At 72.7% G+C, this 56,036-nt stretch carries 47 protein-coding genes and 2 pseudogenes (1 of these 49 running past the window's edge); 30 read left to right on the forward strand and 19 right to left on the reverse strand.

Annotation, left to right across the window (positions count from 1 at the left end; translation table 11 throughout):
- The 3 genes and pseudogenes from AB0L89_RS16760 to AB0L89_RS16770 form a co-directional block, all read left to right on the forward strand.
- Positions 1-492, forward strand: a pseudogene (locus AB0L89_RS16760) (ABC transporter); the annotation flags it as partial.
- On the forward strand, positions 489-1,280 hold the full coding sequence (locus AB0L89_RS16765) for an ABC transporter permease (protein WP_365141102.1): 792 nt from the start codon (positions 489-491) through the stop codon (positions 1,278-1,280). The pseudogene AB0L89_RS16760 and the gene AB0L89_RS16765, both read left to right, overlap by 4 nt.
- Before the next feature lie 324 nt (positions 1,281-1,604).
- Positions 1,605-2,339, forward strand: a complete 735-nt coding sequence (locus AB0L89_RS16770) for a DUF4232 domain-containing protein (RefSeq protein WP_365141105.1) — start codon at positions 1,605-1,607, stop codon at positions 2,337-2,339.
- A gap of 88 nt (positions 2,340-2,427) precedes the next feature.
- On the opposite strand, the gene AB0L89_RS16775 is transcribed toward AB0L89_RS16770, so the two are convergent.
- The 3 genes from AB0L89_RS16775 to AB0L89_RS16785 form a co-directional block, all read right to left on the reverse strand.
- On the reverse strand, positions 2,428-9,600 hold the full coding sequence (locus AB0L89_RS16775; protein ID WP_365141108.1) for a GEVED domain-containing protein: 7,173 nt from the start codon (positions 9,598-9,600) through the stop codon (positions 2,428-2,430).
- Positions 9,601-9,893: 293 nt separating this feature from the next.
- Positions 9,894-10,268, reverse strand: coding sequence for a roadblock/LC7 domain-containing protein (locus AB0L89_RS16780; protein WP_365141111.1), 375 nt, complete (start codon positions 10,266-10,268; stop codon positions 9,894-9,896).
- Complete coding sequence (locus AB0L89_RS16785) at positions 10,258-11,277, reverse strand: MarR family transcriptional regulator (protein WP_365141114.1); 1,020 nt, start codon at positions 11,275-11,277, stop codon at positions 10,258-10,260. Before AB0L89_RS16785 ends, AB0L89_RS16780 begins: the two co-directional genes overlap by 11 nt.
- A 434-nt stretch (positions 11,278-11,711) precedes the next feature.
- Here AB0L89_RS16785 and AB0L89_RS16790 point away from each other — a divergent pair.
- The 4 genes and pseudogenes from AB0L89_RS16790 to AB0L89_RS16805 form a co-directional block, all read left to right on the forward strand.
- Positions 11,712-11,897, forward strand: a pseudogene (locus AB0L89_RS16790) (hypothetical protein); the annotation flags it as partial.
- Between the two features lie 650 nt (positions 11,898-12,547).
- Positions 12,548-13,405 (forward strand): transcriptional regulator, encoded by an 858-nt coding sequence (locus AB0L89_RS16795; RefSeq protein ID WP_365141117.1) that lies wholly within the window; start codon positions 12,548-12,550, stop codon positions 13,403-13,405.
- Positions 13,406-13,487: 82 nt separating this feature from the next.
- Positions 13,488-13,880: a roadblock/LC7 domain-containing protein gene (locus tag AB0L89_RS16800; protein ID WP_365141120.1), complete on the forward strand. Its 393-nt coding sequence runs from the start codon at positions 13,488-13,490 to the stop codon at positions 13,878-13,880.
- Positions 13,881-13,933: 53 nt separating this feature from the next.
- Complete coding sequence (locus tag AB0L89_RS16805) at positions 13,934-14,308, forward strand: hypothetical protein (protein ID WP_365141122.1); 375 nt, start codon at positions 13,934-13,936, stop codon at positions 14,306-14,308.
- Positions 14,309-14,369: 61 nt separating this feature from the next.
- On the opposite strand, the gene AB0L89_RS16810 is transcribed toward AB0L89_RS16805, so the two are convergent.
- The 4 genes from AB0L89_RS16810 to AB0L89_RS16825 all read right to left on the reverse strand — a co-directional run bounded on the left by AB0L89_RS16810 (position 14,370) and on the right by AB0L89_RS16825 (position 17,013).
- On the reverse strand, positions 14,370-15,041 hold the full coding sequence (locus AB0L89_RS16810) for a hypothetical protein (protein WP_365141125.1): 672 nt from the start codon (positions 15,039-15,041) through the stop codon (positions 14,370-14,372).
- Positions 15,038-15,235: a hypothetical protein gene (locus tag AB0L89_RS16815; RefSeq protein ID WP_365141128.1), complete on the reverse strand. Its 198-nt coding sequence runs from the start codon at positions 15,233-15,235 to the stop codon at positions 15,038-15,040. The genes AB0L89_RS16810 and AB0L89_RS16815 overlap by 4 nt, the downstream gene beginning before the upstream one ends.
- A gap of 93 nt (positions 15,236-15,328) precedes the next feature.
- A complete protein-coding gene (locus AB0L89_RS16820) occupies positions 15,329-16,537 on the reverse strand; it encodes an MFS transporter (RefSeq protein WP_365141131.1) in 1,209 nt (402 codons plus the stop codon).
- Between the two features lie 5 nt (positions 16,538-16,542).
- Positions 16,543-17,013: an SDR family NAD(P)-dependent oxidoreductase gene (locus AB0L89_RS16825; protein ID WP_365141134.1), complete on the reverse strand. Its 471-nt coding sequence runs from the start codon at positions 17,011-17,013 to the stop codon at positions 16,543-16,545.
- Between the two features lie 146 nt (positions 17,014-17,159).
- On the opposite strand from AB0L89_RS16825, the gene AB0L89_RS16830 reads away from it, so the two are divergent.
- The 4 genes from AB0L89_RS16830 to AB0L89_RS16845 all read left to right on the forward strand — a co-directional run bounded on the left by AB0L89_RS16830 (position 17,160) and on the right by AB0L89_RS16845 (position 23,261).
- Complete coding sequence (locus AB0L89_RS16830) at positions 17,160-20,492, forward strand: BTAD domain-containing putative transcriptional regulator (RefSeq protein ID WP_365141137.1); 3,333 nt, start codon at positions 17,160-17,162, stop codon at positions 20,490-20,492.
- 97 nt (positions 20,493-20,589) lie between these two features.
- Entirely contained in the window at positions 20,590-20,955 is a 366-nt protein-coding gene (locus AB0L89_RS16835; RefSeq protein ID WP_365141140.1) for a PH domain-containing protein, read from the forward strand.
- Between the two features lie 114 nt (positions 20,956-21,069).
- The gene (locus tag AB0L89_RS16840) at positions 21,070-22,224 is read left to right on the forward strand and encodes an abortive phage infection protein (RefSeq protein ID WP_365141143.1); all 1,155 of its coding nucleotides are present in this window, start codon (positions 21,070-21,072) and stop codon (positions 22,222-22,224) included.
- A 104-nt stretch (positions 22,225-22,328) separates the two neighbouring features.
- A complete protein-coding gene (locus AB0L89_RS16845) occupies positions 22,329-23,261 on the forward strand; it encodes an SGNH/GDSL hydrolase family protein (protein ID WP_365141146.1) in 933 nt (310 codons plus the stop codon).
- Here the strand turns inward: AB0L89_RS16845 and AB0L89_RS16850 are convergent.
- The gene (locus AB0L89_RS16850) at positions 23,230-24,096 is read right to left on the reverse strand and encodes a helix-turn-helix transcriptional regulator (RefSeq protein ID WP_365141149.1); all 867 of its coding nucleotides are present in this window, start codon (positions 24,094-24,096) and stop codon (positions 23,230-23,232) included. The genes AB0L89_RS16845 and AB0L89_RS16850 overlap by 32 nt on opposite strands.
- Positions 24,097-24,260: 164 nt before the next feature.
- On the opposite strand from AB0L89_RS16850, the gene AB0L89_RS16855 reads away from it, so the two are divergent.
- Complete coding sequence (locus tag AB0L89_RS16855) at positions 24,261-25,040, forward strand: NAD(P)H-dependent oxidoreductase (protein WP_365141152.1); 780 nt, start codon at positions 24,261-24,263, stop codon at positions 25,038-25,040.
- Between the two features lie 152 nt (positions 25,041-25,192).
- Positions 25,193-25,705 carry a GtrA family protein gene (locus AB0L89_RS16860; protein WP_365141155.1) on the forward strand — a complete coding sequence of 171 codons (513 nt, stop codon included), beginning with the start codon at positions 25,193-25,195 and terminating at the stop codon, positions 25,703-25,705.
- 20 nt (positions 25,706-25,725) lie between these two features.
- On the opposite strand, the gene AB0L89_RS16865 is transcribed toward AB0L89_RS16860, so the two are convergent.
- From AB0L89_RS16865 to AB0L89_RS16875, 3 genes are read right to left on the reverse strand one after another with little or no spacing between them, the layout of a single operon-like run.
- A complete protein-coding gene (locus AB0L89_RS16865) occupies positions 25,726-26,415 on the reverse strand; it encodes a M15 family metallopeptidase (protein ID WP_365141158.1) in 690 nt (229 codons plus the stop codon).
- Positions 26,416-26,459: 44 nt separating this feature from the next.
- Complete coding sequence (locus AB0L89_RS16870) at positions 26,460-26,729, reverse strand: DUF397 domain-containing protein (protein ID WP_365141161.1); 270 nt, start codon at positions 26,727-26,729, stop codon at positions 26,460-26,462.
- Positions 26,689-27,537, reverse strand: a complete 849-nt coding sequence (locus tag AB0L89_RS16875; RefSeq protein ID WP_365141164.1) for a helix-turn-helix transcriptional regulator — start codon at positions 27,535-27,537, stop codon at positions 26,689-26,691. The genes AB0L89_RS16870 and AB0L89_RS16875 overlap by 41 nt, the downstream gene beginning before the upstream one ends.
- Before the next feature lie 86 nt (positions 27,538-27,623).
- Between AB0L89_RS16875 and AB0L89_RS16880 the strand changes: the two genes are divergently transcribed.
- The 3 genes from AB0L89_RS16880 (at position 27,624) to AB0L89_RS16890 (ending at position 29,863) form a co-directional block, all read left to right on the forward strand.
- Positions 27,624-28,103 (forward strand): ATP-binding protein, encoded by a 480-nt coding sequence (locus tag AB0L89_RS16880; RefSeq protein ID WP_365141167.1) that lies wholly within the window; start codon positions 27,624-27,626, stop codon positions 28,101-28,103.
- A 123-nt stretch (positions 28,104-28,226) separates the two neighbouring features.
- On the forward strand, positions 28,227-28,583 hold the full coding sequence (locus AB0L89_RS16885) for a hypothetical protein (protein WP_365142001.1): 357 nt from the start codon (positions 28,227-28,229) through the stop codon (positions 28,581-28,583).
- On the forward strand, positions 28,580-29,863 hold the full coding sequence (locus AB0L89_RS16890; protein WP_365142003.1) for an ion channel protein: 1,284 nt from the start codon (positions 28,580-28,582) through the stop codon (positions 29,861-29,863). The genes AB0L89_RS16885 and AB0L89_RS16890 overlap by 4 nt, the downstream gene beginning before the upstream one ends.
- Here AB0L89_RS16890 and AB0L89_RS16895 read toward each other — a convergent pair.
- Complete coding sequence (locus AB0L89_RS16895) at positions 29,843-31,153, reverse strand: MFS transporter (RefSeq protein ID WP_365141170.1); 1,311 nt, start codon at positions 31,151-31,153, stop codon at positions 29,843-29,845. The genes AB0L89_RS16890 and AB0L89_RS16895 overlap by 21 nt on opposite strands.
- Before the next feature lie 100 nt (positions 31,154-31,253).
- Here AB0L89_RS16895 and AB0L89_RS16900 point away from each other — a divergent pair, with 100 nt between their 5' ends.
- The gene (locus AB0L89_RS16900) at positions 31,254-32,342 is read left to right on the forward strand and encodes a DUF5937 family protein (RefSeq protein WP_365141173.1); all 1,089 of its coding nucleotides are present in this window, start codon (positions 31,254-31,256) and stop codon (positions 32,340-32,342) included.
- 28 nt (positions 32,343-32,370) lie between these two features.
- Here the strand turns inward: AB0L89_RS16900 and AB0L89_RS16905 are convergent, their stop codons facing one another.
- Positions 32,371-33,279, reverse strand: a complete 909-nt coding sequence (locus tag AB0L89_RS16905) for a LysR family transcriptional regulator (protein WP_365141176.1) — start codon at positions 33,277-33,279, stop codon at positions 32,371-32,373.
- Positions 33,280-33,433: 154 nt separating this feature from the next.
- On the opposite strand from AB0L89_RS16905, the gene AB0L89_RS16910 reads away from it, so the two are divergent.
- Both AB0L89_RS16910 and AB0L89_RS16915 read left to right on the forward strand, forming a co-directional pair.
- Positions 33,434-34,726 (forward strand): SGNH/GDSL hydrolase family protein, encoded by a 1,293-nt coding sequence (locus AB0L89_RS16910; protein ID WP_365141179.1) that lies wholly within the window; start codon positions 33,434-33,436, stop codon positions 34,724-34,726.
- A complete protein-coding gene (locus AB0L89_RS16915) occupies positions 34,726-36,183 on the forward strand; it encodes an MFS transporter (RefSeq protein ID WP_365141182.1) in 1,458 nt (485 codons plus the stop codon). Before AB0L89_RS16910 ends, AB0L89_RS16915 begins: the two co-directional genes overlap by 1 nt.
- Here the strand turns inward: AB0L89_RS16915 and AB0L89_RS16920 are convergent.
- Both AB0L89_RS16920 and AB0L89_RS16925 read right to left on the reverse strand, forming a co-directional pair.
- Positions 36,168-36,545, reverse strand: a complete 378-nt coding sequence (locus tag AB0L89_RS16920) for a hypothetical protein (RefSeq protein ID WP_365141185.1) — start codon at positions 36,543-36,545, stop codon at positions 36,168-36,170. The genes AB0L89_RS16915 and AB0L89_RS16920 overlap by 16 nt on opposite strands.
- Before the next feature lie 20 nt (positions 36,546-36,565).
- Positions 36,566-36,973, reverse strand: a complete 408-nt coding sequence (locus AB0L89_RS16925) for an SH3 domain-containing protein (protein WP_365141188.1) — start codon at positions 36,971-36,973, stop codon at positions 36,566-36,568.
- A 156-nt stretch (positions 36,974-37,129) separates the two neighbouring features.
- On the opposite strand from AB0L89_RS16925, the gene AB0L89_RS16930 reads away from it, so the two are divergent.
- The 5 genes from AB0L89_RS16930 to AB0L89_RS16950 all read left to right on the forward strand — a co-directional run bounded on the left by AB0L89_RS16930 (position 37,130) and on the right by AB0L89_RS16950 (position 43,110).
- Complete coding sequence (locus AB0L89_RS16930; RefSeq protein ID WP_365141191.1) at positions 37,130-38,149, forward strand: ATP-binding cassette domain-containing protein; 1,020 nt, start codon at positions 37,130-37,132, stop codon at positions 38,147-38,149.
- On the forward strand, positions 38,146-38,994 hold the full coding sequence (locus AB0L89_RS16935; protein WP_365141194.1) for an ABC transporter permease: 849 nt from the start codon (positions 38,146-38,148) through the stop codon (positions 38,992-38,994). Before AB0L89_RS16930 ends, AB0L89_RS16935 begins: the two co-directional genes overlap by 4 nt.
- Before the next feature lie 81 nt (positions 38,995-39,075).
- A complete protein-coding gene (locus tag AB0L89_RS16940; protein ID WP_365141197.1) occupies positions 39,076-39,930 on the forward strand; it encodes a hypothetical protein in 855 nt (284 codons plus the stop codon).
- A 148-nt stretch (positions 39,931-40,078) separates the two neighbouring features.
- Positions 40,079-41,086 carry an endonuclease/exonuclease/phosphatase family protein gene (locus tag AB0L89_RS16945; RefSeq protein ID WP_365142005.1) on the forward strand — a complete coding sequence of 336 codons (1,008 nt, stop codon included), beginning with the start codon at positions 40,079-40,081 and terminating at the stop codon, positions 41,084-41,086.
- A gap of 44 nt (positions 41,087-41,130) precedes the next feature.
- A complete protein-coding gene (locus AB0L89_RS16950) occupies positions 41,131-43,110 on the forward strand; it encodes an FUSC family protein (protein WP_365141200.1) in 1,980 nt (659 codons plus the stop codon).
- A 93-nt stretch (positions 43,111-43,203) separates the two neighbouring features.
- On the opposite strand, the gene snpA is transcribed toward AB0L89_RS16950, so the two are convergent.
- Positions 43,204-43,872: a snapalysin gene (gene snpA, locus AB0L89_RS16955; protein ID WP_365141203.1), complete on the reverse strand. Its 669-nt coding sequence runs from the start codon at positions 43,870-43,872 to the stop codon at positions 43,204-43,206.
- Positions 43,873-44,094: 222 nt separating this feature from the next.
- Between snpA and AB0L89_RS16960 the strand changes: the two genes are divergently transcribed.
- Positions 44,095-45,069 (forward strand): LysR family transcriptional regulator, encoded by a 975-nt coding sequence (locus AB0L89_RS16960; RefSeq protein WP_365141206.1) that lies wholly within the window; start codon positions 44,095-44,097, stop codon positions 45,067-45,069.
- Positions 45,070-45,264: 195 nt separating this feature from the next.
- Positions 45,265-46,479 carry a hypothetical protein gene (locus tag AB0L89_RS16965; RefSeq protein ID WP_365141209.1) on the forward strand — a complete coding sequence of 405 codons (1,215 nt, stop codon included), beginning with the start codon at positions 45,265-45,267 and terminating at the stop codon, positions 46,477-46,479.
- A gap of 70 nt (positions 46,480-46,549) precedes the next feature.
- Here AB0L89_RS16965 and AB0L89_RS16970 read toward each other — a convergent pair whose 3' ends face one another.
- Positions 46,550-48,646, reverse strand: a complete 2,097-nt coding sequence (locus AB0L89_RS16970; protein ID WP_365141212.1) for a PhoX family protein — start codon at positions 48,644-48,646, stop codon at positions 46,550-46,552.
- 796 nt (positions 48,647-49,442) lie between these two features.
- Between AB0L89_RS16970 and AB0L89_RS16975 the strand changes: the two genes are divergently transcribed.
- Both AB0L89_RS16975 and metG read left to right on the forward strand, forming a co-directional pair.
- Positions 49,443-50,498 (forward strand): VWA domain-containing protein, encoded by a 1,056-nt coding sequence (locus AB0L89_RS16975; protein ID WP_365141215.1) that lies wholly within the window; start codon positions 49,443-49,445, stop codon positions 50,496-50,498.
- Between the two features lie 95 nt (positions 50,499-50,593).
- Positions 50,594-52,213, forward strand: coding sequence for a methionine--tRNA ligase (gene metG, locus AB0L89_RS16980; RefSeq protein WP_365141218.1), 1,620 nt, complete (start codon positions 50,594-50,596; stop codon positions 52,211-52,213).
- 211 nt (positions 52,214-52,424) lie between these two features.
- Here the strand turns inward: metG and AB0L89_RS16985 are convergent, their stop codons facing one another.
- Positions 52,425-53,009 (reverse strand): TetR/AcrR family transcriptional regulator, encoded by a 585-nt coding sequence (locus AB0L89_RS16985; RefSeq protein ID WP_365141221.1) that lies wholly within the window; start codon positions 53,007-53,009, stop codon positions 52,425-52,427.
- 107 nt (positions 53,010-53,116) lie between these two features.
- Here AB0L89_RS16985 and AB0L89_RS16990 point away from each other — a divergent pair, with 107 nt between their 5' ends.
- Both AB0L89_RS16990 and AB0L89_RS16995 read left to right on the forward strand, forming a co-directional pair.
- On the forward strand, positions 53,117-53,992 hold the full coding sequence (locus tag AB0L89_RS16990; RefSeq protein WP_365141224.1) for an NAD(P)-binding domain-containing protein: 876 nt from the start codon (positions 53,117-53,119) through the stop codon (positions 53,990-53,992).
- 95 nt (positions 53,993-54,087) lie between these two features.
- Positions 54,088-54,882 carry a metalloregulator ArsR/SmtB family transcription factor gene (locus AB0L89_RS16995; protein ID WP_365142007.1) on the forward strand — a complete coding sequence of 265 codons (795 nt, stop codon included), beginning with the start codon at positions 54,088-54,090 and terminating at the stop codon, positions 54,880-54,882.
- A gap of 34 nt (positions 54,883-54,916) precedes the next feature.
- On the opposite strand, the gene AB0L89_RS17000 is transcribed toward AB0L89_RS16995, so the two are convergent.
- Positions 54,917-56,036: the 3' portion of a serine hydrolase domain-containing protein gene (locus tag AB0L89_RS17000; protein WP_365141227.1), read on the reverse strand. 284 nt of this gene lie beyond the right edge of the window; 1,120 of the gene's 1,404 nt are visible here — the last part of the coding sequence; the start codon falls outside the window, past its right edge; it ends in the stop codon at positions 54,917-54,919.

The raw sequence follows: 56,036 nt of genomic DNA on the forward strand, positions 1-56,036 counted from the left end.
CGCCACAACATGTGGCAGATCATCCGCGGCCTCGTATCCGACGGCGTGACCGTCTTCCTCACCACCCAGTACCTGGAGGAGGCCGACGAACTCGCGGACCGCATCGCGGTGTTGAACGACGGGAAGATCGCCGCAGAGGGCACCGCCGAGGAACTCAAGCGCCTCGTCCCCGGCGGACACGTCCGGCTCCGCTTCACCGACCCGGCCGCCTACCGGGCCGCCGCCACCGCCCTGAACGACAGCGCCCGCGACGACGACGCCCTCGTCCTCCAGGTCCCCGGCGACGGCAGCCAGCGCCACCTGCGCGCCCTGCTCGACCAGCTGGACGCCGCCGGCGCCGAGGCCGACGAGGTCACCGTCCACACCCCCGACCTCGACGACGTCTTCTTCGCCCTCACCGGCGGCGCCGGTGCCCCCGACCGGACCAACGCCCAGACCATCGCCCCGAGCACCGACCAGAGCGCCGCCCCGACCAAGGAGACCGTCCGATGAGCTCGTTCACCCTCGCCGTCCGTGACTCGTCCACGATGCTGCGCCGCAACCTCCTGCACGCCCGGCGCTACCCCTCGCTCACGCTGAACCTGCTGCTCACGCCGATCATGCTGCTGCTGCTCTTCGTCTACATCTTCGGCGACACCATGAGCGCGGGCATCGGGGGCGGCGGCGCGGACCGCTCCGACTACATCGCCTACATCGTCCCCGGCCTGCTCCTGATGACCATCGGCAGCACCACGATCGGGACCGCGGTCTCCGTCTCGAACGACATGACCGAGGGCATCATCGCCCGCTTCCGCACCATGGCCATCCACCGCGGCTCGGTGATCATCGGGCACGTCATCGGCAGCGTCCTCCAGTCGATCGTCAGCGTGGTCCTCGTCGGCGCCGTCGGCGTGGCCATCGGCTTCCGCGCCACCGACGCCTCCGTCCTGGAGTGGCTCGCGGCCTTCGGACTGCTCGTCCTCTTCGCCACGGCGCTCACCTGGATCGCGGTCGGCATGGGTCTGGTCAGCCCGAACGCCGAGGCCGCGAGCAACAACGCCATGCCCCTGATCCTGCTGCCGCTCCTGTCCAGCGCGTTCGTCCCGCTCCACGCGATGCCGGGCTGGTTCCGGCCGGTCGCCGAGTACCAGCCCTTCACCCCCGCCATCGAGACCCTGCGCGGACTGCTCCTCGGCTCCGGGATCGGCCACAACGGCTGGCTCGCCGTCGGCTGGTGCGTCGGCCTCGCGGTCCTCGGCTACTTCTGGTCGGCCAAGAGGTTCAACGACGACCCGAAGTGACCCCTGTGCACCACCCGACGCAGCGACCGGTGCGCCACCCGAGGCACCGACCGACACACCATCCGGCGGGCCCGGCCCGCACCTCGTCCCACCCCTGGGCGGCGTACCCCGACTCCACGTCGGAATACGCCGCCCCGTTTCTTTTCCGGACGCCTCCGGATGCCTCCGGGCGTCTCCGGGCGCCCCGAAAGCACGGCAGCCGGACGTCAGCGGCACGGCAGCGGAACGTGAGCGACCGGCGGCAGACTCATGCATGTCAGCAGGTCAGGCGCTGGTTGTCACAGACCGGACAACTTCCGCGCCCTTCATTCCGGGGGAAATCCCATGCGTACGTTCCGCAGCCGCACCACCGTTCTCGCCGCCGCAGGCGCCGCCGTTCTCGCGCTCTCCCTCACCGCCTGCGGAGGGGACGACTCCGACGCCAAGTCCGCCGGGACGGGCAGCGGCACGCAGAGCTCCGCCACGGTCGACACCGCCAAGTCGGGCGCCAAGTCGGGCAGCAAGTCCGACGCCGCGTCGGAGGGCACTTCCGGCACGGACACCGCGTCGGCCGGAACCTCGGCCGCGAAGTCCTCCGGTTCCTCCGGTGCCAAGGCCACCACCGCCGCCGCCGGCCACGGCAAGCAGGCCGCCGCGGCCACCCCGACCTGCACCACCAAGGACCTCGCCATCAGCGCCGCGCGCCAGGCCGGTCCCCCCTACACCCACATCGTGCTGACCGCGAAGAACACCTCGGGCAAGACCTGCCGGATGAACGGCTTCCCGGAGATCCAGTTCCTGGAGAGCCACAAGCAGAACGTCCCGGCCGTCGCCAAGAGCAAGCCCGCCTCCCCCGTGGTCCTCAAGGCCGGTGCCCCCGCGTACGCGCTGGTCAAGGTGTCGGACGGCGGTGTCCACGAGAACAACGAGCCCGTGTCCGCGTTCTCCGTGACCCTCCAGGGCGGCGGCGGCATGGCCGCGGTCCGCGCCCCGGGCAGCGGCGGCATCGCCGTCGACCCGGCGAAGGCGCTGACCGGCTACTGGACGTACGAGCTGCGCAACGGCGCGGACGACTTCTAGTCCGCCCCTGGTCCGCGCGCCGCCCCCCGACGGCGCGCAGGACGACCCCGGCCGGAGCCAGTCCGGCCGGGGTCGTGCCGTCATTCGGTCACCCGTTCCTCCTGCGCCTCACCGCCGCCACGATCCACGCGCCGACGCCCACGAGGACGATGGCCGCGCCACCCGCGAGCAGCGTCCGGGTGCGGTTGCGGTCACCCGTCTCCGGGAGCACCGGCGGCGGCTTGATCGGGTCGACGACCTCCGGCGGCACGGGACCGCCGGTGCAGTCCGGGTCGGTCGAGCCCTCCGGGCAGTTGCCGCCCGTCACGCCCGGCGTGACGACCCGGTTCACGAGACTGCCGTCGCCGGAGCCCTTGGGCTTGACGGTCACGGAGTACGTGACCGTCGCCCGCGCGCCCGGCGCCAGGTCACCGGTCCAGGAGAGGACCGGCGCCGCGTACTCCGCGGAGCCCGCCGTGGCCCGCGCGTCGCCGTTGTACGACGCGTCGTCGAGCACATCGCTCAGGTCGTCGCTGAACGCGGCGCCCTCGTACGCGGCCGAGCCGGTGTTGGTGACGGTCACCGTGTACGTGACCTTGTCGCCCGGCCTGACCTTGTCCTTCGCGTCGTGCTCCTTGCGCACGGTGAGCTGCTTGACGGTGCTGGGCCCCGTCGAGCAGTCCGGGTCGACCGGACCGCGCGCCGCCCGGTCGGGCATCGGCAGCGGGCAGTTGGTGCCCGGCGTCGTCGACGTGACCGCGTTGGACAGCTTCTTGTCGCCCTTGACCGGGTTGTCGACGGTGATCGAGTACGTCACCGTGACCGTCCCGCCCGCCGGCACGTCGCCGGTCCAGGTCAGCGTGGGCCGCGCGTAGCCGACCTCGCCCGAGGTGGCCTCGGCGTCGTCGTTGTAGACGGCGTCGTCGAGCAGCCCGCTCAGGTCGTCGGAGAACGTGGCGCCGCGGTATGCGCTCGTGCCCTCGTTGGAGACCTTCACCGTGTACGTGACGCGCCCGCCCGCGGTGGCGGGGCCGCTCGGGTCGGCGGTCTTGAGGAAGCGGATGACGGCGATGCCGCCCTCCTCCTCGCCACCGGTGGTGCAGTCGGGGTCCTTCGAGCCGGGCGGGCAGTTCGAGCCCGGCACGTCCGACGTCACCGTGTTCTTCAGGACCTTGTCGCCCTTGGGCGGCGCGCCCACGGTCACCGAGTACGTCACGGTCACCGTCTGGCCCTTCCTCAGATCACCGGTCCAGGTCAGCTCCGGCTTCGCGTACGCGACCGTGCCGTGCTCCTTGCCCTCCGAGACCGCCTTCGCGTCGTCGTTGTAGGTCGCGTCGTCCACCACGTCGGTGAGGTCGTCGGTGAACTTCACGTCGGGGTAGGTGGCCTCGCCGTCGTTCTCGACGGTCACCGTGTAGGTGACCTTCTGGCCGGGCGCCGGGTTCTTGGGCTCCATCACCTTCTTGTACGTCAGACTCGGCAGCCCGCCCTCGGCCTCTCCCGTGAAACAGGCCGGGTCCTGCGACCCCGCCGGGCAGTTGGTGCCCGGCACGTCACCGGTGACGGCGTTCTTCAGGATCTTGTTGCCCTTCGGCGGGGAACCGACGGTCACCGAGTACGTCACCGTCACCGTCTGGCCCTTGGCCAGATCACCGGTCCACTTCAGCTTCGGCTCGGTGTACTTCACCGTGCCGTGGTCGCTGCCGCCCGAGACCGCCTTCTCGTCGTCGTTGTACGTGGCGTCGTCGATGACGTCGGTGAGGTCGTCGGTGAACTTCACGTCCGGGTAGGCGGCCTTGCCGTCGTTCTCGACGGTCACCGTGTAGGTGACCTTCTGGCCCGGCAGCGGCTTCTTCGGCGACATCACCTTCTTGAACACGAGGTTCGGCAGACCCCCGCCGTCCTCGCCACCGGTGGTGCAGTCGGGGTCCTTCGACCCGGCCGGGCAGTTCGAGCCCGGGACATCCGAGGTGACGGTGTTCTTGAGGGCCTTGTTGCCCTTGGGCGGCGAGCCGACGGTCACCGAGTACGTCACGGTCACCTTCTGTCCCTTGGCCAGGTCACCGGTCCAGGTCAGCTCTGGCTTCGCGTACTTCACCGTCCCATGGGCACTCCCGCCCGAGACCGCCTTCTCGTCGTCGTTGTACGTCGCGTCGTCCACCACGTCCGTCAGGTCGTCCGTGAAGGCGACATCCGGATAGGCGCCCTTGCCGTCGTTCTCGACGGTCACCGTGTAGGTGACCTTCTGCCCCGGCAGCGGGTTCTTCGGGGACATCGTCTTCTTGTACGTCAGGTTCGGCAGACCGCCGCCCTGGCCGCCGCCCGTGGTGCACTTCGGCTCCTTGGAACCGGGCGGGCAGTTCGAGCCGGGCACGTCCGAACTGACCGTGTTCTTCAGGACCTTGTTGCCCTTGGGCGGCGAGTCGACGGTCACGGAGTACGTCACCGTCACCGTCTGGCCCTTGGCCAGATCACCGGTCCACTTCAGCTCCGGCTTCGCGTACGACACCGTCCCATGGGCACTCCCGCCCGAGACCGCCTTCTCGTCGTCGTTGTACGTCGCGTCGTCCACCACGTCCGTCAGGTCGTCCGTGAAGGCGACATCCGGATAGGCGCCCTTGCCGTCGTTCTCGACGGTCACCGTGTAGGTGACCTTCTGGCCCGGCAGGGGATTCTTCGGGGACATCGTCTTCTCGAACACGAGGTTCGGCAGACCCCCGCCGTCCTCGCCGCCACCGCCCGTGGCGCAGTCCGGGTCCTTGGAACCGTCCGGGCAGTTCGAGCCGGGCACGTCCGAAGTGACGGTGTTCTTGAGGGACTTGTTTCCCTTGGGCGGCGAGCCGACGGTCACCGAGTACGTCACCGTCACCTTCTGCCCCTTGGCCAGATCACCGGTCCACTTCAGCTCCGGCTTCGCGTACGACACCGTCCCATGGGCACTCCCGCCCGAGACCGCCTTCTCGTCGTCGTTGTACGTCGCGTCGTCCACCACGTCCGTCAGGTCGTCCGTGAAGGCGACATCCGGATAGGCGGCCTCGCCGTCGTTCTCGACCGTCACCGTGTACGCGACCTTCTGCCCCGGCAGCGGATTCTTCGGCGACATCGTCTTCTTGATCTTCAGGCTCGGGATGCCGCCCTCGCCGCCACCGCCCGTGGTGCACTTCGGGTCCTTCGAACCGGGCGGGCAGTTGGTGCCCGGCACGTCCGAGGAGACGGCGTTCTTCAGGACCTTGTCGCCCTTCGGCGGGGAGCCGACCTTCACCTTGTACGTGACGGTCGCGGTCCGGCCCGCCGGGACGGTGCCGGTCCAGCTCAGCGTGGGCGCCGCGTAGTCGGCCGTACCGATGTCCGCGCGCTCGCTGCCCGTGACGAAGGCCGCGTCGTCGACGACACCCGTGAGGTCGTCCTCGAACGCGGCGCCCGCGTACGCCGCCGAGCCGGTGTTCTCCACCTTCACCGTGTAGGTGACCTCCTGGCCCGGCAGGGGCCTGGTGGTGGAGACGGACTTGGTGATCCGCAGGCTCTTGGTGTCGAGCTCGTTCTCGCCCTCGTGGGTGCAGGGACCCTTCTTGTCGGGGCAGGTGCTGTCGTCGGAGCCGGCCGGCCCCGTGACCTCGGCCGTGTTCTTGACCGGGTCCTTGCCCGGGTCGGCCTTGAGGGTGCCCGTGATGGTGAGGACCGCCGACTTGCCCGCCGGGATCCGGGCGACCGTGGTGCTGATCGTGTTGCCGGTGCCCGAACCGCAGGCCGTGGTGGAGTCGACCGTGCACTGCCAGGTCACGCCGGTGTAGTGGGCGGGGACGGTGTCCTCGATCTTGACGCCGAGCGCGTCCGAGGGGCCCTTGTTGGTGGTGGTGACGGTGTAGGTGACCTGCTGACCGACGGTGAGCGGGTCGGGGCGGGCCTCCTTCTTGACCTCCAGGGCGATCCTGCGGCCGCCGACGGTCAGCTGGTTGGTGTCCTTGTTGTTGGCCTTCCACTCGTCGGGCTCGTTCGACGTGGTGCTGGTGGTCGCCGTGCCCGTGGCCTTCGTCCCCGGGGCCGTGTCGGCGGGCACCTTGAGCCTGAAGGTGTGCTTCTTGTTCTTGCCGACGGCCAGGTCGCCGACGGTGCAGGTCACGGGCCCGGTCGCGCCGCCCGTGCAGCCCGCGGGCAGGGAGGCGGTGTCGACCGTCGTGCCCGGCGGGATCTCGTAGACGGTCTTGACGCCCTTGGCGTCGTTCGGCCCGTCGTTGGTCGTCGTCAGGGTGACGTCGCCACTCGTGCCCGGCGCGATGGTCAGGTCGCTGACGTCGACCTTGATGTCGACCGTCTCACCGATGTTGGTCGTCGTGGTGTTGGTCTGCCGCTCGGTGGTGTCCGTGCCGTCCGGGGTCTCCTTCCAGCCCGCGGTGGCCTGGTTGACGACCTTGCTGCCGCCCGTCGCACGGGCGATCTTGACCTTGTACGTCATCTTCCAGGTCTCGCCCGGGGCCACCTTGCGCGGACTCGTGCCCGCCCCGACCGGCGCCGTGACGCGCTTGTTCGCGCTGTCGTAGCCGTCGGCGTCGGACACCGCCGTCGTGGCGCCGCCGGGCCCGGTGACCTTGATGGAGCCGGGGACGTAGTCGGAGTTGGCAGGGACGGGGTCGCGCAGGAACGCGTCGAACGCGTCGTCGCCGCCCTCGTTCGTCGCCTCCACCGTGTACGTCAGGACGTCGGTGGGCTGCGACGGGTCCCGGTCGGGGCTCCGCGTCACCGACTTCTTCGTCGTCAGACAGCCGGGCGTGCCGAAGCGGATGCCGTCGAGGAAGTTGCCGATGCTGGCGCCGCCGGTGCCCCGGATCGACGCGAAGGCGAAGCGGGTGATCCGCTGGCCCGCGGGCACGGTGTACGTGCCGCGGTACTCCTGCCAGCCGCCGGTGCCGGTGGTGATGTCGGGGGACGAGGCGCCGGTCGGGGTCTGCGCGACCAGCGTGCCGTCGGACGCGCCGATCCTCACCTGCATGGTGTCGTTGCCCTGGCGACCCCGGTGGAAGATCCGCCAGTTCATCTTGAGGCCGGGGGTGGTGCTCAGGTCCTGGTAGAGCGTGGAGACCTGGTTGGCGTTGAGCTCGGCCCACTGCTGGCCGTCGGCCGCGGTGATCGTGCCCTGCGGGGTGTTCGGGCCCCGCCAGACCTCGATCTTGTGGTCGGTGGCGGTGGTGCGCCAGCCCGGCACGTTCGGCGCGGGCTGGCCCGCGTCGCCGTAGAACTGCACGGACGAGGTGTTCACCGGCGTCTCGAAGCTGCCGTTGGTCAGCTCGGCGATCTTGGGGCACTCGCTGGCGGGGCCGACGGTCAGGGTGACCGAGGCGCCCTTGACCGCGTCCGTCAGCTGGTCCGACGTGGCCGACGACGCCGTGTTGGTGACCTTCCCCTGCCGGGTGGTCTTGGCGACGATGTTGAAGGTCTTGGTCTCGCCCTTCTTCAGGTCGCCCGCGCTCCACACGCCGGTGGACGCGCTGTACTTGCCGCCCGAGTCGTCCGACACGTACGTCAGCCCGTCCGGGAGCCTGTCGTTCACCTTCACGCCCGTGGTGTCGTCGGGGCCCGTGTTCTTCACCGAGAGGGTGAACAGGACCTCGTCGCCGAGGCGGGGCGTCGTGGTGTCGACGGTCTTGCTGATCTCCAGCGCGGCGACCTTGGTCACCGTCATCGTGTAGTCCTCGACCTCACCGGAGTCGGCCCAGCCGTCCGCCGTGCGCGTCGCCCCGGCGTCGTACCCGAGCCGGACGCGGGCCGGGTGCGTACCGGACTTCACGTCGCCCGGGATCGTCCAGGTCAGCCGCGCGGTGGTGGCACCGGCGGCCGGGGAGGCGACCGCGCGCTCGCCGTCCTCCAGGGTGCCGTTGCCGTTCCAGTCGACCCAGCCCGCCAGCGTCGAGGCGGCGGGCGAGGTGAGCGCGACGTCGACCGCGTACGACGATCCGGCCTTGTCGGCCCGTGCGGCGGGCCAGGAGGCGACGCCGTCCGCGTCGTCGCCCGCCTTGATGCCGGGGCTGGTGACCATCGCGTCCGGGCTGTCGCCGGTGGACGCGGCGCCGAGCCTCAGGTCGGAGAGCGTGTGCGAAGCCGCGGGCAGGTCGGCGGAGTTGGAGTAGTCCTCGTCGGCGGTGGCCATGAACCGGACGCCGTCGCCGGTCGTGCTGCCCGCGTTGTTCCGGGTGTCCACGGCGAGCGTCAGGCTGCTGACCGTGCCGCTGACGCCGACCGTGCCACAGCCGGACGCGACGGTCGTACCGCTGGTGGCCGCGGTGCAGCTGGGGTTGGCGGTGCTGTACGTGTTGGAGATCTGGTCGTCGGACACCGTCCAGTCGGTGAACCCGGCCAGCTTGCTCAGCGTGGGAGAGGCCGACGCGGGCGCGCTGTCGGTGAGCCGCAGCCGGATGTTCGCGCCGGGGGCGGCTCCCATGCCCGCGATGTGGAGGCGGGGGTTGCGGACCGGACGGCTGAAGGTGAAGGTCACCGTGCCGCGCTCGGTGTAGGCGGTGCTCCCGCCGGTCGGCCACAGGACGCCGACGGACGCGGACCCGGCGAGACCGGACGGCGCGGTGGCGGTGCCGCCGTCGAGGGCGTTGGCGGTGGCGTTCTGCATGGCGCCGGTCGTGGTGATGGCGACGGTGGTGCCGCTGGGCAGGGTGCCGGTGCCGCCGGTGCCGGAGACGGTGTAGCTGCCGGCCTTCTGGGCGCGGGTGGCGGACAGGGGGGTGCCGTCGTCCAGGGGGAGCGGCTCGTCACCCTCGGAGTCCTTCTCGGACTTGGACTTGTCCTTGTCCTTGGCCCTGTCCTCGTCCTTGCCGTCCTTGGCCTTGGCGTGCTTGGCCTCGGTGTTCGTCTTGGCCTCGCCCTTGTCCTTGCTCTTGTCCTTGCCCTCGCTCTTCTCGTTCGAGGCAGGCTTGTCCTTGGGCTTGTCCTTGGGCTTGGACTTGTCCTTGGACTTCTGCCCGCCCGCGTCCTCGGACTTGCCCGCGTCCTCGGACTTGCCCGCGTCTTCGGACTCGCGCTCCTCCACGGACGTGGACGTAGACGTGGACTTGGACTTGGACTTGGACTTGGACTTGGACTTGGAAGCGTCCTCGGCCTCGGCCCTGTCCCTCGCCCTCCCGCCCCCGGCGGGCGGCTCCGCGGACCCGGCCGGGTCGGCGGACCGCGACGCACTCGCCGAGGGGCCGGACGACGGTCCCGCCTCCTCCACCGACCACGCCGCGTCGAGACCGACCAGCTGGCCCGCCACGATCGCCACGACCAGGCCCGTGCGCATGACGCGCCGTACGCGTTGCCTGACCCGCCCGCCCGGTGGCGACGTCGTCCGGACCCACGTCCGTGGAGCTTCCATTGCCTTACCTCACGCCATGTCTGGATGCCGTTTCGTTAAGGCACATTTGATGAAAAGTACGAGGAAATGCTTTATGGCGCTCTGACGCAGTCACACGGGCGGCCGTATCTGACCACCCATCAGATGGCTTGCATGCAGGGAGAGTTAGGCCACACGGCCGCAGGGCGGGGCCGAATGGCCCCGCCCTGCGGTGGCGGTCCTGAGCGTCGCGGCGGCGCTCAGGTCCTGTCCGTCAGGATGGCGTCGACGCGCTTCAGGAGCGGCTGGGCCTCCTGGTGCAGGCGGTCGACGTCCAGGCCCTCGTCACCCAGGACGACCAGCAGCGCCGTGTCCCCGACCGCGTACACGGCGGCGCAGCCCCGGCTGCCGTACGACACCGTCCTGCGCAGTTCGCCGCGTCCGGTGGTCCCGGCCGTGCGCTGCGCCAGGCCGAGGCCCGCGGCGGCGAGTGCCGCCAGGCAGTCGGCGTCGATGTCCTCGCCCGTGTCGGCCTCGATGAGCAGCCCGTCGGCGGCCGCGACCGCCGTGTCCGTGATGCCCGCCAACTGTTCGCGCAGGCCCCGCATCTCGGCGTTCAGTGCTTCATGGTCCATTCCATGGACCCCCTCCCTCTCTCGTCCTCGTGCGCGGAGCTCTTCCCCCGCGCCGGAAGAGTCCCCTCCGGCCCGCCGCGGGATCCTCCCCGGCGGGAGTCCTGGTCCTGCCGCTGGCCCCGGGGATACGGCGCGGGAGTCCCGTGTCCCGGTCCGCCGCCGCGGGGGCGTCGTCCGCGCGGGGCCGTCTGCGGGTCAGGGGCGGCCCGTCGGGCGTGCCGGGCGCGCGGTCCGCGGCGGCCGGCGGCCCGGACCGCGCCAGCAGGCCCTCGCCGAGCATCCGGGCCGTCTCGGCGGTCACCGCGTGGACCGGGCTCCCGAGCAGGAACGCCATGTCGCGCGGGGTGCGGCGGCCGTCGGCGAGGAGGAGGATGCCGCGCCGCAGGGAGGGGCCCCGGTCCGCCCCCGCCACCGCCGCCTCCACCGCCCCTGGTGTCTCCGACATCCCCGGCGCCTCCACCGCCCCCGGCGCCCGCACCACCCTGTCGCGGTCCGGCCGCACCGCGTGCGGCCGTCCCGCGAGCGCCTCCAGCGCCGCCAGCTTCCGGACCGCCTCGCGCAGCAGCGGGGCCGGTGCCTCGCCCCGGCCGACGGGGACGGGCGGGCCGCCCCCGGCCTCCGGCACGCATGCCCGTACGTCCCCCGCGAGCAGGGCGAACACGGCGTCGCGCGTCGTCATCGCGCGCAGGACCCGCAGTTCGGCGGCGTCGACGAGGCCCCGCGCGACCAGCTCGGCGGCGGGCAGCCGCGTCGCGTCGCCGCTCGCCGCGAGCGCCTCGGACCAGTCCCGTTCACTCAGCCGGCCCGAGCGCAGGAGCAGCACCTCGGGGCCGGGGGCGCCCGGACTCTCGGCCTCGACCACGCGGCCCTGCCGGAGCCGGAACAGGCCACCGGGCCTGCCGACGACCCGCAGCCCGCCGGTGACCGCGTCGGCCGCGCAGCCGTCGAGGGCGCGGGACAGCAGGCCGTGCCCGGCCGGGTCGGGGAGGCCTCGCGGCGGATCCGGCATCGACTCCCCTGACGTTCGGCACGTTCGGCACCCTCGGCACGCCCGGCACCTGCTTCTGACTGTCCCTCACATCACCTCAGGACAAGCCTGGTTGACGCGGGTGGGCATGTTTAGCAAGGGCCGGAGGCGTTACTCCGGGGAACTCCCGAAGTGACGGAACTTGGCGGTGTCTGCCGTCCGCGCGGCGCTTTCGGTCGGCGGCCCGACCGCTCGTACCGAGGCTTCGACCGATCTCGCCGACCGGTCGCGCAAACGCCGATCGTGTGGCCGAATTGCGTCATCGAATGGGCATCCGGGGACAGGGATCTGTCGACCCCAGGCATGTTCCGCTGGAATGTGCCGGTGCCTTCCGCACGCGTCTTCCGGCGTCATAGCCTCCGCGTCACCGCAGCGCACCAGAAGGTGCGCGAGCGGTGTGGGGAGGGGAGCTCCGAGTGCCCGGTATAGATGTTTGCCTGCGGGAAGTCATGTCCGTACCGGGCGCTCGGGGCGCGGCCCTCGTGGACTGGACGTGTGGTCTCTCGCTCGGCTCGGCCGGCGAACCGCCGCACGGCGAGGCGGAGTCGGCGGCGGCGGAGGCCGCGGAGCTGGCGCGCATGTCCATGGAGTGCCGCACGTTCCGCCCCTCCGTCCGCAGGGCGCTGCCCGCGCAGGTCCCCCGGCAGGCGCCGGTGGAGGGACTCACGGGCCAGGGACTCATGGATCAGGGACTCGTGGATCAGCGAGCCGGACACGGCGGGCTGGAGCACGTTCCCGCGCAGCGCGGTCCGGGGCAGGCCCCGGGGCCCGCGACGGGCCCCGCCGCGAGCCGCCTCCCGGGTACGGGTACCGGTACGGGCCCCGCCCCGAGCCGTCTGCCGGAGCTGCCCGCCGGATCCCCGCACCGCATACCGGAGTTACCGGGCCGGGCCCCCAAGGAGCTGCCCGCAGGTGGCGTCGAACCCCCCGGCCGCCCCACCGGCCGCCCCACCGCCGCCCCCGCCCCCGTCACGCCCCCCATCGCGGCCTCCGCCCTCTCCGGCCACCTGACCCCATCCCCCCACGGGCCCCTCACCCCCCACACCCCCCACGCCCACCTCCCCGTCCCCGTCGGCCGTCTGGACGTGGAGGACCTGATCGTCACCACCCGGACCGAGTACCACGTACTCCGGTTCGTGGAGACCGAGTTCGACGCCAGCGTCTTCCTGCACATGTGGCTCGACCGCGACGAGGGGAACCTCGCCGTCGCGCGGCTGCGACTACAGGACGTCGCCCGACGGCTGGTCCTGGAATGACGACGGCCGCGCCCGCGCCGGGCCCCGTACTGCCCACCCGGTGTTCGATGCTGGTCCGCCTCGCCATGGAGGGGGCCACCGGGGCGCTGGTGCGCGACGCCGGGACGGTCTATCTCGCCGACGGCCGCGTGATCCACGCCGAGAGCACCGCGTCACCCGGCGTCGACGTCCTCCTGACGGCGGGCGGCCGGCTGCCGCGCGCCGTGTGGGACGCGGCGGTCAAACGGGCCGGGCCCGGCCGCACCGTCTCCCGGATCCTCCTCGACGGCGGCCATCTGCGGCCGGGCGAGCTGGAGATCTGCCTGACGGCCGCGCTGTTCGACGCCGCGCTGTTCGCGCTGGCGCCGGGCGGCAGTCCGGCCCGCTTCCGGCACGGCGTCGCCCACCGGATGGGCATGCCGCGCCCCGTGCCCGCCGCCGCCGTCGAGCGGGAGACGCGCCGCCGCCGCGAGCTGCTCGACCGCCTCTGGCCGGGGCCGGTGATCGACACGGCGCCGGTGGTGCCGCGCCCGGCCGCCGCCGGACGCTGGGTGCCGCCGCGCCAGCGCACGCTGCTCGACCTGGCCGACGGCAGCCACACCCCGGCGGACCTCTCCCGGCTCCTGGGCCGGCCCGCCTTCCACGTCCTCCTGGAGGTCCGGCGCCTCGCCGTCGCGGGACTGGTCGACGTACCGCGCGAGACGCCCCGCGAGAGACCGCGCGCGGCGCACGCCCGCCCGCGCACGCCCGATCCGGGCGGCGCCGCCCTGCCGGGCCCCCGTGCCTCCCCGCCCCGCCCCTGGGAGGCGGACGGGTTCGGTGCCACGGACATCGCCCTGCTGCGCCGGGTCCGTGAAGCGCTGGAGGCCCTGTGAGGCCCCGGGTCCACCACAGCCCGGCCGTGGGCGCCCCGTCATGAGGCGGGTCGCCTGGCGTCGCGCCTGGAGGAGGCAACTGATGGCGGCAGAACCCGATCTGCTCTGCGAACTCAGACGGCTGCGCGCATGTGTGCCGCAGCTCACCGGTGCCCTCGCGGCCGGCATCGACGGCAAGGTGCTGGCCACGGACACCGAGACCGGTGAGGCCGAGCAGATCGCGGTCCTCACCGCGGGTGCCCTCGACGTCGCCCTGAGGCTGGCGGACGTGGCCGGCCGCGGCCGGGCGTCGGAGCTCCTGATCCGAGGCGAGGGGGGCTATGTCGCGGCCTACGCGGCCGGTCCCTCCGCCGTCCTCACCCTCCTCGCGGAGCCGCGCGTCAACGTGGGCCGGCTCCATCTGGAGGCGCGCCGGTCAAGCGCCCGAATCCACGACCTGCTCGACGGTGCGCTCGAACGACTGGAGACCACCTGACCATGACTCCCCCCGCACCCCGCTCCAACAGACGAAAAGGAAGTACGAGTCAGATGTACAACACCGAGACCGCACTCAAGGAAACGATGACGTCGATCACCGGCACGCTCGGTGCCGCGCTCGTCGACTACAGCAGCGGCATGGCGCTCGGCACGCTGGGCGGCAGCAAGGAGCTGGACCTGACCGTGGCCGCGGCGGGCAACACCGACGTGGTCCGCGCCAAGGTCCGCACGATGGAGATGCTGGGCATCAAGGGCGAGATCGAGGACATCCTGATCACGCTCAGCGACCAGTACCACCTGATCCGGCTCCTGAAGTCCCGCAACAACAGCGGGCTTTTCCTCTATCTGGCGCTGGACAAGGAGAAAGCGAACCTGGCGATGGCGCGGCACCAGCTGCGCAGGATCGAGGCCGAGCTGGACGTCTGACCGGCACCGTCCCGCCGCACCCTTCCGAGGGTCCGCCCGCCCCTTCACGCGACCGTCGTCGTCAGCGTCCGTGGAGGTGCCACATCGACAGCTCCTCGTCGTGTGCGCGCAGGCAGGAGACGGCCTCCGGGAGGGTGCGGCGCTCGGTCAGCTCGTAGAAGAGGAACAGCGGCGCGAAGACGCTCGCGTATCCGAACGGCGCGCCGCGCGGGGCGACATACGCGCCCGCGCCCGCGTCGAGGAAGGCCTCGGCGAGCACGGGGTCCCCGGTGTCGCAGCCGGTCACGACGACCGTGCTGCCCGGGAGGCGGACGTGCGCGCGGACCTCGGCCGGCCCCATGCCGCCGTCGAACGGCTGGAACCGGGCGATCTCCGGGGCGAGTTCGGGGAGCAGGACGGTTCCCTCGTCGCCGTGACAGGCGAGGATCACGTACGGGGCGACGTGCCGGGCGCGGCCGTCCAGGGCGGCCACGAGGTGGCGGGCCTGGCCCACGCGTACGTGGTTGACCTGGACGCCGAAGGCTTCGAGCCCGTCCCGCAGGGCGCGCCCGCCGCCGCCCTCGACGTCGACCAGATCGACCTCGGTCCACGCGAGACGCCCGGCCTGCACCTCACGGATGCGGGACGGGCGTTGCGTGGCGAGCCACCGGGCTTCGGCGTCGGCATCGGTCCCGGCGGGCTCCTCCGGGGCGGGGCCCTCCGGGAGGGGGTCGCCCGCGCCTTCGGGGGTCACCCGTCTCCGCTGCCCGAGTTGCTGTTGTTGCTCCTGCCGCTCCTCTTCATGGCCGCCGTGACCACTTCCGCCGAGACGGTCGTCGCCTTCGCCACGCCCTGGACCCAGCGCGGGCCGCCCCGCGCCGCCCAGACGACCGCTGCCAGGCCCGCCGCCGCGATCAACGCTCCGATGTAGAGCATCACGATCATCATCGGTCTCTCCCCTGCCCCTTCTTCGTCCGGGGAACTCCCCTCTTCGTACGGGGAGAGATTTTCGCAGACCGGGCGGGCCGGGTGCGGGCCCCGTCACGAACGGCGGGCCGGGAAGCCGTGGTTGCGGGCGGCGGCGACCACCAGCAGGACCGGCGCGAGGAGCAGCAGGATCGTCCAGGGGAAGGAGGAGGGTCCGGCCAGGTCGAGGAGGACGCCGCCGAAGACGCCGCCGCCCGCCATGGCCACGTTCCACAGGGTGACGAGCATCGCCTGCGCCGCGTCCGCCTCGTCCCCGCCGGCGTCACCGGCGGCGGTCTGGAGGAGCGTCGGTACGCCGCCCCAGCCGAGGCCCCACAGCGTGACCGCCGCGTACACGAGCACGGGCGTGCCGGAGAAGAGGGCGAGGAGGGCCGCCGCCGTGCCGACCACGAGCACGCTCGCCAGGGTCAGCGCGCGCAGCCTGCGGTGGATCAGGGCGCCCACGGTCCAGATGCCGGCCAGGGACGCGGCGCCGAAGACGAGGAGGACGAGGTCGGTGGAGCGGCCCATGCCGAGGCCGTCGAGGAACGTGGCGATGTACGTGTAGAGGACCGTGTGCGCGAGGACGAAGACCAGGGTGACGAAGAGGACCGGGGCCACGCCGGGCACGCGCAGGGTGCGCAGCATCGGGGGCTTCGCCCCGCCGCGCGGCTGGCCCGGGTGGTCGGGGACGAGGGCGGCGATCCAGGCGAGGAGTCCGACGGTGAGGCCGGTCATGACGAGGAACGCGACCTGCCAGCTGAGCACCTTGCCGAGGAACGTGCCCGCCGGGACGCCGAGCGAGAGCGCGACCGGGATGCCCGCCATGGCGATGGCGATGGCCTTGCCCTGGAGGTGGGCGGGCGCCATGCGGCGGGCGTATCCGGCGAGCAGCGCCCAGGCGAGGCCCGCGGCGACGCCGGCGACGAAGCGGGCGGCCATCGTCAGCGGGTAGTTGGCCGAGACGGCGGTGACCGTGTTGGCCGCGGCGAACCCGGCCATGGCGGCGAGCAGCAGCCGCTTGCGGCGCCAGCCCGCCGTGGCGGCGGTCAGCGGTATCGCGGTGAGGGCGGTGCCGAGGGCGTAGATGGTGACGGTCTGCCCCGCGGCGGACTCGCCGACGCCCAGGTCCGCGCTCATCGCGGGCAGCAGGCCCGCGGGGAGCGTCTCGGTGAGGCTGGTGATGAAGACGGCGGTGGCGAGGGCGAGCAGGGCGAGGAGGGGGAGCCGCTGGGGCGGGGTGTCGGTACCGGCGGGGGCGGCGGTACGCGTCTGGGTGCTCATCGGGGTCAGATCCTTTCCGTACGTGTACGAGAGGCGTCCGCGGCCAGACCGAGCGCGGCACGAGCGGTCGCATCGGCGGAGCCGTGACAACGGACCAGCGGGGCGACGGAGTTGACGGCGGGGTCGGCGGTGGCGGCGGTGAGCACGACCGAGCCGTCCTCGCGCAGGAGCCGCAGCAGGGCGGGGCCGGGCGGGTCGGGCAGGCCGTCGTCCGCGTGGACGAAGAGGAGGTCGATCGAGCCGAGCCGGGCGCGGACGGCGGGCGCCAGCGCGGTGACGGCCGCCGGGTCGGCCGGGTCGCAGCCGATGACGTGGGCGCCGGGGCCGACCTCCGCGGCGGCCTCCGCGAGGTCGGCGCCGGGGCCGCCGGTCACCAGGACCTCGGCGCCGCCCTCGACGAGCCGCTTGGCGATGGCCAGGCCGAGCCCGGTGGCGCCGCCGACGACGACGGCCGTCCTTCCCGCGTACTTGGGCATGCGCTCCGCCTCTCCGTCTCCCCGTGCCGTGCTGACGGGACGACTGTGCGGGCGGGTGCTTCGGGACGGCTGATGGTCCGCTGACGGGTCCGCTGACGGGTCCGTCGGCGGAGGTGCCGGTGCGTGCGCTGTGTACGGTGATCGGCATGCGTTTCGGGGTGCTCGGTCCACTGGCGGTGTGGAACGGCGAGGGGGAGCCGGTCAAGGTTCCCGAGGCGAAGGTGCGGGCGCTGCTCGCCGACCTTCTGGTGCACGAGGGACGGCCGGTCTCCGCCGACCGGCTCATCGACGACCTCTGGGGCGAGGCGCCGCCGGGCCGTCCGGCGAACGCCCTCCAGTCCAAGGTCTCCCAGCTGAGGCGGGCCCTGGGCCGGGACCGGGTGGTCCACCAGGCGCCGGGCTACCGGCTGCGGGTGGACGCGGCGGCGGGCGACGAGGTGGACGCGGACGTCTTCCGCGCGCTGGTCGACGCGGCGCGCCGCGAGGCGGACCCGGCGGGGCGGGCGGAGCTCCTGACGCGGGCGCTGGACCTGTGGCGGGGTCCCGCGTACGCGGACCTGGCCGACGAGGAGTTCGTGCGGGCGGCGGCGGACCGCCTGGCCGAGCAGCGTCTCGCGGTCCTTGAGGAGCAGGCGGAGGCGCGGCTCGCGGCGGGCGACCACACGTTGCTGACGGGAGAGTTGGCGGACCTGGTGGCGCGGTACCCGCTGCGGGAGCGGCTGCGGGCGGTGCAGCTGCGCGCGCTGTACCTGGCGGGGCGCCAGACGGAGGCGCTCGCGTCGTACGCGGCGCTGCGGGATCAACTGGCCGAGGAGTTGGGCCTGGACCCGAGCCCGGAACTCACCTCGCTCCACGAGGCGATCCTCCGCCAGGACCCGTCCCTGTCGGCCCCGGCGTACGCGTACGCGACCGCCCCGGCGGCCCGGACCCACGTGACGAGCCGCCCCGACGGATCGGTCCCGTCGGCCCCGGCGGTCCGGTCGGCCCTCACGCCCCGGACGAGCCCGCCCACGGCCCCGACCGCACCACACCACCCGGCCACCCCGACAGACCCGACGACCTCCACGACCACCCCCACCACCCCCCGCACCAACCTCCCCGCCCACCTCACCCCCCTCCTGGGCCGTGAGCAGGCGCTCGCCGACGTGGGGCAACTCCTCGCCACCGCACGACTCGTGACGCTCACCGGCCCCGGCGGGGTCGGCAAGACGCGCCTGGCGCTGGCCGCCGCCGGGGAGTCCCTGAGCAGCGGCGCGTCACGCGGCGCAGCCCCAGACGGCGGCGTATGGGTGGTCGAGCTCGCCGCTCGGCGAGGCGGTGGGGTCGACGCGCTTGCCCTCGCCGTCTCCGCCGCCCTCGGCCTCCGTGACGACACCCCCTCCGCGCTGCCCGGACCCGCCCCCACCGGCGCCGCCCCCGTCGAGCGTCTCGCCGCCGCCCTGCGCGACCGCCGGACCCTCCTCGTCCTCGACAACTGCGAGCAGGTCGTCGAGGCCGCCGCCGAGCTGACCGGCGCCCTGCTCCGCGCCGCCCCCGGCCTCCGCGTCCTCGCGACCAGCCAGGAGCCGCTGGGCCTCACCGGCGAGGCGGTGTTCCTCGTGGAGCCGCTGGGGCCCGACGACGCCGTGAGCCTGTTCACCGCCCGCGCGAGCGCCGCCGCTCCCGGCTTCTCGCCCGCCGACGGCGGCCCGGACGCCGAGGCGGCCGTCGCCGAGATCTGCCGCCGCCTCGACGGCATCCCCCTCGCCCTCGAACTCGCCGCCACCCGCGTCCGCGCCCTCGGCGTGCGCGAGTTGGCCGACCGCCTCGGCGACCGCTTCCGGCTCCTGACGTCCGGGCAGCGCGGCGCCCCCGAACGCCAGCAGACCCTGCGCGCGGTCATCGACTGGAGCTGGGAGCTGCTCAGCGCCCCCGAACGCATCGTGCTGCGCCGCCTCGCCGTGCACCGCGACGGCTGCACCCTGGAGGCCGCGGAGGCCGTCTGCGCGGGCGACGGCGTGGCCCGTGACGAGGTCATGGACCTGGTCACCCGCCTCGTCGACCGTTCGCTCGTCGTCATGGCCCCGGGCCCCGCGGGGACCGCGCCCCGCTACCGCCTCCTGGAGTCCGTCGCCGCCTACGCCCTGGAACGGCTGGCGGAGATGGAGGACCTCCTCGTCGTCCGCGAACGCTACCTCCACCACTACCTCGGCCTCGCCGAGCGGGCCGAACCGTGCCTGCGCGGCGGCGACCAGCGCGTCTGGCTCGCCCTCCTGGACGCCGAGGCGGCGAACCTGCGCGGCGCGCTGGACGAGGGGCTCCGGCGCGGCGCCGCCGAGGAGGCAGCTCGGCTCGGCTCCGCCCTGGCCTGGTGGTGGCTGCTGCGCGGGCGGCTCGCCGAGGCGGGCGCGGCGCTCTCCGCCGTGCTCGCCCTGGACCCCTCCCGCGCCGAACTCCGCCTGCCGCGCGACTCGTTCGCGCTGCTGACCGGGTCCGCCGGGGCCGCCCGCGCTCCCGAGGAGGCCCCCCACCGCCCCCGGACCCTCTGGCTGTACGCCTACGCCCTCTTCAGCTCCGGCGACCCCGCCGCCAGCGAGGAGGCCAACGCCCGCGTCCTCGATGCCGCCGACCGCACCGGCGACCGCTGGGCCACCGCCGCCGCGCTCGCCCTGCGGTCCATGCACGCGCTGATCCGCGGCGACCTCGCCACCATCGGCGACGACGGGCGCCGCGCCGCCGCGCTGTTCGCGGAACTGGGCGACCGGTGGGGCGAGTTGCAGACGGTGACGCCGCTCGCCGTGCTCGCCGAGATCAAGGGGGAGTACGACGAGGCCGCCCGCCGCCAGACCGAGGGGCTGCGGATCGCCAGGGAGCTGGGCCTGGAGGCCGAGGTGTCCGCGCGCCTGTCGGGGCTCGGCCGGATCGCGCTGCTCACCCACGACTGGGCCCGCGCCCGCGAACTGCACGAAAAGGCCCGGACGCTGGCCGTCGAACACGGCTACCGCTACGGCGAGATCCACTCCGACATGGGCCTCGCCCTCGGCGCCCGCCGCTCCGGCGACCTCGCGGCGGCAGAGACCCTGCTGCACCGCATCCGCGACCGCCACGCCGACGTGTCCTCCCCCACCGGCGACCACCTGCTCCACGCCGAACTCGGCTTCCTCGCCGAGCTGCGCGGCGACGCCACCGGCGCCGGCGCCCACCACCGCGTCGCCCTGGACATCGCCCGCACCCTCGCCGAACCCCGCGCCCTGGCCCTCTCCCTGGAGGGCCTCGCGGGCGCCGCCGCCCTGTCCGGCGCCCCCGGGGACGCGGCGCTCCTGCTCGGCGCGGCGGACGCGGCCCGCGCGAGCGTGGGCGCCCCGCTCCCGCCCGCCGAGCGCGCCGACGTGGACCGGATCACGGCGGCGGCCCGCACCGCCCTGGGCGCCCCCGCCTTCACGGAGGCCTTCGAGCGCGGCGCGGAACTGCCGATCGAGGAACTGCCCGTGCCCCGGTGAGCGTCGTCACGAAAGATCGACCTCCTGTTTGAGGCAAACCCGCGGTTAGGGTTCGGTTCGTACAGGAATTCGGAATTCGTCTCAGGGGGGCCCGCACATGGCACTGTTCGGAAACGCGCACACCGTCGACCCGGTCAAGGCACAGGGTGAGTACGCGCGGCTGCTCGGCCACGGCGAGCAGGTGCACGCCGCGTACACGCTGATACGCGACACCATGCTGTTCACCGACCGCCGGCTGATCATGATCGACAAGCAGGGGATCACGGGCAAGAAGGTCGAGTACCACTCGATCCCCTACCGCAGCATCACGCACTTCGCGGTGGAGACCGCCGGGCACTTCGACCTCGACGCCGAGCTGAAGATCTGGATCTCCAGCAACCCGACGCCGCTCCAGAAGACCTTCACCAAGGGCGTGAACATCTACGAGGTGCAGGCGATCCTCACCCAGTTCGTGGCCCGCTAGACCTCCGTCGCGTCCCCGTAGACCAAAGACGGACGAGTCCGGGCCCCGCCGCCGCCGATCCTGGAGCCCGTGCGGCGGCGCCCTGCCGTCGCCGGTCGACGGGAGGCAGCGGCAATGGGAGAGAGCACCGGCATCACCAGAGGGCGTTTCCTCACCGGGGCGGGGGCCGTGGGGATGGCCGCCGTCGCCGGGAACCTCGCGGCGCCCGGCGCCGCCCGCGCGGCCACCGCTCCGGCCCCCGCCGGGACGGGGGTCCGGCGGGGGCTGACGTACCGGGGGGTCTGTTACGAGGTGGGGGACGGCGAGTCCCCCGCCATGGCCTGGAACGCGGCCCGCATGCGCCACGACATGCGGGCCCTGCGCCAGGACCTGCACGCGAGCTCCGTCTCCGTCTTCGGCGACGGGGTCGAGCGGCTCGCCGCCACCGCGTCCGAGGCCGCCGAACGCGGCCTGCACGTCTGGCTCCAGCCGCGCCTGGGCGACGTGCCCGAGCGGGACATCCTCGACCACCTCGCGGAGACCGGCCGGCGGGCCGAGCGGCTGCGGCGGCAGGGCGCGCGCGTGTACCTGAGCATCGGCTGCGAGTTCGTGCTGTTCGTGCCCGGCATCGTGCCCGGCGCCAACGCCGTCGAGCGGGTCGAGAACATGCTGAAGGGCAACTTCGACCCCGAGAAGATGATGCGGCGGCTGCGCGAGGTCGTCGCGCGCGCCGCCCGCGTCGGCCGTTCCGTCTTCCACGGCCGCCTCACCTACGGCGCCGCCCACGACGAGGAGGTCGACTGGTCCCTCTTCGACGTCGTCAGCGTCAACTACTACGGCTACCACCGCGACCGGGCCGGTTACGTGAAGGACCTCTCCCCGCACCTGCGCTGGGGCAAGCCCGTCGCCGTCACCGAGTCCGGGTGCTGCACGTACGAGGGCGCGCCCGAGCAGGGCGGCATGGGCTGGCACGACGTCGTCGACTACACCAAGGACCCCTACGAGGTCGTCGGCGGGCTCAAGCGCAGCGAGCGCACCCAGGCCGCCTATCTCCTGGACGTCTTCGGCGCCTTCGAGTCCATGGGCCTGCACGCCGCCCTGGTCTACAACTTCGTCACCCCGGAGTCGCAGCACCTGCCGGACCCCCGCTTCGACATCGACATGACGAGCTACTCCCTGACCAGGACGATCCGTGAGCGGCCGGACGACATCGACTCGCCCTGGCACTGGGAGCCGAAGGAGTCCTTCCGGGCGCTTGCCGGGCACTTCCGGCGGGCCGCAGGACACTGATTCCCGTCAGGCACGGCCCTGTTGGCACGCGCATGCCTTCCGCCGTCCGCGCGTCTGTGCTTGCCTGGGTGGCCCTTTCGGCTGTCTGAGGCGGGAGTTGCCGCATGCGCAGGCTGTGGAGCGCGGCCGTACTGATGACCGGCGTGCTGCTGCTCGGCGCGTGCGGGGACCCCGGTTCCGGGGGCGAGAGCGCCCCGCCACCGGAGCCGGCGCCGGAGGCCGCCTCCTCGGCGCCCGCCCGGTCCGGCCCGCCCTCGGCCACCCCCGGGCAGCGCTCCGCCGCCCGCCCCGGCGCCCGCGCCCCGAAGGTGCTCTACCTCGGCGACTCCCTCGCCATGGAGAACCAGAAGGTGCTCGGCGCGCACCTGCGCGAGGGCCTGAACGCCCGCTACGAGAGCGCGCCCTACTCCGGCACCACCCTTTGCGACTACCTCACCGGCACCGGCAAGGACTCCCTCGTCCCCGACGGGGACAAGGCCGCCGCCCTGGTGCGCGAGCAGCGGCCCGACTATGTCGTGCTCCAGTTCTGGGGCAACTCCTGGGGCTACACGCCGTGCATGGACGGCATCACGTACGACAAGGAGCCCGGCCGGTACTTCGACCGGTACGCGGCCGACGCGCGGCGGCTGGCCGAGCAGATCCGGGCGGCGGGCGGCGCGGACCGGCCGCGCGTGGTGTGGGTCCTCCAGGGCCCGGACGCGATCACGCCCGACCGCGTGCGGCGCGTGAACGGGATCTACGCGGCGCGCGCGAAGGCGTCCGGCGGTCTGACCGCCGACGCGGGCCGGGCGGTCGCCCCGGCGTCCGCCCGGTACACGTGGGCCGAGAAGCTGCCGTGCACGGCGTACGAGACGCGGCATCCCGAGTACTGCACGGACTCGGGGAGCGGCCGGACCGCGCTGCACCGGGGCGACGACTTCCTGCACTTCTGTCTCGCCCCGACCACGAAGAACTCCCGCCCCTGCCCGGTGCGTTCGCCCGGCATCCGCCGGATGGCGGCGGCGGTCACGCGGACCGTGGCGGCCGACCTGGGGTGAGGGGCGCCGTCGCGGGAGCCGTGGCGTCCGGCGCTTCGCCCAGGCTCCCGAGCAGGCGGAGGCCGTCCTCGGTGGGGCTGTCGGGGGGCGCGGTCAGCACCAGCAGCTCCACGCCGGAGGCGTCCGGCAGCGCGAAGTTCTCCTGGTGCAGTTCGAGCAGTCCGACCATCGGGTGCCGGTACGCCTTGCGGCCGTGGGTGCGGGCGCGCACGTCCGCGCGGGCCCACAGGCGGCGGAAGCGCTCGCTGCCCATGGCCAGCTCCCCGATGAGCGAGGCGAGTCCGGGGTCGTCGGGGTACTTTCCCGCGGCCAGGCGCAGGTGCCCCACCGCGTCGAGGGTGCAGGTCTCCCACTCGGCGTAGAGACCGCGCTCGGCCTCCTCAAGGAAGATGTGCCGGGCGGTGTTCAGGCCCGGCAGCGCCCGGCCGAAGAGCAGCCCGGCGAGGCGGTTCCCCGCGAGCACGTCCAGGCGGTGGTTCATCAGGAGCGCGGGCGCGTCGGTGACCAGGTCGAGCACGCGCAGCAGCTCCGGCCTGACCTTGCCGCCCGGCGCCTTCTCGGGGCGGCGGCGCTGGCGGGCGAGCCGGCAGAGGTGGTCGCGTTCGGTCGCGTCGAGGCCGAGGACGCGGGCGAGCGCGTCGATGACCTGCTCGGAGGGCTGGGTGGCGCGGCCCTGTTCCAGGCGTACGTAGTAGTCGACGCTGACGCCGGACAGGTGCGCGACCTCTTCGCGGCGCAGCCCTTCGACCCGGCGGCGGCTGTCGGTGGGTATCCCGACGGACGCCGGGTCGACCCGGGCGCGCCGGGTCCTGAGGAATCCAGCGAGATCGTCCATGCCGCCCAGTATGGCCGCGCGGGTGCCCCGCGAAGGTGGCCCTGCCGATACCAGGAAGTCCCGTCCTACGGATGCGGCGCCCCTGAACAACGGGCGCCGCGGCCCCCAGGATCGAACTCGTCCGATCCCGAGCACCCACGTTTCCGAGGACCCGAGGAGTTCCCATGAAGACGCTGATCGTCCACGCCCACCCGGAGCCGAAGTCGCTCAACTCCTCCTTGAAGGATCTCGCGGTGTCCACGCTGGAGGGCGCGGGCCACGAGGTGCGGGTGAGCGATCTGTACGCGATGAAGTGGAAGGCTGCCGTGGACGCCGACGACTACGGCCCCGAGCCGTCGGACCGCCTGAAGGTCGCCCTGGACTCGGGCCGGGCCTTCCAGGCCGGGACGCTCACCGAGGACGTCCGCGCCGAGCAGGAGAAGCTGCTGTGGGCGGACACGGTCATCCTCCAGTTCCCGCTGTGGTGGTACTCGATGCCCGCGATCCTCAAGGGCTGGGTGGACCGGGTGCTGACCTACCGCTTCGGGTACGGCGTCGGCGAGCACAGCGACACCAAGTACGGCGAGCGCTACGGCGAGGGCACCCTCGCGGGCAAGCGGGCGATGCTGTCGGTGACCGTCGGCGGCCCGGAGCGGCACTACTCCGCCCGCGGGATCAACGGGCCCATCGAGGACCTGCTGTTCCCGATCCACCACGGGATCCTCTACTACCCGGGCCTCGACGTGCTGCCGCCCTTCGTGCAGTACGGCAGCGACAAGCTGACCGAGGAGGACTTCGCGGACGTCGCCAAGGCCTGGGAGGAGCGCCTGCTGTCCCTGGAGTCGACCGAGCCGATCCCCTTCCGCCGGCAGAACTTCGGCGACTACGAGATCCCCTCGCTGAACCTCAAGGAGGGCCTGGAGCCCGCGGGCCGCTCGGGTTTCGGGCTGCACGTGCGCGGCTGACCCCCGCTCTGACCTGCGCGTTCCCACCCCCGACACCACATGGCACCATCCCGTGGCGCATGTGGCACCACTTAACCCCTCGCGATGGCACCACTCGTGTGCCATGATGGCACCACGGAGAACACGGGTGAGCCATCAACGGGGGTCGGGTCATGGAGTCAGCACACAGCCAGTCGCAGCCGGCGCCCGGCGCCGTCGCCGCCTTCGCCCGCTTCGTGCTCTGCGGCGGGGGTGTCGGCGTCGCCTCCAGCCTCGCCGTCGCCGGGCTCGCCTCCTGGCTCCCCTGGGCGCTCGCCAACGCCCTGGTCACCGTGGTCTCCACACTGATCGCCACCGAGCTGCACGCCCGCTTCACCTTCGGCGCGGGCGGGCGCGCGACCTGGCGCCAGCACGCGCAGTCCGCCGGTTCGGCGGCGGCCGCGTACGTGGTCACCTGCGGGGCGATGTTCGTCCTCCAGGAGCTGGTGGCATCACCTGGCGCCATCCTGGAACAGGCCGTCTACCTGTCCGCCTCCGCGCTCTCCGGCATCGCCCGGTTCGTGGTCCTGCGCGTGGTCGTCTTCGCGCGGGGCCGCGGGCGGGCGGACGCCGTCCGTCCCGTGCCCGCCGCGCTGGCCCGCGCCTCCGCCCCGGCCCGCCCCGCCGAGCTGTGCGCCGCCGCCTGAGCGGCGCGGGATGCTCGCTCCTAGCGGCCGTTCGCCGAGAAGTGCTGGTAGTCCGGGTGCACCCAGCGGGCGCCCCACGGCCAGCCGACCCGCCGCATCGCCGTGGTGATCACGTCACCCCGCCGGATCATCCCCTTCGCCCCGCGGTCCCTCCGCAGATACGGACGACCCGCCGCCGGATGCACCCGGCCCGCCTGGTCCACGTACGGGTTCTCGACCGGGTTGATGTCGATCGCGTCGCCGTAGGAGTGCCGCGACAGATTGCCCGTACCGCCCGTCACCGAGCGGCAGTTGAACGCGGACGTGTTGTCGGCCGCCATCGACTTCAGGTCGCTGCCGCCGTACTCCGCGGTGACCCGCATCCGGCGGATTGGGAACCTCGCGTCGAACGCCCGCCCGAAGACGTACAGGAGCGGACGGACGGCCTTCTCGTGCACGATCAGCTCGCCCTGGTGCGGGCGGCCGTCGAACCCCCAGTGGTTCATCCGGATCAGCCGCAGCCGGGCCGGTGGCACGGGGCAGCCGGGGCGGTACGTGACGCCCAGCTTGGCGCGGGGTACCGCCGTCACGACGGCAGCCATCCCGGGTGGGGCCGGGGCGTGGGGCGCCCCTTGCCCCACGCGTTCCCCGGCGGAGGCGCCGGGGGCCCCGGAAGTGCCGATGAGCAGGAGCGTCAGGACGCCGATGACGACGCGATGTCCGTTTTGCACCCGATCAATCTAGGGGCGTCGGTGCGCTCCGCCGGGACGGGTGATCACACGGCGTGGCTCCGGACGAACGCGGTGAACGCGGTGGCGGTGACCGTGAGGGTGGGGCCTTCTGGGTTCTTGCTGTCCCGGATGGCGACGGTGGCGTTGCACTGGGCTTGGGCGATCTCGATGCATCCGCCGGTGGCACTGCTGTACGTCGACTTACGCCACGCCGCGCCGTTGAGGGGTGCGCATTCGATGCACTCCCCGCCGGTGTTGCCGCTGTACGACGACTTACGCCACCGCGCGTTGGGCAGATCCCGACTGGTCGCCATAACGTTCCTCCATCACGCGGCTGATCAGTTCCGCCGATTCCCCCTTCGAGAGAGCGGCGGCCTGCAAGTTAGCGTAACGGCGGGCGGCTTCGCGGACAGTTTCCGGGTTGGCCGTCATGTGGCCGGAGATGAGGTCTTCGGTGTAGATCAGCTCGGGGTCGCCATCGAAGCGTAGAGCGGTGAACGACCCCACCATGGCCGCGTGTTCACCGACTGTGTACGGCAGTACCTGAAGGCCCACCCAACGGCGTTCGGCAACCGCCAACAGGTGCGCCAGTTGGTCGCGCATAACCTCAAGACCACCGACTGGACGGTGAAGCACAGCCTCGTCGAGAACCACCAACAGCAAGGGTGGACGCTCACGTTCAAGGATCCGCTGACGCTCCATACGTGCAGCAACCAGCTCATCGAGCCTGCCAGGCACACCTGTGGCGAGGACAGCCCGTGCGTACTCCTCCGTTTGAAAGAGCCCGTACACCAACTGAGCCTGATACGTGGATAGGTAGGACGCCTTCGCCTCCATCTCCGCGAACGGCTGGAACCAAGACGGCAACTGGCTCCGCAACACCAGCCCCACCAACCGCGAGAACACCCCATCCGTCCCCAACGCCGCGTCCACCCGTTCCGAGAAGTCGCGCGTGGGGACCTTCTTGGCCGTCTCGATCTGGCCCACCAAGGACCCCGTACAGAAGATGCACGAACCCAGTTGCGCCTGCTTGAGGCCCGCCGCCTCCCTCAGGCGCCGCAGCTCGGAGCCGTAGTAGTCCAGCGGGGACGCGCTGGGGTCGAGTTCGTTGATGCGGACCATGGGACGGTCACCCCCAGGCTCAAACGCGTCACGGCGTTGCTCTGACTCTGTAGCCCAGCGTAACCAGGTAACTCCACGCTGGTGACATGAATCACGTAACTCCCCATCCGCCCCTGCCCGTTCGGGGGACGTACCGGATGAACCTCACCGCCGGTGCCCACTCGGCCCGGCACCTGCGGTTCATTCTCCGTACGCATCTGGGCAGTTGGGGCATGGCCGAGCTCGCGGACCCCGCGGAGACCGCGCTGACCGAGCTCGTCGCCAACGTCGTCCGGCACGTGCCGGACCGGCGGTGCGGTGTGCTGCTGCTGCGCCGCCCGCACGGGCTCCGCGTGGAGGTGTCCGACGGGTGCCCGCGGCTGCCCGCGCCAAGGGAGGCCGGGGAACTGGCCGAATCCGGGCGCGGATTGCTGATCATCGCGGCGGTCGCCGACCGCTGGGGGTTCGTACCGCGCAGGGACGGACCCGGGAAAACGGCGTGGTTCGAGTGCGACGCCAAGCCGCCGGGGGGCACCCGTTCGGACCAGTCCGGGTCGCCGGGCCCACCGGAGCGTCACACGCTGTGAGTTCCTGGTCCAGAGAAGCGAGGGACGGCCATGAGCAGCGCCACCGCACCCCAGAACGCGCCCACGCCGCCGAAACGCGACACCGAAAGCGACGGCGGCAGTGCCTGGGCCGCCGGCGGGACGATGTTCGCCGGTGTGCTGATGCTGGTGAACGGGATCCTCGGCATCCTCGAAGGCATCGCGGGCATCGCCAAGGACGACGTCTACGAGCGCATCGGCGACTACGTCTACAAGTTCAACCTGACCACGTGGGGCTGGATCCACCTGGTCCTCGGCATCCTCGTGGCGATCACCGGCTACGGGATCCTCAAGGGCGCCGAGTGGGGCAGGGCGGCCGGTGTCGCGCTCGCGGCGATCGCGATCGTCGCGCAGTTCCTGTGGCTGCCGTACACGCCGGTCTGGGCGCTCATCTCCATCGCGATCGGCGTGTTCGTGATCTGGGCGCTGTGCAACGACCGCTCCGACGGCGCCCCGTCCTGACGGCCGACATACGGGTGGCGGGGCTGACGCCGCAGGCCCGAGCGCTGGCCCCGCTGATCGTCCCTGCCCTGCTCGTCGGGGCCGGGTCGAGCCTGCTGCTGCTCGCGCTGAGCTGGGTCTCCGAGCGGCTCCAGGACGTGCTGTGGGAGCGGCTGCCCGACGCGTTCGGGGTCTCCGGGACCTCGGCCGGGTGGATCTTCGGCACGCTCACCGTGGTGGGGCTCGTCGTGGGGCTCGTGGTGTGGAAGGTGCCGGGGCACGCCGGGCCCGACCCCGCGACCCTGGGGCTCGTCGACCCGCCGCTGCCGGTGCGGATGCTGCCCGGCATCGCGCTCGCGGTGGTCGTCGGGCTCGCGGGCGGGGTGAGCCTCGGCCCGGAGAACCCGATCACCGCCATCAACATCGCGCTGGCGTACGCGCTCGGCATGAAGGCGATGCCCCGCACGCCCGCCGCCGCGTGGGCCGGGCTCGCGGCGGCCGGGACGGTGGGCGCGCTCTTCGGCACACCCGTCGCGGCGGCGCTCATCCTCTCCGAACTGTCCATGGGGGACGACCCCCGGCCGCTGTGGGACCGGCTGTTCGGTCCGCTGGTGGCGGCGGGCGCGGGCGCGCTGACGACCGTGCTGATCGCACACCCGACCTTCGAGATCGAGGTGGCGGACTACCCGGGGCCGCACTGGGGCGACCTGCTGTCCGCCGTCGTCATCAGCACGGGGGCGGCGACCGTCGGGCTGGCCGCCGTGTATGCCTTCCCGCTCTGCCACACCGCCTTCCGGCGGCTCGGCCACCCCGTGCTCATGCTGACCGTGGGCGGGCTCGCGCTCGGCGCGCTCGGGGCGCTGGGCGGGCACCTCACGCTCTTCAAGGGACTTGAGGAGATGAAGGAGCTGACCGGGGAGGCCGGGGCGCACGACGCGGGGAACCTGCTGCTGCTCGCCCTGGTGAAACTGGCCGCGCTGGTCGTGGCGGGGTCGTGCGGGTTCCGGGGCGGGCGGATCTTCCCCGCGGTGTTCGTGGGCGTCGCCCTCGGACTGCTCGCGCACGCCCTGGTCGACGCGGTACCGCCCGCGCTGGCCATCACCTGCGCCGTGCTCGGCATCCTGCTGGCCACCACCCGTCAGGGCTGGCTCAGCCTGTTCACGGCGGCCGTCGTGGTGATGGACATGGACCTGCTGCCGCTGCTGTGCGTGGCGGCGCTGCCCGCGTGGCTGCTGGTCACCGGGCGCCCCGAGATGCTCGTCGAGGAACGGCCCGAGGCGTCAGGAGCGAGCGCCCCGTGACCGCCGGCCGCGTCCCGCTTCCACGCCCTGGGGTCCGGCCGGGAGAGCCGGGTCCTTCTCCGCGGCGACGGCGGCGGAGGACAGGAGCGTCGCGGCCGTGAGGGTGCCCCACAGGGCGGCCGGGCCGTGCGGCGCCAGCGCGGTGATCGCCGCCGGGGAGACCGCCAGGCCGAAGCCCGTGGACAGCTCGAAGCGGGCGAGGGCGCGGCCCAGGGCGTGCGGCGGGGCCAGCACCGTCACGAGTGCCGTCGCGCTGCCCGCGTACACGATCTCGCCGAGCGTGCAGACGACGGAGACCGCGGCGACCAGAGGGGCGCCCCAGCCGCCGCCCAGTGAGGTCGCCGCGAGGAAGCCCACGTAGGACACGGCGAGCACCACGCCGGACAGCGCGAGGACGGTCCGCCGGGGATGGCGGGACAGCAGGACGGTGACCGGCACCTGGAGGGTGACGACCAGGACCGTGTTGGCGACGAAGATCGCCGCCGACCAGACCGGGGAGGCGTCCAGCTGCGTCACCAGGATCAACGGCAGGGCGATCTCGGGGACGTTGAGGCAGAAGACGTAGATGACGTTGGCGGCGAGGACCGCGCGCATGCGGGGCGCGGGCGCGTCGGCGGGCGCCCCGCCCGCCTCGTCCGTCTGCCGGCCGGCCGGACGCGCGGTCAGGCGCACCGACCACGCCAGGGCCGCCGCCGCGAGATACGCGAGGCCGGTCACGGCGGCCAGCGCGCGCAGCGCGGCCGGGCCGCCCGCCAGGCACGCCATCGCGACGAGCGCGCCCACGCCGAGGGCGCCGTTGCGCAGGGCGCGGCCCGCCGCGAGGGCCGCGTCGCGCTCCCGGCCGTGGGCGACCGTGGCCACCAGCGCCGCGTGGGCGGCGGGCCAGGCCTGGTTGCCGACGCCGAGGAACAGCGCGGCCGTCCCGAACAGCCAGACGTGCCCCGCGGGAGCGGCGAGCAGCAGCGCCACGCCCACCACGCGGACCAGCATCGACGCCGCCACGACCGTGCTGCGCGCGCCCCGGTCCAGCCAGCGGCCCACGGCGGGCATGCAGACCAGGCCCGCGACGATGCCGACGGTCATGGCGGCGCCGGTCGCCGGGGCGGAAAGACCCAGGACCGTCACGCCGTAGAGCAGCAGGAAGGGCCGCAGCAGGCCGGTGCCGAGGGCATCCACGGCGAGGGCGACGGCGTAGCGGGGGCCGCCGGAGGCGCGGACGAGGCCGCGGGCCCAGATCCTGGTGTTCTTCGTGGCGGGCGGGGCGGGCGGAGTGGTCGTGGTGGGCGTCATGACGTCACACCGTGCGGCCCGCCGTCGCGTCCGGCACGTCGCTTGACGGTCTCCGTCAAGCGACGTCGCCGCCCGCCGGGCCGTCCCTGATCCTGGGGGAATGACGTTGAGGATCGACATCACCGGCCTGCCGCCCGAGCGGCTGCGGTTCGCCGCGTCCCCGCTGGCCGAGCTGACGGCGATGCTGCACGTGCTCGCCGAGCCGGGGCACCACCCCCGGCGCGCCGACTGGGCCGCCGACGTCTGGGCCGGGCTCGCCCCCGAACTGGCCGAGCGGCTGCGCGAGTCGGAGTTCCTCTGGCGCTCCTCGCAGGCCGACTTCCTCTTCCCGGCCCGGCCCCGCGCCACGCTCGCCGAGGAACTGGACGACGTCGACCGCATCGACGACGAGACGTACGCGACGGCCGCGCTCGTCACCACGTGCGGCGGCGGCCGGGCCCGGTTCGCCGCCGCGTCGCCGCTCACCGACGCGGCGGCCCGCGAACGGGCCCTGGACCTGGCCCTGGCGCGCGGTCCGCGCCAGGAGGCCTTCGCGGAACGGCTCCTCGCGGACCCGGCGGCCGTACGGGCCCGGGTGCGCCGCACCCTGGAGCTGTGCGCCGATGCCTTCTTCGACGCGGCCTGGGCGGCGGCCGCCGTCCGCATCGCCACCGATCTGCGCCTGAAGAACGACCTGGTCAAGCGCCAGGGCCTCGCGGCGGCGCTCGCGTCGGTGTCCGGCGCGGTCGCCCTGTCCCCGGACGGCGGCCACATCGTCGTCGACAAGCTCCAGGACAAGGCGACCAGCGCCCGGGACGCCGGGGTCACCTTCGTCCCCAGCGTCTTCAGCAGCCCGCACCTGGTGGTGGTCCACGCGCCCGGGTGGCAGCCGGTGGTGCAGTACCCCGTGGCCGACGAGCCCGACCCGGCGGAGCCGGTGCCGATGGAGACGGTCACCCAGCGGCTCGAAGCCCTCGCCCATCCCGTACGGCTGCGGCTGCTGCGCACCCTGGCGCGCGGCCCGCACACCACCGGCGAACTCGCCCACACCTGGGGCCTCTCGCTCCCGGAGGTCTCCCGCCACCTCGCCGTCCTGCGCCGCGCCGGACTGCTCACGGCACGGCGGGAGGGGCGCTATGTCCGGCACACCCTCAACGTGGCGGACCTGACGGCGCTGGGCACGGACCTGCTGGCGGCGGTGCTGCGGTGACCGGGGGCGTCCGTACGGAGCCGGGGCTTCAGTACGGTGCCGGGCCGCCGTTCTCGGCGACGGCGTCCCGCACCGCGCGGACGAAGGCCTCCGCGCGGGCGCTCAGGCCGCCCGTCCGGTGGATCAGCGCCACGTCCGCCGACGGGACGTCCCGCAGCGGCACGAAGGTGACGCCGGGGCGCGCGTAGTACTGCTCCACGGACGCCACCACCGGCGAGATCCCCTGGCCCGTCGCGACCAGCGTCATCAGCTCCTGGAAGGTCGCCACCGCCTGGCCGCGCCGGATCTCGCGCCCCGACGGCGTGCGGGGCGGCACGTGGAAGTCCCACCAGTAGCCGGGCGCGCCGTTCACGACCCCGAAGAACGTCTCGCCCGCCAGCTCCTCCAGGGACACCGACGTGCGCCCGGCGAGCGGGTGGCCGAGCGGCACCGCGAGCACGCGCGGTTCGTTGATGACGACCGGGCCGACGACGAGGTCCGGCTCCTGGACCGGCAGGCACGTGAAGAGCAGGTCGACGTCCCCGCCGCGCAGCGCGCCCAGCGGGTCGTGGAACTGCGTCTCCCGCATCCGCACCTCCACGTGCGGGCAGCGCTCCCGGAACAGCGCGAGGACCGGGCCGGTCAGCGTGCCCGCGCCCGAGCCGAGGAAGCCGACGTGCAGCTCGCCGTCGACGCCCCGCGCCGCGTCCTTGGCGCGCGCCACCGCCGCGTCCATCGCGCGGTGCAGCGGCGCCAGGTCCTCGTACAGCTGACGGCCCAGCGGCGACATCCGCACCACCCGGCTGGTGCGCTCGAAGAGCGGGGCGCCGATCCTGCGCTCCAGCTTCTTCACCGTCTGGCTCACCCGGGCCTGGGAGAGCACGAGGCGCTCCGCCGTGCGGCCGAAGTGCAGCTCCTCGGCCAGCGTCAAGAAGGTCTCCAGCTCCTGGCGTTCCACCCCGTACCCCCTGTGACCTGCATCGATAAGCGTGAGCGCGTCGATCGTTTCACGGTTCGCCATTGATGGGCCATCGCGCTCGGCGGATCTTGGAGGAGTCGGGACGGCGTCCGCCGCACCCGGCTCCTTTCCTCACAACCCACCGGAGATCCCGATGATTTCGCGTGCCCGCAGGACCCTGGTCGCCACCGCCGCCGCCACCGCACTCGCCCTGACCGCGGGGCTCGCCGTGACCGGCGCGCAGGCCGCCCCCGCCGGAAGCCACGACCGCACGGGCCGGGGCGCCGGGCCCGCCTGGAACGCCGCCTGGGCCGCCGCGCCGCAGCGCCCCAGCACCGGCTTCAAGGCCAACTGGTCGGAGGCCGGCTTCGACGGCCAGACCCTGCGCCAGGTCGTCCGCGTCACCGAGGGCGGCGAGCGCGCCCGGATCCGGCTCTCCAACGCGTACGGCACCTCCCCGCTGCGGATCGCCTCCGCGACCCTCGCGCGTACGGGGAAGGGGGCGTCGGTCGAGAAGGGGTCCGTCAGACGGCTCACCTTCGGCGGGAAGCGGTCGGCGGCCGTCCCGGCGGGCGGCCAACTCTCCAGTGACGCCGTCGGGCTGGACCTGGACGCCTTCGAGTCCGTGACCGTCACCCTGCACCTGGCCGGGACGACCGGGCCCGCCACCTTCCACGCCCAGTCCTTCGCGACCAGCTACCGCGCCCGGGGCGACCACACCGCCGACACCGGCGCCAAGGCCTTCGGCGAGTCCACGGAGTCCTGGTACTACCTCTCCGGCGTCGACGTCAGCGGCGGCCCCGACAAGCGGCGCGACGGCGTGGTCCTCTTCGGCGACTCCCTCACCGACGGCTTCGCGTCCTCCACCGACCACAACCGCCGCTGGTCCGACGCGCTCGCCGAGCGCCTCGCCGAGGCGGGCGACCAGCGGCCCGTCCTCAACTCCGGCATCGGCGGCAACATGGTCCTCAACGACTCGGCCTGGTACGGCGAGAAGGGCACCCACCGCTTCGCCCGCGACGCCCTCGACCTGCCCGGCGTCGGCACGGTCGTCGTCCTCGAAGGCGTCAACGACATCGGCTTCAGCGAGACCGACAAGCCCACCTACAAGCCTGCCCCGGTCGTCTCCGCCGACGAACTCATCGACGGCCACCGCAAGTTCATCCGCGCCGCGCACGCCAGGGGACTGAAGGTCGTCGGCGCCACCCTGCTGCCGCTCGGCGGCTCCGACCACTACGGCGAGCGGGCGGCGGCCGTGAGCAACAAGTTCAACCGTTGGGTGCGGACCTCTGGCGAGTACGACGGATATGTGGACCTCGACAAGGCCCTCGCCGACCCGGCGGACCCGGAGCGGATCGCGCCCACGTACGACAGCGGGGACCACCTGCACCCGAACGACGCCGGGTACCGGGCCATGGCCCGCGCGGTGGACCTGGAGACGCTGTGATGGCCGCCGTCGACACCCGCGGGGCGGGCACGGGCCCCGCCGTGCGCATGACCCCGCGCCAGAAGCTCGTCCTGGCCCTCCTCCTCGGCTCCCAGTTCATGATCGCCGTGGACTTCTCCATCCTGAACGTCGCGCTGCCCGTGGTCGGGGAGGGCCTCGGCTTCCCGCTCGCCCACCTCCAGTGGATCGCCACCTCCTTCGCGCTCGCCGCGGCCGGGTTCACGCTCCTGTTCGGCCGGATCGCCGATCTCTTCGGCCGCAAGCGGCTGTTCATCGGCGGCATGGCGCTCCTCGGCCTCTCCTCGGCCATCGGCGGCCTCGCCACGAGCCCCGAAGTCCTGCTCACCGCACGGGTGCTGCAGGGTCTGGCGACGGCGGCGGTCACCCCGGCGGGCCTCGCCCTGCTCACCACCGCGTTCCGCGAGGGGCCGCTGCGGGAGCGGGCGCTCGGCCTGAACGGCGCGCTGATGTCGGCGGGCTTCACCACCGGCGCCGTCCTCGGCGGCCTCCTGACCGAACTGCTCTCCTGGCGCTGGGCGTTCCTCGTCAACGTGCCGGTCGCGGCGGCCGTCGTCGCCCTCGCGCCGAAGCTGCTCACCGACTCGCGGCTGGTGTGCAGGCACCGCCTGGACGTACCGGGCGCGGTCACCGTCACCGGCGGGCTCCTCGCCCTCGTCCACGGCCTGACGCGGGCGGGCGAAAGCGGCTGGGCCGACCCCGTCGCGCTCACCGGACTCGCCGTCGGCGCCGGTCTGCTCGTCGCCTTCTGGTACGTGGAGCAGCGCTCGGCCGCGCCGCTCGTGCCCGTGCGGATCATGCGGCGCCGCACGGTCGTCTGGGGCAACACGGCGGGCCTGATCGCCTTCGCCACGGAGACCTCGCTGGTCTTCCTCCTGACGCTGTACCTCCAGGAGGTCCTCGGCTACTCGGCGCTCGCCACGGGCCTCGCCTTCGGAGTCCTCGGCGTCGGCACGGTCGTGGGCGGCACGCTCGGCGGGCGGGCGGTCGGCCGGTTCGGCGACCGGGCCACGATCCTCGGGGGCGGGCTCGTGCAGGCCGTGGCCACGCTGTCGCTGGTGGCGCTCGGCACCTCGGGCGGCTGGATCTGGCTGCTGCTCGCGGCCACCTTCGTCGGCGGCGTCGGCAACATGCTGCTCATCGTGGGCTTCATGGTCACCGCCACGTCGGGCCTGCCGGACTCCGAACAGGGCCTGGCGACCGGGCTCGCCACGATGACCCAGCAGGTCGGCATCACGCTCGGCATCCCGGTGATGAGCGCGGTCGTGGCGGCGCGCACGGGGGGCGCCGGGACCGCGTCCGGTTCCGGGGCGCCGGCGGACGCGGTCCTGTCGGGGGTGAGCACGGCGGTACTGGTCAACTCGCTGCTGGTGCTGGCCGGTTCACTGCTGGCGTGGCGGGCGCTGCGCACCGCCCGTGCGGCTCACTCCGTCGTGTAGTACCGGTAGAAGGTCGCCACGAACACACCGGCGGCCACCACGAGGGACATCCCCACCGACCGCAGCACGGTGGCGCCGGTCAGGCTGTAGAGGAACCCGAACGCGATCCCCGCGAACGCCGTCCAGGACAGGGCGCGCAGTTCGCGGGGAAGCGCGTGCGCGCCCCGGTGCAGGGCGAAGAAGACGGCGGCGACGATCGCGCCGGTGACGACGCCGAAGAGGACGTTGCCGGTGGTGATCGGACCGCCGTCGCGGCGGATCCCGGCGGCCCAGATGCCGTAGACGATGCCGAGGAGGACGGGGCCCGCCCAGTGGGCGGACAGGGTCCGTGGGGCGGTCGTTGCAGGTGAGGCGTGTGCCATGACGGTTCCTTCCTGATGTCCTAGTGGTTCCGCGTGCACGGGTCGTGGTGGCAGTCCGCGTCGCGCCACTGCGGGCAGGGGTCGCCGTCGCCGGAGCAGCTCGGCACGTGCCGGCCGCCGGTGTCGACGTAGGCCGCGCTCACCCAGCCGCGGACGCCGACGAGCCAGTACCAGGACGGATCGCCGTTCACGGTGGTGCCCCAGGTGGCGCATGCGACGCGGTCCTGGCTGCCGTGGGGAAGTTCGGCGACGATCGACGCCGAGGTGTTCGGCTGGTCCCGCACGTGCAGATCGGGTCCCGACACGACGGTTCCCCAGATGACCCCGCCGCCGTCGTGTGCGGGCGTCGCGGCGGTCGCCGCGACGGTGTTTCCCAAGGTCAGCAGGGTCGCGGCACCCGCTGCTGCCAGGATCGGGGCGATGCGCATGGTCGGCCTCCTCGCCCCCTCGTCCAGGAAACACCCGTTCGGCCCAGCGCTCCACCGGAGCCGTGCCTAGCCTGGAGACAGCGATGAGTTTCCGGGGCGGCCCGGGTCTGCCCTCACGACGACATCGCTTCGGTTCCTCGGAGAGGGCGGACGGACATGAGCAACCTGGCCATCGAGACCGCGGGTCTGGTGAAGACCTTCGGCGACAACCGCGCGGTCGACGGCATCGACCTCGCCGTTCCGGCCGGCACGGTCTACGGCGTCCTCGGGCCGAACGGCGCGGGCAAGACCACGGCGGTCAAGATGCTCGCGACCCTGCTGCGCCCCGACGGCGGCGAGGCGCACGTCTTCGGGCACGACGTGGTGCGCGAGGCCGACGCGGTCCGCAGCCGCGTCAGCCTGACCGGGCAGTACGCCTCGGTCGACGAGGACCTGACCGGCATGGAGAACCTGATCCTGCTGGCCCGCCTGACCGGCCACGCCAAGAAGGCGGCGCGCGGCCGTGCGGCCCAGCTCCTGGAGGCCTTCGGCCTGACGGAGGCGGCCGGGCGGCAGGTGAAGAACTACTCGGGCGGCATGCGGCGCCGCATCGACATCGCCGCGTCCATCCTGAACACGCCCGACCTGCTCTTCCTCGACGAGCCGACGACGGGCCTCGACCCGCGCAGCCGCAACCAGGTCTGGGACATCGTGCGCGCGGTCGTCGGGCACGGCACGACGGTCCTGCTCACCACCCAGTACCTGGACGAGGCGGACCAGTTGGCGGCGCGGATCGCCGTCATCGACCGGGGCAGGGTGATCGCCGAGGGCACCAAGGGCGAGCTGAAGGCGTCGGTCGGCGCGGGCTCCGTGCACGTACGGCTGCGGGAGGCCGCGCGGCGCGAGGAGGCGGCGCGGCTGCTCGGGGCGGTGCTGGACGCGCAGGTGCAGCTGGAGGCGGACCCGGTCGCCCTGACGGCCCGGGTCGGCACCGACGGCGGGCACAACGGCGCGGGGGCCGCCGAGCAGGCCTCGCGGGCGCTCGCCGAGCTGGCCCGCGCGGGCATCACCGTCGACAACTTCGCGCTGGGCCAGCCCAGCCTCGACGAGGTCTTCCTCGCACTGACCGGCACGGACACCGGTTCCCACTCCGCCGCGGGCGCGTCGCCCGACCTGAAGGAAGAGGCCACGGCATGAGCACCGCGACCACCACCGAGACGCAGGACCTCGCGCCGGTCAGGACCGAGTCCCTCGCCGAACTCCTCATCGCCACCGAACGCCCGCCGCGGCCCACCGCGCTGTCGGCCTGCCTCACCTTCGGCTGGCGGGCCATCCTCAAGATCAAGCACGTGCCGGAGCAGCTCTTCGACGTGACGGCGTTCCCGATCATGATGGTGCTGATGTACACGTACCTCTTCGGAGGAGCGCTCGCCGGTTCTCCCCGGGAGTACATCCAGTACCTGCTCCCCGGCATCCTGGTGATGTCGGTCGTCATGATCACGATGTACACGGGCGTCTCGGTCAACACGGACATCGAGAAGGGCGTCTTCGACCGCTTCCGCACCCTGCCGATCTGGCGCCCCTCGACGATGGTCGGCTACCTCCTGGGCGACGCCCTGCGCTACGCCATCGCCTCCGTCGTCATGCTCACCGTCGGCCTGATCATGGGCTTCCGCCCGCACGGCGGCGTCCTCGGCGTCGTCGCCGGCATCCTGGTCCTGCTGGTCTTCGCCTTCGCGTTCTCCTGGGTCTGGACGATGTTCGGCCTCCTGCTGCGCACGGAGAAGTCGGTGATGGGCGTCAGCATGATGGTCCTGTTCCCCCTGACGTTCCTCAGCGACATCTTCGTGAAGCCGGAAACGATGCCGGGCTGGCTCCAGGCCTTCGTCAACAACAACCCGGTGACCCACGTCGCCTCAGCGGTCCGCTCCCTGATGGAAGGCACGACGGCCACGAGCTCTCTCCTGTGGACCTTCGGCTGGGCCCTGGCCCTGGTGGCGGTCTTCGGCCCGGTGACGATGCGGCTGTACAACCGCAAGTAGCGGAAGCGCTCCCCATCGGCATTGCCCCATATGCAGTCGCCCCGGTCGCGCCCCGCGTGACCGGGGCCTTGCCTTGGAGGCGTGTCCAACCGTGCCCGCAGCGTCCGTAGCCTTCGTGGGGTTCTCTCCGTCGTCCTGCTCGCCCTCGCCTGTCTGCTCGTCCCCCTCGGTGCGCTCTCCACCTGGGCGAAGTACGAGATCGGGGACCGGGACAACTACGTCGCCACGATGGCGCCGCTCGCGTCCGACGGTGCGGTGCGGGCAGCCGTGGCGGACGCCGTCACCGACTCGGTGATGAAGGAGATCGACGTGGGGCCGCTGCAGGGCACGGTCGAGTCCTTCGTGCGGGACGCGGTGGCGTCCTTCACCGAGACCGCCGCCTTCCGGACCGCCTGGGACGCCGCCAACCGCGCGGCGCACGACGCCGTGCAGTCCGCCCTCAACAGCGACTCCGACAGCGAGGTCACCATCGACCTCGCGCCCATCACCGAGCAGATCAAGCAGCAACTGGTCGACGACGGCGTGCCGTTCGCCTCCCGGATCCCGGTGAAGCACACCGAGGTCACGATCCTCCAGTCCAACGACCTCGGCGACCTCCGCCAGGCCTTCCACGCGCTCCAGGTCGCCGGGATCTGGCTCCCGGTGGCCGCGGTCCTGCTCGCCGCGGCCGGGCTCTGGCTCGCGCCGCGCCGCCGGGGCGCGGTCATCGGCACGGCCCTCGGCGCGGCCCTGGGCGCGGCCGTCCTCCTGATCGCGGTCGCCGTGGGCCGCTCCCTCGCCCTCGACGACCTGCCCGAGGACATCTCCCGGGACGCCGCGGGGGCGGTGTACGACGCGCTGACCGACACCCTGAGGACGACGGGGTGGACCGTGGGGGCGGTGGCACTGGTGGCCGCCATCGGAACCTGGCTGATCGGGCGGCGGCGGCACGGGTGACCCAGGGGCGCGGGGAACCGCGCGAGCGACCACGACGGACCCGCACCGCGGAGAGCCGGGCAACCACCCACCACCTCACCCCGTCTCAGACCACTGAGGGAGGATGCACCGCAGGACCGGACGACGAGAGGCCGACGCCTTGGACAGCATGACGGCCGCCCGCGGCACGGAGGACGACCTCGGCGGGGGCGGGAGGCGGCGCGGCGGCCGCGCCGCCGCGTGGGGCGCGGGCCTCCTCCTCGCGGCGACCAGCACCGTCCTCGGCTTCCGCGTCGCGGACGCCGACGGCTTCACCCCCGTCCCCCAGATCCTCGCCTTCCTGCCCTGGCTCCTCGTGCCCGCCGTCGCCGCCCTGCTGATGGCCGTACTCGGCCGATGGCGCATCGGCATGGTGTGGAGCCTCGCCGTGCTCGGGCTCGTCGCCTGGTACATGGAGCCCTATGGCCGCACGGACCAGCCCGACGGACCCGCCGTCGCCGATCTGCGCGTGCTGACGTCCAACGTCGAATTCGGCCGCGGCACCGCGGGACTGGTCAGGGCGGTCCGCGAGGAGAAGCCCGACCTGCTCTTCGTGGAGGAGTGCGACCCCGGCTGCTCGGACCTGCTCCGCAAGGAGCTGCCCCACGCCGACTACCCCTACCGCGAAGCCGTCGAGGCCACCGGCGCCGAAGGCTCCGTCATCCTCTCCAAGCTCCCCCTCAAGGGCGCCCCCGGCATCGACGCCACCCTCGGCATGCCCGCCGCCGTCGCCGACGTGAAGGGCCACCCCGTACGGATCCAGCTCGCGCACCCCATGCCACCGGTGCCCCGCGAGGTGCACCTGTGGCAGAGGGAGCTGCGGAAGATCCAGGACTACGCCGCCGCGGGCGACGGGAAGTCCACGATCATCGCCGGGGACTTCAACGCCACCCAGGACCACGCCGCCTTCCGCGAGATCCTGGACGAGGGCGTACGCGACGCCGCCCGCCTCGCCGGCTCCTCCCGCTCCCCGAGCTGGCCCGCCGCCGCGCCCTCGCCGCTCGGCGCGCAGATCGACCACGTCCTCGCCACGCCCGACTTCTCCGCCCGCGACGCCCGCTTCCTGGAGATCGGCGACACCGACCACCGCGCCCTCGTCGTCACGCTCACCCTGCACAAAAAGGAAACAGAGCGTTGATCCTCCGGCCAGGGCAAGTCACGTAAAGCGCCGATAATGGGCGCATGCCCCGAGAGTCCCGCCCCGCCCGTCCGGTCTCACTGAGCCCGCTCACCCCGCCCGACTGGCTGGTCAGGTCCCTCAAGCCGCAGTCCGCCCCCATCCCCTGGGCCGCCGTCGCCCGCGCCTCCGTCGCCATGGCGCTCCCGCTGGCCGTCGGCATCCTCGCCGGACAGCCCGCCTACGGCGCCCTCGCCTCGATGGGCGCCCTCTCCGGCGTCATCGGCGACACCGCCGACGCGTACCGCATGCGCATCCTCAACATCGCCGTCCCCCAGCTCTTCGGCGCCCTCGGCGTCACCCTCGGCTCGCTCGTCTTCGGGCACGGCTGGGTGGCGGTCGGCGCGGTCACCCTCGTCGCGCTGGTCTCCGGGATGATGTCGACGATCGGCGCGGTCGCCTCCGTGTCGGGCCTCCTGCTGCTCCTCAACTGCGTGGTCGGCGCCGGACTCCCGATGCCGGGACAGTGGTGGCTCGCCCCGGTCCTGATGACCAGCGGCGGCCTCCTCGTCCTCGCCCTCGCGCTGCTCGCCTGGCCGCTGCGCTCCGGCGTCCCCGAACGCGCCGCCGTCGCCGGCGCCTACCGCTCGGTCGCCGCCCTCCTCGACGCGGCGGGCACGGACGCGTACGACGAGGCGCGCGCCGCCGTGACCGTCTCGCTGAACCAGAGCTACGACCTCGTCCTCGCCCGCCGCGCCCGCGACCACGGCCGCAACCCCGAACTGGTCCGCCTCATCGCCCAGTTGAACGCCGTCACCCCCGTCGTCGAGGCCGCCCCCGCCGCCGACCAGGCCGCCCGCCACTCCGGCTGCGTGCTGCCCTCCGCCGTACCGGACGCGGTCCGCCGCATCGCCGACGCCGTCCAGCAGGGCCGCACCGCGCTCCCCGGCCTCGGCATCCCCGAACCGCGCGGCAGCGCAGAACGCGCCCTCGACCAGGCCGTCCGGCACGCCGTCGAGACGCTGGAGAACCCCGACCCGCTCGCCTTCGTCGACGTCGACGACCGGCTCGGCCGCCCCGCCGCCCTGCGCGTCCGCGCCCGCCGCGCCGGGCGCAACGTCATCCTGTCCGGCGCCTCCTGGCGCTACGGCCTGCGCCTGGCCCTGTGCATCGGCATCGCCCAGGCCCTCGTCTCCCTGATCGACGTGCCCAGGTCGTACTGGGTGGCGCTGACCGTCACCTTCGTCCTCAAGCCCGACTTCGGCTCGGTCTTCTCCCGCGCCGTGCTGCGCGCCCTCGGCACCGCCGCCGGCCTGGTCCTGGCCGCCGCGGTCCTCACCGAGGTGCCGCACGGCTGGTGGGACGTACCCGTGATGATGCTGCTCGCGCCGCTCATCCCCGCCCTCACCACGCGCGGCTACGGCTACCAGACGGCGGCGATCACCCCGGTGATCCTGCTGCTCTCCGACATCCTCAACCACCAGGGGCTCGGCCTGGTCCTGCCGCGGCTCGTCGACAGCCTGATCGGCTGCGCGATCGCGCTCGTCGCGGGGTATCTGCTCTGGCCGGAGAGCTGGGGCACGCGGATCGGGGACCGGCTCGCGGACGCGGTCGCGGACACGGCGGGCTATGTGGAGTGCGCGTTCGGCCCGGTGGACGACCCGTCCGCTCGCGCCCGCATGCGCCGCGGCCTCTACCGCGACCTGTCCGTCATCCGCTCGGAGTTCCAGCGGGCCCTGACCGAGCCGCCGCCGACCGGCACGCGGGCCACCGCGTGGTGGCCGCTGGTCGTCGCCGTCGAACGCATCCTGGACGCCACGACCGCGGCAAGGGTCCGTATCCGCCACGGAGCGGAGCCTCCCGAGCCCGACGAGGTGGCCGAAGTCGCCCACGAACTCCAGGGGCTCGCGGTCGGCCTGCGCGCCTCGGACACCCTGGAGAAGGTCGACGCGAACTTCACGCCGGGCCCCCAGGACAGCGTCCTGGAACCGCTGCGCCAGGAAGTGGCGGCAGCGAGAGCGATCGCCTCTCCTACGGCGCGATGAGGCGACGCCCCAAAGGGGCGCGGGGAACCGCGTGACCGGCCACGGCCGGTCCGCAGTTCCCCGCGAAAGCGATGAATCCCTGCAAACCCCGCGTCAGCGGTCGGCGTTGACCTTGTGCAGCGCCTTGGCGAGCCCGTTGGCCCACAGCTGGTCCACCTTCGCGCGCTCCTGCGCGTCCGGCTGCGAGTTGGTGCAGGACGGGCCGGGGCCGCCGCCCGACATCAGCTGGCTGCACGGGCCGTCGTACGTGTCGGGCAGACCCAGCACGTGACCGGTCTCGTGCGTGGTGACGCGGGTCGAGTCGTACTGCTGGTTCTGGGCGTAGTCCAGGAAGACGTAGCCGTTGCCGTGCCCGTCCGTGCTCGCGTACGAGCCGCGCGGGTCGTCGCCCTCGCGGTACTCGAAGCTGGCGCCGGAGCTGCCCTCCTGGAGCTTCACGTTGGAGACCGCGGAGTTCCAGATCGAGGTGGAGCTGGCTATCTGCTGGGCGAAGGTCGGCGCGCCGGACGCGTCGTAGGTGACGGTCACGGACTTGGCGCCCGGGTTCGCCGCGCGCTTCTCGGCGACCGCCTTCACGACGGCCTCGAAGAACGCCTTGTTGTTCTTGGCCTCCTGGGCCGAACCCTGGTACTGGGTGTACGAGGCCGTGGCCGAGGTGGCCGCGGAGCTGGGCGTCGCGGTCGACGCGGAGGCCGAGGTCACGCCGAGACCGGCGACGGAGAGGCCGAGGACGGCGGCGACGGAGAGGTAACGCTTGTTCATGTGTGGGGGGCTCCCTACTCGTTCGACGACCACGTGGGGGCGGTCGATGAAAGGTGAACGGCTCGGTGCCTGTGAGTGTCGGGGAGCATGAGGCGCGTGGGGATGATGGCAAGTGGCGATAGCACGGGCCTATCACCCGGTCCCGGCCTGTCCAGAACGGCTGGTTCTCATGGGGTTTGGGCGTCTGGTGCGGCGGCCGTGGCGCCTCTACTCTCAACGACCATGGAGCTCGAGGTCAGGCACCTCCGCGCGCTGTGCGCCATCGCCGACACCGGCAGCCTGCACAAGGCGGCCCGGCAACTCGGCATGAGCCAGCCGTCGTTGACGACCCAGCTGCGCCGCATCGAGAACGCCCTCGGCGGCCAGCTCTTCGCCCGCGAGCGCACCGGATGCCGGCCCACCCAGCTCGGCCGGGTCGTCCTCAGCCGCGCCCGCCCCCTCGTCACGGAGATGCGGGCCCTGGTCACGGAGACGAAGGCGGCCGCCGCCCGCGCCGCCGAGGGCCCGCACCTGCGCATCGGCTCCACGGCCAGCCGTGCCATACCGGGCTGGCTGCGCAGACTGCGCGTCCGCCTGCCCGGCACCGAGACATCACTCCAGATGGACGTCTCCGCGAACGCGCTGCTGCGCATGGTGGCGGCGGGACAGCTCGACGTGGCGTTCGTGCACGAGGTGGAGGGCTGCCCGCTGCGGCTGCCCGAGGCCCTGCGAAGACGGGTGCTGCTCGACCGCGAGCCCCAGTTCGTCTCCCTGGCGGGGGACCATCCGGCCGCGGGCCGTCCCGTCGTACGCCTCTCGGACCTCGCGGAGGACCGGTGGATGGTGGACCCGACGGTCGACGGCGAATGGGACGGCCTGCGCCGCGTCCTGACCGCCGCCGGGCTCAACCCCCGTGTCCTGCACGGCGACTACCTCACGGCGGCGTCCCTCGTCGCCACCGGCGAGGTCGTCACCCTCTGCCAGCCGACCTCGCTCGCCCGGCCCGACATGGCGGTACGCCCCCTCTACGGCGACCCCCTCGGCGTGCGCCTCATCGTGGCGGCACGCACGGAGGACGAGATCAACGCGGTGTACGGCGAGCTGGAGGCCTCCTACTGGGAGGCGGCGGGCCAGGCGCCCGCCTATACGGAGTGGCTCCTGCGGGCCGGCGACCCGCGCGGAACCACCGGCGGGACCTTGGTCCCCGCCAGCCGGTGACCTTCGGCAAAACAGCCACTGACCTGCACTTTTGTCTGCTTTACGGTTCTGCGTGACCGTATGCGGCCACTTGTTACATTCCCTACGGATGACGCACACATGGCGCCCGTAACTTCGTATCTGTCGCCACCGCAAAGGGGCACAAACACGAACAGCTCGACCAGAGTTGGATCATCGACGAGGGAAGTCACCGCCATGCGCGCCACCCGCCGTACCTTCCGCACCGCCGCCATCGCCACCGGGGCCATCGCCGCTCTCGCGGTCCCGACCACGGCCGCCTTCGCCGCGGACGCGCCGTCGGCCCCGCAGGGCCAGGTCGCCGCGGGTGACCGGACCGGCACCACCGACCAGACCGACCAGACCGGCCAGGACCGGACGGGCGACCAGGACCAGACGGGCAAGGACGAGACCGGTCAGGACAAGTCCAAGGACCAGGACAAGCAGACGGACCAGGACAAGTCCAAGGAGCAGGACAAGTCCAAGGACAAGCAGACCGACAAGGACGTGGACGTCCCGAAGCCCGGCAGCTGGGAATCCAAGGGCACCACCAACCTCGGCAAGGGCTGGTCCGCGAAGGTCGACGTCAACGCCTCCGCCCGCACGGCCAAGGCGGCGATCTCCCTGAACGGCGCGGCGAAGGGCTCGCTCACCGCGTACGAGAAGTCCGCGAGCACCACGATCGACGGCAACACCTTCACGCTCTCGCCCGACGGCACCGTCACCATGAAGGCCAAGCCCACCCCGCCGAAGCCGGACGACAAGCGCGTCTTCGTCCGGGACGCGAAGCTGGCCGACGGCTCCACCGCGAAGATCTACAAGCTGGGGCCGAACCACTACCAGGCCGACATCATCGCCAAGGGCGTCAAGCTGGACACCCTCGACGCCAACGGCCGCTCCGCCTCGGGCCAGAACAACGGCCTGCACGTCACCCTGAACCCCGACGGCACCATCAAGTCCTGGGTCGAGGGCACCCCGAAGCCGAAGCCGGACACCAAGCGCGTCTACAAGACCACGGTCAAGCTGGCCGACGGCTCCCTCGCGAAGATCTACAAGCTCGGCCCGAACCACTACCAGGCCGACATCATCGCCAACGGCGTCAAGATCGACACCCTCGACGCCAACGGCAGGGCCGCGCACGGCCAGAACAACGGCCTGCACGTCACCCTGAACCCCGACGGCACCATCAAGTCCTGGGTCGAGGGCAAGAACAACGGCCACACCACGCAGCCCAAGCACGACGTCCGCAAGGACTCGAACCGGGTCGTCCCGAAGGGCGGCGTCAAGGCCGGCGCCGACGGCGTCCAGGGCTCCTCGGACGACGCCCCGCTGATCGCCGCGGGCAGCGGCATGGCGGCCGTCGGCGCGGCCGGCCTCGGCTTCGCGATCTACCGCCGCAAGCAGCACAACTGAGCCCGACCGGGCAGGAGTACGCGCATGGGGCACCCCGCGACCGCGGGGTGCCCCATCGCCGTACGTACGGTCAGACGCCGATGTCGCAGCCGTCCTCGCGCCACACCGAGACGACGGACGGGCGGACGATCTTCCCGGGTCCGTCGGGCCAGGCGCTCGCCGGCTTCTCGACGGACGCGCCGTCGACCTCGCCCGGGTGCTGCACGGCGACGAGCACGCGCCGGTCCTGGACGAGCGGGCCGCAGGTCTCGGCGCCGGTCGGCATGGTCAGGAACTGCTTGAGCTCACCGCGCCGGTCGCCGCGCGTGGCGACGCCGAACAGGCCGTCGTGCGAACCGAGCTGGTTGCCGTCGGTGGACAGCCACAGGTTCCCGTGCGGGTCGAAGGCGACGTTGTCCGGGCAGGAGATCGGGGAGACCCGGTCCTTGGGGAAGCCCGCGAAGTACGTCGAGGGGTCGTCCGGGTCACCGGCGACCAGGAAGAGCGACCAGGCGAAGGTGGTGGCCTCGGCGCGGTTGCGGCGCTCGGTCAGCTCCAGGACCTGCCCGTGCTTGTTGAGGTTGCGCGGGTTGGCCTCGTCGGCGCCGGCCTTGCCCGCCTTGCCGCGGTCGGAGTTGTTGGTCAGCGCGACGTACACCTTGCCGGAGTGCGGCGACGGCTCGATGTCCTCGGGGCGGTCCATCTTCGTGGCGCCGACCTTGTCACCGGCCAGGCGCGTGAAGACGTAGACCTCCTCGGCGGTCATGCCGTCGACGTGGCTGACGGCATGGCCGCCGGGACCCGCGGTGGCGAGCGGGATCCACGTGCCGCTGCCGTCGAACTCGCCGTCGGCGGGCAGCGTCCCCTTGCCGTCGATCTCCTCGGCCGGGGAGTCGCCGGTCAGCCTGGCGACGTACAGCGTGCCCTCGTCGAGGAGGGTGAGGTTGTGCTCGTGCGCGGCACGGGAGCCGCCCTTGGCCATGCGCTTGCTGCTGACGAACTTGTAGAAGTAGTCGAACTTCTCGTCGTCGCCCATGTAGACGACCGGACGGCCGTCGTGCGTCAGGCGCGGCTGCGCGGCCTCGTGCTTGAAGCGGCCGAGCGCGGTGCGCTTGCGCGGGGTGGAGTCCGGGTCGTACGGGTCGAGTTCCACGACCCAGCCGAACCGGTTGGCCTCGTTGGGCTCCTTGGCGAGGTCGAAGCGGTCGTCGAAACGCTCCCACTTGCGCTCGGAGGCGGCGCCGACGACGCCGTACCGCTTCAGACGCGCGGCGGCCTTCGGGTCGGTCACCTTCTCGGCGTTGGCGAAGTACTGGTTGAAGTTCTCCTCGCCGTGCAGCGTGGTGCCCCAAGGGGTCGTGCCGCCCGAGCAGTTGTTGAGGGTGCCGAGGACGGTGGTGCCGCGCGGGTCCGCCTTCGTGCGGACGAGTTCGCTGCCGCGCACCGGCCCGGAGAGCCGGAAGGGGCTGGTGGCGGTGAGACGCCGGTTGAGCTGGTGGCGCGAGACGGCCCGCAGCCTGCCGGTGCGCCGCTCGCCCTCGACCACGACGACGGAGAGGCCGTGGGCCGCCCAGGCGATCTCGACCTGCTCGCGGGTCGGGTTCTCGGGGTCGTACCCCTTGAACATCAGGATCTCGTCCGTGTACTCGTGATTGGCGACCAGGACCTGGCGCCGGTGCTCGCCGCGCAGCGGCAGCAGGCTCAGGAAGTCGTTGTTGTAGCCGAACTGGCCGGCCTGCGCCTTCGCGGTCTGCCGGTCCGCGTCGAAGGCGGGCGCGCCGCGCAGGATGGGCTCGCCCCAGCGGATGACGACGTTCTGCTCGTAGCCGGCGGGGACGGTGACGGCGTCGGCGGTGTTCGGCGCGACGGGCGTGAACCGGAGTCCGCGGGCGCCCTTGCCCTTGCCGGGCCTGCCGTGGCGGCCGCTCGCGGGGGCGGCGACGGCCTCGGGGGCCGCGGGACCGGCTATGGCGGCGCCGCCCGCCGCGGCGGCGACGGTCACGACGGCCGTGGCCCGCATCATCGAACGGCGGCTGAGGGCTCCGGCGATGACGTCGCCGACGTACGCGTTCTCGCTGGTGTTGGGAACCTCCTGGAAGCAGGCGTCACCGCAGCGGAACCGGCACGTCAGGGCGGAACGGCCGCCGCTCCCCTGGTGCGAGGTGATCATCGGCAGCAGCTTGCGCACGGTTCCTCCGTCTTGTGGCGTGGCTTGTCGCCTGGCTTGATTCCGCCGTGAGGCTAGGTGTGGGTTCCGGCATGGCGGCGGACTCCGGGTGAACGGAGGGTGAATCCGTGCCGTGGCGGCGGAAGTTGCCGTGAAGGTTTTCGCGGGGGTGGCTCGCGCGGGTGACCGTTGACGACCCTGCCCAAGATCGCACTCTGCGGCGGCTAACCTTACGTGTCCGCCCTGGCCAGGGATTTTCGGGAATCAACTCACGCGAAGGGTTGCGCACATGGGCATTCTGAACCGCCTGCGGAACGCGTTCGGACGGTCACGCAAGGGGAGCGTTCCGGAGGCTCGGGAGCCCGAGGTTGCGGCGGCGCCTGAGCAGGCGGTGAGCGTGCCGGCGCCGTCCTCCGAGCCGACTCCGTCCTCTCCGTCGCCGAAGGCCACGGTGCCGTCCCCGAGCCCGGAACCGAAGCCGTCCCCCGCGGACGACTTGGTGGCAGCAGCCTTCGACAACGTAACGGTCCCACCGCAGTCCCCTACGCCGACGGAGTCCACCCCGCCGCCCAAGGACGAGGCCACCGCTGCCGCCACGAAGCCCGAGCCGACAGACGAAGCCGTTCCCGCTGTGGGCAATCGTCCCGCTGGGCGGGACGGGTGGGCACAGCCCACGGTGCCGGGCGGCGATGACGAGGGCGTCACGGTGGACGACCCCGGGCCGGAGGCCGACGTCAAGGAAACGGCTGACGCCGAGCCCGCCGCCGCAACGGCAACCCCGAACCAGACCCCCGCCTCCCCCGAAGCTGAGGTCGTTGTGCCCACCCGTCCCGCCGTGCGGGACGCCTGCCCACAACAGGAAGCCCCCACGGAGGCCCCCGAGCCGGAGGCTCAAGACGTACCCGTCGCCGAGGCCGAGCCCGTCGCCGAACCCGAGGTTCAGGGCAAGGGCGACGTTGCCGAGCCGGAGGCTCAAGACTCGGCCGTTGCCGAACCCGAGGTTCTGGACGAGGGCGACGTTGCCCAGCCGGAGGCTCAAGACTCGGCCGTTGCCGAACCCGAGGTTCAGGACGAGGGCGACGTTGCCCAGCCGGAGGCTCAGGGCGAGGGGGACGTCGACGAGGCTGAGGTTCAGGGAGGCGGGGCTGAGGGGCACGGGGCGGTCGAGGACGACGGGGCCGAGGCGGAGGTCGGGCAGAGCACCGCTCCCGGCAAGGCCGCCGTCGCCGCCGCCAAGGTCAAGGCCAAGGCCCCCGGCCTCAGCGCCGCGTACAAGGCCGCCGGCACCACGCTGAAGAAGCACGGACTCACCGGCACCCGCGCCCCCGTGTACCTCGTCCTGGACCGCTCCGGCTCCATGCGCCCGTACTACAAGGACGGCTCCGCCCAGAGCCTGGGCGAACAGGTCCTCGCCCTCGCCGCCCACACCGACCCCGACGCCACCGTCCACGTCGTCCTCTTCTCCACGGAGATCGACGGCACCGGCACCCTCACCCTCCCCGAGCACGAGGGCCGCGTGGACGAGCTGCACGCCGCCGCGGGCCGCATGGGCCGCACCAGCTACCACCGCGCGATCGAAGAGGTCGTGGCCCACTACGAGAAGTCGGAGCACAAGGGCTCCCCCGCCCTCGTCGTCTTCCAGACGGACGGCCCCCCGGACGCGAAGGGCGTGGCGACCCAGGCCCTGAAGGACGCGGCCGCCCACCCCCTGTTCTTCCAGTTCGTCGCGTTCGGCGAGCACGACGCGAAGGGCTTCGACTACCTCCGCAGGCTGAAGGCGGACAACGCCGCCTTCTTCCACGCTGGCCCCGCCCCCCGCGAGCTCACGGACAAGGAGCTGTACGAGGGCCTGCTCGCGACCTGGCGCCCGTAGCCGAGGGGCCGTGGACCCGGGAAGCCCCGAAGCCCCGGGTCCACCCCCTGATATCGATGTGAGTCGATCTCGATCCGGCCGTTAGGATTTCGACCATGGCGGCCACTGGATCCGAGAAGCAGGGAGCGGGCGAGAACGCGAAGGCGTTCTACGTCTCGACCCCCATCTATTACGTAAACGACGCTCCTCACCTGGGCCACGCCTACACGACCGTCGCAGGGGACGTGCTCACGCGCTGGCACCGTCAGCGCGGCGAGAAGGTGTGGTACCTCACCGGCACGGACGAGCACGGTCAGAAGATCATGCGCACGGCCGAGGCGAACGGAGTCACTCCCCAGGAGTGGTGCGACAAGCTCGTCACCGAGGCCTGGAAGCCCCTCTGGGAGCACCTGAACATCGCGAACGACGACTTCATCCGCACCACGGAGAAGCGTCACACGGACCGCGTGCAGGAGTTCGTCCAGGATCTCCACGACAAGGGCGAGATCTACAAGGGCGGGTACGAGGGCCCGTACTGCGTGGGCTGCGAGGAGTACAAGCTCCCCGGCGACCTCATCGAGGACGAGGACGGCACCAAGCTGTGCCCGATCCACAAGAAGCCGGTGGAGCTCCTCAAGGAGGAGAACTACTTCTTCAAGCTCAGTGAGTACGGCGACAAGCTCCTCGCCCTCTACGAGGCGAACCCCGGCTTCATCCAGCCGGAGTCCGCGCGCAACGAGGTCGTGAACTTCGTCAAGCAGGGCCTTCAGGACCTGTCCATCTCCCGGTCGACGTTCGACTGGGGCGTGAAGGTCCCCTGGGACGACAAGCACGTCATCTACGTCTGGGTCGACGCCCTCCTGAACTACGCGACGGCCGTGGGCTACGGCGCGAACCAGGAGAAGTTCGACGCGACGTTCCCGGCGAACGTCCACCTCGTCGGCAAGGACATCCTCCGCTTCCACGCGGTGATCTGGCCCGCCATGCTGATGGCGCAGGGCCTGCCGGTGCCCGGCAAGGTCGCGGCCAACGGCTGGCTGATGGTCGGCGGCGAGAAGATGTCGAAGTCGAACCTGACGGGCATCAAGCCGCAGGACCTGACCTCGCACTTCGGCGTGGACGCGTACCGCTGGTACTTCCTGCGCGCGATCGCGTTCGGCAGCGACGGCTCGTTCTCGTGGGAGGACTTCACCGCCCGCTACACCAGCGAGCTGGCGAACGACTACGGCAACCTCGCCTCGCGCGTGGCCGCCATGGTCGGCAAGTACTTCGGCGGCGAGCTGCCGGAGGCCACGGCCGCCGGTGACGCCGAGAAGGCGGTCCAGGAGGGCCTCGCGAAGGCGGTCGCCGACGCCGACCGCGCGATCGGCGAGGAGCTGGACTTCCAGTCCGGCATCCTGTCGATCTTCGCCTTCGTCAAGCAGGTCAACGGCTACATCACGGAGCAGGAGCCGTGGAAGGTGGCCAAGGACGACTCCGAGGAGGGCCGGGCGCGTCTCGCGACCATCCTCTACACCGCCGCCGAGTCGCTGCGCGCGGTCGCCGTCCTGCTGAACCCGATCATGCCGGAGACCTCCCAGAAGCTCTGGGACTCCCTCGGCGCCGAGGCCTCGCTGGGCGCGCTCGCCGGCCGGCAGGTCCAGGACGCCGGCACGTGGGGGCAGCTGCCCGTCGGCGCCACGGTCACCAAGGGCGCGGTGCTCTTCCCGCGCCTGGAGGAGAAGAAGGAGGCGTAGCCCTCCCGCTGACCCGTACGTGAGTGAGGCCCCGGAACCGTTCGGTTCCGGGGCCTCGTCGCGGGCGCGTCTCGGGGGCCTCGTCGCGGGCGCGTCTCCGGGGCCTCGTCGCGGGCGCGGCCTCCACCCGGGTCGCTCGCGCGGTTCCTCGCGGCCCCTGAGGGGCCGGCCCTCGCGCCCCTGAGGGGCCCCGCCAGGGGCACGGCCCCCCTCAGCTTCCGTACGACCCCACCAGCCGCGCCAGCTGCCGTCCCGCCGCCCGCAGCGGCTCCTCGCTCCGGGCGACCTGCGCCGTCACCTCGGCGCCCTCCAGCGCGCTGATCACCGTCGTCGACAGCTCCCGCGCGTCCGCCGCCGCGAAGTCCGCAGCCAGCAGCCGCTCCTCGACGATCCGCTCCCAGCCGCGCAGCGCGTCCGCGCACACCCGCTGGATGTCCGAGTCCGTGCCGAGCGTCTCCAGCGCCGCGGCCGTGACCGGGCAGCCGTCGACCCAGCCCGACTCCCGCAGGCCCACGGCCAGTTGACCGGCGCAGGCCTCGATGGCCGCGGCCGGGTCGCCGTCCCCGGCCAGCCCCTCCCGCAGCAGGTCGGCGAACTCCTCGGCGCTGTAGGTGATCGCGGCGACGGCGACGGCCTCCTTGCCGCCGGGGAAGAAGTGGTAGACGGAGCCGAGCGTGGCCTCCGCCTCCTTGGCGATCTGCTTGATGCCCGTGCCCACGTAGCCCTGCCGCTGGATGAGACGGGCGGCGACGACGACGATCCGGTCGCGGGTGCTGGGAGCGCTTTTCTCGGCCATGGGGCCAGCCTACCCGGAATTAGTTAGAGCGTTCGTTCTAGAGCCGTGCTACGTTTCTCCCACGCACTGGATAGAGCGATCGTTCTAGTCACTTTCTGGAGTCACCCATGTCTGCTTCCGCACACTCCGTCACCGTCATCGGCCTGGGCCCCATGGGCCAGGCCATGGCCGCCGCCTACCTCGACCGGGGCTACGAGGTCACCCTCTGGAACCGCACCCCCTCCCGCGCCGACGCCCTGGTCGAGCGCGGCGCGACCCTCGCCGAGAGCGTCGAACAGGCCCTGTCCGCCAATGAGCTGGTGATCCTGAGCCTCACCGACTTCGACGCGATGTACGCGATCCTCGGGCAGGCCGAGGGCGCCCTCGCGGGCCGCACCGTGGCCAACCTCAGCTCGGACACCCCGGAGAAGGCGCGGGCCGGCGCCCGCTGGGTGACCGAGCGCGGCGGCACCCACCTCACCGGCGGCGTCCTGGTCCCGCCGCCCATGATCGGCACGGCGGACGCGTCGACGTTCTACAGCGGCCCGCGCGAGGCGTACGACAAGCACCGCGAGGCCCTTGAGGTCATCACGGGCCACTCCGACTACCGAGGCGAGGACCAGGGCCTCGCCGCACTGATGTACCAGCTGAACATGGCCATCTTCTGGCCCTCGATGATCGCCTTCTGGCAGGCCGTCGCCGTGGCCGCCGCGCACGGCATCTCCGCCCAGGAGATCGCCCCGTACGCCACCGAGAACTTCGGCGGCATGGGGCACTTCATCGACTTCTACGCGCCCCGCATCGACGCGGGCGACCACGCGGGCGACGTGGACCGCGCCGCGATGGGCCTGGCCAGCATGGAGCACGTCGTGCACACCGCCGCGGACGCGGGCGTGGACACGGCCTTCCCGGACGCCGTGCACGACCTCTTCCGCCGTGTGGTGGAGGCCGGGTACGGGGCGGACAGCTTCAGCCGCGCGGTCGAGCTGATGAAGAAGGGCTGACACCGAAGAGCCGGGCGGCCGATTGACATGCAGGCAAATGCCTGCATGATGGAGGGGTGAGCTCCGATACGACCGCGGACGGCGCGGAACCCGACGTGGACAAGGTCTTCAAGGCCCTCGCCGACCGCACCCGGCGCCATCTGCTCGACCTGCTGCGCGAGCGGAACGGACAGACGCTGGGCGAGCTGTGCGAGCGCGTCGCGATGACGCGTCAGTCGGCCACCCAGCATCTGGGGATCCTGGAGGCCGCCAACCTCGTCGGGACCGTGCGGCGCGGCCGCGAGAAGCTCCACTACCTCAATCCCGTGCCGCTCCAGGAGATCCAGGAGCGGTGGATCGACCGCTTCGAGCGCCCGCGGCTGCGGGCGCTGAGCACGATCAAGCGACAGGCGGAGGACGCCATGACCAGCCAGAATCCGAGCGACGGCGCCAAGCCCTCGTACGTCTACGTCACGTACATCGAGAGCACTCCGGAGAAGGTCTGGCACGCCCTCACGGACGCCGAGCTGACCGCCGCCTACTGGGGGCACAGCAACGTCTCCGACGGGGAGTGGCGGACCGGCTCCGGCTGGGCGCACCGCCGCGTGGACGGCTCCGAAATCGACGACGTCGTGGGCGAGGTCGTCGAGAGCACCCCGCCCACGCGGCTCGTCACCACCTGGACCGAGCCGGGCGCCGAGGAGGGCACCGAGCCCTCGCGGGTCACCTTCGACATCGAGCCGCACGGCGGGATCGTGCGGCTCACCGTCACGCACGTGGACCTCCCGAGCGAGGCCGACCGCGAGGCGGTCGGCTCCGGCTGGCCGGCGGTCCTCTCCAACCTCAAGTCCCTCCTGGAGACCGGCAGTCCGCTGCCCGAGGTGCCGTGGGAGATGCCCGCGGGCGCGTGACGCGGGGGCGCCGCACCGGGGCGCCGCACCGGGCTCACGCCACCTTCGGCGCGACCCGCATCCCGATGTAGCAGCACTCCGTGCCGTCGGTCAGCGTCGCGAACACCACCGGCATGTAGCCCTCGCTGAAGGAGGGGCCCGCGCCGGTGCCCGCGTAGACGCCCTCGGCCACGGGGTGCAGCCGCACGTCCAGCGGCGGCGAGAAGTCCTTCATGCCGTCCACGAACTCGTAGACCAGGTGCGGGGCGCCGTCGCGCTCGGAGACGGTGATGACGACGCCCGCGCGCTCGTACCGCCCGACGTGGCGCGCGAAGTCCACGGCCGGCGGCTGCGCGGGCGGCTCGAAGGCGTCCGGCATCCGCACGTCCGCAAGGGCGCCGAGCAGCTCGCGGAAGAGCGCGCCGTACAGCTCGCGCGCCCCGCCGCCGTTGGTCAGGAGCACGACGGCCACGCCCGCGTGCGGGACCACGCGCAGATAGCCGTACTGGCCGATGGCGGCGCCGTCGTGGCCGTAGCCGGTGATGCCGTCCCAGTTGTAGAGGGTCCAGCCGAGGCCCCAGCCGTCGGAGCTGACCGTCCACTTGTCGGGCACGTCGACCACGCGGCGCTGCATCTCCTCGACGGCCGCGGCGGACATGACCCGCGTCCCGTCGGGGGCGGTGCCGCCGTCCAGGTGCATGCGGGCCAGGCGCGCCACGTCGCCGGCCGAGACGAGGACGCGGCCGTAGGGACCCGCCGAGCGGGGCATCAGGTCCCAGGCGGGGGCCGGGTCGGGCTCCTGGCCCGGCTCGCCGAGGTGGCTCATCGCGACGCGGTACGCGAGGGCCTCCTCGGGCAGCGTCATGGAGCGCTCCAGGCCGAGCGGCGCGAAGAGGTACTCCTTGAGGGCCGCGTCCCAGGTCAGACCGGTGAGGACCTCGATGATCCGGCCGAGCACGTTGTAGCCGAGGCTGCTGTAGGAGACCGCGGTGCCGGGGCGGCAGTCCAGGGCCACGCCCTTGGCGGCCTCGACGTACCGCTGGAGACAGTCGTCGCCGCGCCCGGCGTCGAAGGTGAAGTCGCACGTCAACCCGCCTGTGTGGGAGAGCAGTTGGCGGGTGGTGATGGTGCGCGTCGCCTCCTCGTCGGCCGTCTCGAACTCCGGGAGCAGCTCC

Source organism: Streptomyces sp. NPDC052114 (genome assembly GCF_040680155.1).
GTDB lineage: Bacteria > Actinomycetota > Actinomycetes > Streptomycetales > Streptomycetaceae > Streptomyces.

Coding starts and splice junctions, on each gene's coding strand:
- AB0L89_RS16765 (WP_365141102.1), top strand. CDS start 489: ATGAGCTCGTTCACCCTCGCCGTCCGTGACTCGTCCACGATGCTGCGC.
- AB0L89_RS16770 (WP_365141105.1), top strand. CDS start 1,605: ATGCGTACGTTCCGCAGCCGCACCACCGTTCTCGCCGCCGCAGGCGCC.
- AB0L89_RS16775 (WP_365141108.1), bottom strand. CDS start 9,600: ATGCGCACGGGCCTGGTCGTGGCGATCGTGGCGGGCCAGCTGGTCGGT.
- AB0L89_RS16780 (WP_365141111.1), bottom strand. CDS start 10,268: ATGGACCATGAAGCACTGAACGCCGAGATGCGGGGCCTGCGCGAACAG.
- AB0L89_RS16785 (WP_365141114.1), bottom strand. CDS start 11,277: ATGCCGGATCCGCCGCGAGGCCTCCCCGACCCGGCCGGGCACGGCCTG.
- AB0L89_RS16795 (WP_365141117.1), top strand. CDS start 12,548: ATGACGACGGCCGCGCCCGCGCCGGGCCCCGTACTGCCCACCCGGTGT.
- AB0L89_RS16800 (WP_365141120.1), top strand. CDS start 13,488: ATGGCGGCAGAACCCGATCTGCTCTGCGAACTCAGACGGCTGCGCGCA.
- AB0L89_RS16805 (WP_365141122.1), top strand. CDS start 13,934: ATGTACAACACCGAGACCGCACTCAAGGAAACGATGACGTCGATCACC.
- AB0L89_RS16815 (WP_365141128.1), bottom strand. CDS start 15,235: ATGATGATCGTGATGCTCTACATCGGAGCGTTGATCGCGGCGGCGGGC.
- AB0L89_RS16820 (WP_365141131.1), bottom strand. CDS start 16,537: ATGAGCACCCAGACGCGTACCGCCGCCCCCGCCGGTACCGACACCCCG.
- AB0L89_RS16825 (WP_365141134.1), bottom strand. CDS start 17,013: ATGCCCAAGTACGCGGGAAGGACGGCCGTCGTCGTCGGCGGCGCCACC.
- AB0L89_RS16830 (WP_365141137.1), top strand. CDS start 17,160: ATGCGTTTCGGGGTGCTCGGTCCACTGGCGGTGTGGAACGGCGAGGGG.
- AB0L89_RS16835 (WP_365141140.1), top strand. CDS start 20,590: ATGGCACTGTTCGGAAACGCGCACACCGTCGACCCGGTCAAGGCACAG.
- AB0L89_RS16840 (WP_365141143.1), top strand. CDS start 21,070: ATGGGAGAGAGCACCGGCATCACCAGAGGGCGTTTCCTCACCGGGGCG.
- AB0L89_RS16845 (WP_365141146.1), top strand. CDS start 22,329: ATGCGCAGGCTGTGGAGCGCGGCCGTACTGATGACCGGCGTGCTGCTG.
- AB0L89_RS16850 (WP_365141149.1), bottom strand. CDS start 24,096: ATGGACGATCTCGCTGGATTCCTCAGGACCCGGCGCGCCCGGGTCGAC.
- AB0L89_RS16855 (WP_365141152.1), top strand. CDS start 24,261: ATGAAGACGCTGATCGTCCACGCCCACCCGGAGCCGAAGTCGCTCAAC.
- AB0L89_RS16860 (WP_365141155.1), top strand. CDS start 25,193: ATGGAGTCAGCACACAGCCAGTCGCAGCCGGCGCCCGGCGCCGTCGCC.
- AB0L89_RS16870 (WP_365141161.1), bottom strand. CDS start 26,729: ATGGCGACCAGTCGGGATCTGCCCAACGCGCGGTGGCGTAAGTCGTCG.
- AB0L89_RS16875 (WP_365141164.1), bottom strand. CDS start 27,537: ATGGTCCGCATCAACGAACTCGACCCCAGCGCGTCCCCGCTGGACTAC.
- AB0L89_RS16880 (WP_365141167.1), top strand. CDS start 27,624: ATGAATCACGTAACTCCCCATCCGCCCCTGCCCGTTCGGGGGACGTAC.
- AB0L89_RS16885 (WP_365142001.1), top strand. CDS start 28,227: ATGTTCGCCGGTGTGCTGATGCTGGTGAACGGGATCCTCGGCATCCTC.
- AB0L89_RS16895 (WP_365141170.1), bottom strand. CDS start 31,153: ATGACGCCCACCACGACCACTCCGCCCGCCCCGCCCGCCACGAAGAAC.
- AB0L89_RS16900 (WP_365141173.1), top strand. CDS start 31,254: ATGACGTTGAGGATCGACATCACCGGCCTGCCGCCCGAGCGGCTGCGG.
- AB0L89_RS16910 (WP_365141179.1), top strand. CDS start 33,434: ATGATTTCGCGTGCCCGCAGGACCCTGGTCGCCACCGCCGCCGCCACC.
- AB0L89_RS16915 (WP_365141182.1), top strand. CDS start 34,726: ATGGCCGCCGTCGACACCCGCGGGGCGGGCACGGGCCCCGCCGTGCGC.
- AB0L89_RS16920 (WP_365141185.1), bottom strand. CDS start 36,545: ATGGCACACGCCTCACCTGCAACGACCGCCCCACGGACCCTGTCCGCC.
- AB0L89_RS16925 (WP_365141188.1), bottom strand. CDS start 36,973: ATGCGCATCGCCCCGATCCTGGCAGCAGCGGGTGCCGCGACCCTGCTG.
- AB0L89_RS16930 (WP_365141191.1), top strand. CDS start 37,130: ATGAGCAACCTGGCCATCGAGACCGCGGGTCTGGTGAAGACCTTCGGC.
- AB0L89_RS16935 (WP_365141194.1), top strand. CDS start 38,146: ATGAGCACCGCGACCACCACCGAGACGCAGGACCTCGCGCCGGTCAGG.
- AB0L89_RS16945 (WP_365142005.1), top strand. CDS start 40,079: ATGACGGCCGCCCGCGGCACGGAGGACGACCTCGGCGGGGGCGGGAGG.
- AB0L89_RS16950 (WP_365141200.1), top strand. CDS start 41,131: ATGCCCCGAGAGTCCCGCCCCGCCCGTCCGGTCTCACTGAGCCCGCTC.
- snpA (WP_365141203.1), bottom strand. CDS start 43,872: ATGAACAAGCGTTACCTCTCCGTCGCCGCCGTCCTCGGCCTCTCCGTC.
- AB0L89_RS16960 (WP_365141206.1), top strand. CDS start 44,095: ATGGAGCTCGAGGTCAGGCACCTCCGCGCGCTGTGCGCCATCGCCGAC.
- AB0L89_RS16965 (WP_365141209.1), top strand. CDS start 45,265: ATGCGCGCCACCCGCCGTACCTTCCGCACCGCCGCCATCGCCACCGGG.
- metG (WP_365141218.1), top strand. CDS start 50,594: ATGGCGGCCACTGGATCCGAGAAGCAGGGAGCGGGCGAGAACGCGAAG.
- AB0L89_RS16985 (WP_365141221.1), bottom strand. CDS start 53,009: ATGGCCGAGAAAAGCGCTCCCAGCACCCGCGACCGGATCGTCGTCGTC.
- AB0L89_RS16990 (WP_365141224.1), top strand. CDS start 53,117: ATGTCTGCTTCCGCACACTCCGTCACCGTCATCGGCCTGGGCCCCATG.